The sequence below is a fragment of the uncultured Thiohalocapsa sp. genome (assembly GCF_913063425.1).
Classification (GTDB): Bacteria; Pseudomonadota; Gammaproteobacteria; order Chromatiales; family Chromatiaceae; genus Thiohalocapsa.
In genome coordinates, this window is sequence record NZ_CAJXYK010000017.1 from 1 (window position 1) to 56,594 (window position 56,594).

Sequence of the window (56,594 nt, forward strand, 5' to 3'; positions counted from 1 at the left end):
CCCGGAAACTCGTTCACGACAGATCCCCCTCTGCGCATCAATAAACAGCGACGATGCTCGCACTTCAGCGCTCTATTTTCAAAATCTTAAGGAAGTTTTTGCATGCGTCACCTGAAGAAAGATGCCTTGTTTGTTAATGAACTGTTACTAAGCAGCAGGGAAGCAGCAATACGATGCCGACTTCAGCCCACATGGTCGGCGATTCAAGGCGCCACGCCGGTTTCCGCGCCAGCAAGGGACAGCTCGCGATCCGAACGGCCGTTGCCCGGTCGAGAGCGCGCGTCGGGTACGACCCGGATCGGCTGGAACTCGTCCGCCGCGCAGGGCTGGAAGTCCTCCGGCCAAGGCGCGCTGAGCCGGCAGAGCAATCGATACTGGATTGGCGCGTCGGGGTTGATGCGCTCGGCGGTGACGGTGACGGTCTCCGCACCGGCCAGCTTCAACAGCTTGGAAAGATCCGCACAATGGTAACGTGGCACATAGCCCACCAGACTGACCGGGTCTTCGGTGCGGAGCATCAAAGCCATCGCGTCGTGGGTGCTCTGGACGTCCTGCAACAGGTAGAGGCGCTCACCGTGGGCAAGCTTCGCGGCACGCGCTTGATCTGCCGCACCGAGGTGGCGCAGCCCGCGGGCGAAGAAGTGTAGTTCATAGCGCCCGCCCGGGGTCGGCTCCGGACAGGGGACCAGTTCCAAGGTATCGGTTGCGCGCCGGCCGCCGGTGCGGGCCAGCTCTTCGAGCGCATCGTGGTCCTGCTCAGTGAGGCCCAGCCATCGCAGATAGTCGTGGTACTCGGGCCGGCCGGCCGCCAGCACGCGGTTGGCGAAGAGCGGGAACAGCGCGTCGGATACGTACTGAACCCCAACCTTGGTCATGCGTCCGAACGGCTCGAAATTCGGCAGGCTCAGGGCACCGCGGGTGTAGTCGAAGAGATAATGGCCCTTGTCCCTGCGCAGCCGCGCGACGGGCGCCCAGCGGCGGGAATCCGGGTCCTGCATGGCGATGTAGAGGGCTTTCATGGCTTCACATCAGGGCGAGCAGTCGTTCTCGGTTGATGAGCATGAGTCGCAGGGCAAAGTCCCGCGCGGCATCTGCGATCATGGTGTCTGGCACGGCCTGCGTTATGGCCTCGAAGGAATCCGGGGGCAACACCGCCACTCGATGCAGCCAGTAGCCGCCCGCCGTCGGACTCAGCTTGTGCGCGTCGGCGAAGGCCTCCAGCGTCAGCATGGGCCTGGGGCTGCCCTGGTTACGGTACAAGCCAGAGCGTGCACGCTGCGCATAGGTCTCCAAGCTACGGCCTTTGTCTCGCGTCATTATGCGCTCGCGACGCACCTTGTCGGATTCGTTCCGGCCGAGGCTGGACGCGTGGTCGAAGGTGGGCGCCAGCATCAGCCTCCCCTCGGAACTGCGAATCAGGCCCCAGTTCAGTTGGTGACGATCCTGGTTGCCGATCAGCGCATCCAACAGAAGGTAGCCGGCAAACACACCGAAGGCATCGGCGATGTCTGGTGGACGATCCCATCCGGCCGGCGTCGCTACGCTTGCCGTGTTGCTGAGGACCGCGGCGACGCGCGACAGCGTGTGCTGACTGTCCCGCCGCCGCTCGCTGGCCTGATAACCGCTGAACACCTTGGCGAGGACCTCGTTACCCAGGATCAGCCGGGCCTTGCCCGCAGCCAGATTCGGCGAGACAACGCCCGGCCGACCGCGCCATGTCGCAAGCTCGTATTCGGCGTGCGGCAACCCGAGCTGCCGTGCGACCTCGCAAGCGATCTTCTCCGCCCAGTGCTCGCCACTGCCGGGATACCCCTCCTTGAACAAGGTCTCGGTGCCCTCGCGGTCCTCGAACCAAAACTTGGGCTTGGTGCCGAGCTGTTCCAACTGTGTCGAAGCGTTGTCCGGCACGACGATAGTCGGATAGGTCATGACGTCTCCGCCCAGCAACGATAACGGCGGGGGAGGCTCAACAGCTGAGCCCGCCGCTCAGGCCCTCGCCCGACGTACGCAAGTAGTCCGCTCCACAAAGTCGCCGCCTCCTCCCATAGAGACTGAGGATATGAACCGAGCCGACAACGGGGTTTCGCTTATCCCGACTCGCCGCCCGCAGTCGCCGGCACCAGCTCCTCCTCCCGCTCCAACCGCCGCGCCACATCCCCCGGCGAGCCGGTGCGCTTCGCCAGCAGGTCGTAGGCCACCGGCACGACGAACAGCGTGAACAGGGTGGCGGCGAGGACGCCGGAGAGGATCACGGTGCCGATGACCACACGGGTCTCGGCGCCGGCGCCGGTGCTGAGCAGGAGCGGGGTGGAGCCGGCGGCGGTGGTGATGCCGGTCATGACGATGGGGCGCAGGCGTACGTCGGCGGCTTCCAGGAGCGCGTCGCGGAAGGCCTTGCCCTGGTCGCGGAGCTGGTTGGCGAACTCGACGATGAGGATGCCGTTCTTGGCCGACAGGCCCACCAGCATGATAAGCCCGATCTCGCTGTAGATGTTGAGCGTCTGGTCCGTGAGCCAGAGGCCGAAGAGGGCGCCGGCCATGGCCAGTGGCACCGTGAGCATGATCACGAACGGATGCACCCAGCTCTCGAACTGGGCGGCGAGCACCAGGTAGACCACGGCGACGCCGAGCAGAAAGACGAACAGGATGCCGCCGCCTGCGCTTCTGAAGTCCTGCGACTGGCCCTTGTAGTCGACCACGGCCTGCTCGGGCAGGTGCTCGGCCACCAGGTCTTCGAGATACGCCAGCGCATCCCCCAGCGCCAGGTCGTCGGCGAGGTTGGCCTCGATGGTGATGGCGCGGATGCGGTTGTAGCGGTTGAGCGCGTTGGAGTCCGCCATCTCGGTGACGCGCACCAGGTTGGAGAGCGGAATCAGCTCGCCGCTGCGCTCGGAGCGGACATAGATGTTCTGGAGGCTCGCCGGCGTGCGCTGGGCGTCGCGCTCGCCCTCCAGGATCAGGTCGTACTCTTCGCCGGCGTCGATGTAGGTGGTCACCTTGCGCGAGCCGAGCATGGTCTCGAGCGTGCGGCCGATGGTGCTGACGGTGACGCCCAGATCGGCGGCGCGGTCGTAGTCGATCTCCACGCGCAGCTGCGGCTTGGTCTCCTTGTAGTCCCAGTCGAGGCCGATGAGACCCGGATTGGTGTCGTCGATCTCGGCGAGCAGGCGGTCGCGCCAGGCGGCCAGCTCCTCGTAGGTGCCGCCGCCGATGACGAACTGGAGCGGCTTCTGGATGCGCGCACCGAAGCCCTGGCGCATGACGGGGAAGGCGCGCACGCCGGGCAGGTCGCCGAGCCTGGCGCGGATCTCGTTCATGACGTCGAAGCTGGAGCGGCGCTCGCCAAACGGCGCCATGACCATGATGACGATGCCGGTGTTGAAGCTGTCGCCGCCGCCGAAGCCGCGGGGGGTGCGCATCAGGACGCGAATGGCCTCGCCGGACTCGGCATAGGGCAGGAGCCGTCGCTCGATCTCGTCCATGTATTCTTCCATGTAGCCGAAGGCGGCGCCTTCGGGGCCGTTCACCAGCACGAAGAAGGCGCCGCGGTCCTCCTGCGGGGCGTATTCCTGCGGGATCTGCTCAAAGAGCCACCAGGCGCCGGCGACAGTGGCCGCGAACAGGAGCCCTACAAGCCACTTCTGGCGCAGGAAGAACCGCAGCAGCATCCCGTAGCCCCGCCGGACCCGGGCGAAGAGCCAATCGACGCCCGCGCTCAAACTCGCCCGTCGTGTGTACTGCTGGGTGGACTCGGGCAGGATCTTCGACGCCAGCATGGGCGACAGGGACAGGGCCACGAAGGTGGAGAAGCTCACCGCCGCCGCCATGGTCAGCGCGAACTCCGTGAACAGCCGCCCCACGTCGCCCTGCAGGAAGGCGATGGGCACGAACACCGCCACCAGTACCACGGTGGTCGCAATGACCGCGAACCCCACCTGCCGGGTGCCGCGGTAAGCGGCCACGAGCCGCGTCTCGCCGTACTGCTCCATGCGCCGGTGGATGTTCTCCAGCACCACGATGGCGTCGTCCACCACCAGCCCGATGGCCAGCACCAGGGCGAGCAGGGTGAGGATGTTCACCGAGAAGCCGAGCACCAGCAGCACCGTGAAGGTGGCGATGAGCGACACCGGCACGGTCACCGCCGGCACCAGCATGGCGCGCACCGACCCCAGAAACAGGAAGATCACCAGCACCACCAGGCCGATGGCGATGCCGAGCGTCTTGTAGACCTCCTTGATGGCGTCCTTGACGAACACCGAAGTGTCGTAGGACTGCTTGATGGCCATGCCCTCGGGCAGGGTCGGATTCAGCCGGGCCATCTCGGCCTTGGCGGCGTCGGCGACGGCGATGGTGTTGGCGGTGGACTGCTTGATGATGCCGAGCCCGATCATGGGTACGCCGTTGCCGCGGAACACGGTGCGGTCCTCCTCGGTGCCGCGCTCCACCCGCGCCACGTCGCCCAAGCGCACCAGGTGGCCGTCCTCGCCCCGGGCCACCACCAGCCGGGCGAACTGCTCGGGCGTCTGGAAGTTGCGCTCGGTGCGGACGCTGAATTGCCGCTCCACGGACTCCACACTGCCCGCCGGCAGCTCGACGTTCTCGGCGCGCAGGGCGTTCTCGATGTCGGCGACGGTGAGCCCCCGGGCAGCCAGCGCATTGCGGTCCAGCCAGACCCGCATGGCATAGGTCTGGTCGCCGCCGACGCGCACCCGGGCGACCCCGTCCAGCACCGAGAAGCGGTCCACGAGATAGCGCCGGGCGTAATCCGTCAGCTCCGGCACGGTCATGCGCTCGCTCACCAGGTTGAGCCACATGATGACGTCGTCGCTGCTGTCCACCTTCTGGATGTCCGGCGGCTCCGCCTCGATGGGCAGCTGGTCCAGGATGCCGGACACCCGGTCGCGGATGTCGTTGGCGGCGCCGTCGATGTCGCGGCCGATGCCGAACTCGATGGTGATGGTCGAGCGACCGTCCTCGGACACGGACTCGATGGTCTCGATGCCCTCCACACCGGCGATGCGGTCCTCGATGAGCTGGGTGATGCGGGTCTCCACCACGTTGGCCGCCGCACCCGGGTAGACGGTGTCCACCGACACCACCGGCGGGTCGATGTCCGGATACTCGCGCAGCGGCAGCCGGTCGAAGGCCACGAGCCCGAAGGCCACCAGCAGCAGCGACAGCACCGTCGCCAGCACCGGGCGACGGACGGAGAGATCGGACAGGATCATTCGTTGCCGGCGGCGGGCGCCGCGGGGTCGTCGGCGTCGGCGCCCGCCGACTTCTGCGCCAGCAGCTCGGCCAGCGGCCGGGTGCCGTCGTCCACCGCCATGACGGTCACCGGCTCGCCGGGCTTGGCCTTGTCGGTGCCGTGGGTGATGACGCGCTCGCCGGCGTCGAGCCCGCCCGTGATCTCCACGAAGCCGGGCCGGCGGGTGCCGACCTGCACCTGGCGGCGCTCGGGGAGGGTGGCACCGCCCTCGCCCTGGGTGAGCACCAGCACGAAATGCGCCTCACCGCGGTGCAGCAGCGCCTCCTCCGGGAGGGTCAACGCCTGGCGCGGGTTGCGCAGCAGCTCCACGCGCATCAGGAGCCCCGGGCGCAGCACCTGGTTCGGGTTCGGCAGCAGGGCGCGCACCTGCACCGAGCGGGTGACGGGGTCGATGCGGGTGTCCACGGCGCTGATCTCGCCTTCGAATACCCGTTCTCCGAGCGCCGGGGCGCGGGCCTCGATGGCGAGCCCGGGGCGCAGCGACGGCAGGAAGACGCTCGGCACCGTGAAGTCGAGCTTCATGATGCGGTCGTCGTCCAGCGTGGTAATGACGTCGCCGGGCTCCACGAGTGCGCCCAGGCTGATGTTGCGCAGGCCGACCACGCCGGCAAAGGGCGCCTTCACCACCCGGTCCTTGAGCCGGGATTCCACGGCCACCAGCGACGCCCGGGCCGTGTCGAGATCCCGTCGGCGCTCGTCCAGCAGCGACACCGACGCCGAGCCGCGCTCCGTCAGGGACTGGACGCGCTGGTACTGGCGCTCGGCCTCGGCGACGCGGGCGCGCACTTCTTCCAGCAACGCCGTCTCCTCGGCGCTGGTCATCTCCACCAGCAGCTCGCCGGCGGCCACCCGCTCGCCGTCGTCGAAATGGATGGCCGAGATGGTCTCGGTGACATTGGCGGTGACGACGACGGACTCGTTGGCCCGCAGTGTGCCCAGGGCTTCGGTGCGGTCGGCCCAGGCCGACTGCTCCGCTGCCGCGACGATCACGTCCGGACTCACAGCCGCGGCCGTTCCGGGGGCTGTGGCGGGCAGCAACAGCAGCAGATAGAGGATGACGCGCATGGTGTGATGGGATCAGAAAGACGGTCGGCGCCGTGGACGGTTGCGGTGCCTTCAGTCTCGCCGCCCGCCGGCCCCGATGTGGTCGTTGATTGGTGCGTGGAACCGGCGCCGCGCCTGCCGGCGGCGTTCGGTCAGTGTGCACCTGGCAGATGGGGCGCAATCGTGCCGCTGAAAGTGATGCCGGCCGCGCGCGGCCGGTTTGGTCCGACACGGCGCAGCCCGGGTCAGCGACCGTTTTGTGGGCGGGCGGTGCTTGCGCTGGGGGAATGGTGCGGGCGTGCCACGTGCTGCGCATGCAGGCTTGGTGGCGCGCGGCGCAGCAACAAAAAGACCCCGCGTCGCGGGGCCAATGGTGCTTGCTCAAACGGAAAGCCGGTGAGCCGTGCCGGCTGCATGGGCGGGGCTGCCGCCGCCTGGCGGGCGGCGGCGCCCCGGGGCTGGCTCAGACCAGCCGATGCTGGCCCTGCATGTAGTTGTAGACGAGGTTCGAGACCTCCCGCATGGCGTTGCTGCGGTTGGTGATCCAGCGGCCGTAGTAGTTGGTGCGGTCCGCCTTTTCGATGATGCCGATGAAGGTGTAGGGCCGCGGGCGGCCACGGGTGTCGCGACACTCGATGATGCCCATGTTGCCGCACAGCATGGCCGTGGAGCCAGTTTTGTCGTAGACGCGCACGTCGGAGGGCATGTTGCTGACGCCGCGGGTAATGCGGTCGTGATTCGGCAACGCCATCAGGTCCAGCACCTCCGCCGAATAGGGCATCTGCCGGTGCCACTGGGCATACAGGAAGCGGCTGTAGTCCCGTGCCGAGGCCTGGTTGCGATAGGTCCGCCCGTTGGCCGGGATGTACTCGACGATGCTGGTCTGGCGGAAGACCTGCGGCGCGTGCCGCTTCAGCACCTGCTCCGTTGCCCGCGGGCCCGTGTTGCCGTTGTAGCGGCTCACCAGCTGCATGATCTCGGTGGTGGCGGTGTTGCTGCTCTTGCGGATCATCCCCTCCATGGTGTCGCGGATGCCCGAGGTGTAGCGCAGGCGCCCGCCGCTGTCCCCCATGGTGTAGAAGAAGGCCTGGGCCACGAACGGCTTCAGCATGCTCGCGGCCTGCCGCGGCTCCTCCTCGTTGATGGAGACGAGCTTCTTGCGGCCGGTGAAGTCGTACACCGACCAGGACGTCTTCTCGTCCCAGCGGATCTTGCCCTGTGCGCGCAGGCGCTTCACGTGGCCCACGACCTGGGCCTGGAGTGTCCGGCCGCGGGCGGCGTCAGCAGCGCCGGGCAGGCCGCAGAGCAGCGCGCCGCCGGCGAGTGCGGAGAGCCCGATGAAGCTGCGGCGGTCGATGTCGCCGCCTGCCGGATGATCTGAGCTGAGATGACTTGAGCGGACCCACAGGTCCTGCGGGATTCCTTGCATGCTGGTTACCCCCGATACCGGCTTGCTCTGGTTGCAGGCTGCCCGTCCGCGCTGCGCCATGAACGGCACAACGCTCCCCCCGGATGAGAACGGGTCCCCGTGCGCTTGACAGTACGCTCACAGGATAGGCAGCGGTGGCGGGAAAAACAAGTGTGCCGAGACAGAAAAATCACTGAAACTCAGTGTGCTCGGACTGGTTCTTAAACCGGGGAATCAAGGGTTGCACAGACCGGTGGACGGGCTGCGCAGAGCCGCGGCGCGCAGTGCGGCCGCACGTCCGCTGGGGTGGCGGTGTTGCGCCGCAGGCCAACGCCATGGGCTCCGTGGTGAGTGCGCGAGCGCCGGCCCGCGGATGCTGGACCGGCGCAGGGGCGCTCAGCCGGCGTTGCGCCGGGGCCGGCGCACTTCTTCGGTGGGCTCGTTGACGCCGCGCAGATGGCTCGTCATGACGATGCGGCTGTGGCGGTGGCGGCGCCGCGCGCTCGGGTAGCTGGGGGTGCCGAGGCGCGGTTGCATGGCATCCAGCTCGAACAGCATGAAATGCGGCGTGATGGCCCGCAGGCGGCGCAAGCGGGTGGCGACGCGCAGGCGGCGGGTGCGGATCTGGATGGGGCAGCCCACGGGCAGCGAGCTGCGCGGTGAGGAGATGACGCACCAGCCGATGTCATCGTCGTAGGCCAACAGGCAGGGGACCTGGGCGGGTGTGTTTTCGCTGGTGTCCTCGCCCACGGCCGCGAAGACGTTGACCAGCGTGGCGAAGCGTGCGCGGCGCGTGATGCCGAGGACGATCTGTCCGTCCTCCTCGCGCACGATGCGGGCGATCTCACCGATGGCGGGGCGCAGGAAGCCTTCCTCGCCGATACCGTAGACGGTGAGCGACCCCAGGGCGAGGGGTTTGGTGTAACGGGTCTGCCTGGTGCTGACGACAGTGTGCTGATCGCTCTGCTGCAGCACGAGCCACTCGGTGCCGCCGGCGACTTCGGCGTCGTCGCCCTGGGTGGCGGAGCGCGCGGCAAAGGCGGCGTTGCGGGCGAGATGCGCCTTCTTCGTGGGGTCGCCGGTGAACACGGTCTGCAGGTGTTGGCTCACGCGCTCGAAGCCCGTTTCCAGCCGGAAGTCGCAGCGATGCTGCTCGCGCTCGCCCGGGCGCTGCGGCGGCACCCCGTGCTCCAGGCTGCGCAGCATGGCGCGCAGGATGGGGCGGCGAGCCAGCGGCGGCAGCCCCGCCAGGCAGTGCGCGGTCGGGCCCGCCACCTGGCCGAGGTGCTGGCGGCCGGTGTCCTTGTCCTGCCGCACCGCGTCGGCGAGCACGTTGCAGTCGATGAGTAATCGGTGGGTGCTGCCCTGCACCGCCGAGCGCCGCGGTGGTCCGTCATGGTGGGCGTGGCTGAAGCGCACCACCCCGCCGACGGCCTGCTTCGGCAGGTAAGTGATGACGAGGGCGTTCGGCAGCGCGGTGCAGTAGCTGTCGAGGAACCGCTGGCGGCGCTTGCTCCAGCTGAAGCAGTCGAACAGGCCGAAAGCCTGAATCAGCGTGTACAGGCGCAGGGCGCGAATGGTGCCGTCGGCCTCCAGCAGCAGCCGGTCGTCGCACAAGGCCGGCACGGGCGTGTCGGCGCTGCCCATGCGGCAAAGCACGCAGAACAGCGTGTTCGCGGTCTGCCAGGCGTGCTGCGGCAGGGGCTGAAAGCGCAGCGCCCGCAGCCGTTGCTGAAGATGGGTCAGCTCCAGAATGCGCACGGCGGACTCGTGAATGCGGGCCTGCTCGGCGCGGCCGTGGCGCTCGTCGGCGCGGTAGTCCTCTTCGACCACCAACTGGTAGCCGGCGCTCAGGGCATGGATCGCCTGGTCCGCCAGGTCCAGCAGCTCGCGTTGCGGGGACGGCTCGGGGACGCCGTCCTCGTTCTTGCGCAGGGCGTCACGGGCGGCCGCCAGGGTGGGCCAAAGCCGCTGCTGCAGGCCCTGGGCGACCTTGAGGCGCTTGGCCGCCGACAGGCTGCTCCGGTTCAGGGACCGGATCTGGAACAGCGCCTCTTTGAGCAGCTGCTGCGGAGACTCGAACGCGTCGTCGAGGTTGCGCAGCAGCTTTGCCGGTGAGCCGACACCGCCGCTGCCCCATTGCGACGGCGATGCAACACTGAGCCTGAGCTCGAGCTGGTCGGACTGCGGCGCTTGATTACGGAAGAACATCCCAATGCCTGAGGCGCGAGTGCTCGCCCGGCGGGAGCGGTTGCACGTCCAGAAGGCGCTGTGGAGGGTACAGTCCACAAGAGCAGCCAGCACGCACCAGCCGGTGCATGCAGGCCGATGTTGGTTGGCGCCTGCCGATCCGGGCGCCCGCTTGCCGGGCTCTACTCGGCGGCGCCAGCCGCGCCTCGTTATCGTTGCTGTGCGTTGCGTCCGTCGCGATGCCCTTGATCGTCCGTCTGATGGGCCTGCGCGGAACATTTTTTGCCCCGTGGTGCCGTCCTCCCAACGGAGTGACTCCGCCCACGGTTGACTACAGACTACGCGACACGGATCGGCTGGCGCGTGCGGGGCGTCACAGTTCCCGGGTTGGCTCCCGGTGTAGCGGCGCGGGGCGAGGACCGCGTGCGGTGGCGGTGGATGGAGGCGTTGGCCGCGGCAATGGTCTGGGGAGCAAGGCCGGCTGGAAGGGCTGGGCAGACGGGCTGGGGATATGCGCTCACTTACTCAACGTCGCGCAAGTTGTGTCAGCCGCGCGCGTCGCCGCGGAGCCTCTGAGACGGCACTACGAAACACGCAAAAAGCGCGAAAACGCCCAAGCAGACCGCAAAATCGCCCCCTTTTTGCGTCTTCGTGTATTTCGTAGTGTCAACATTCCTGTCCTTTCAGATTGGCCCTGCGGTGCATTGCTGACATGACCGGCGAGACGCTCAGTAAGCGTGCGTCGATGACCCGGGCGGGACTCATGACGCCTCGTCGTCCGGCGGCAGGGCGCCGCGGGCGGCGAGGGTCTCGTCCACCTTGGCGGCGATCTGCGCCTCGATCTGGCCTTTCAGTGCCGACAGCAGCAGGCCCAGGCGGACGGTCAGGTCGAGGGCGTCCTCGGTGACCGTGATGTGGCCGGAGATCCCCGAGCGTGCGAAGTTGAGCGTGTCGCCCTCCCAGGCATAGTCGGCACCGAACTCGCTCTCAACACGCTGCGCAATACGCTCCACCTCCGCCCTCGCATCGTCCAGCGAGAGGGTGTGACGGCGGACGATATGAATCTTCGACATGCTCTTCGGCCTCCTCGTGGGCGTCCCAACGGCTCGCCCCGGCGCCTGGGTCGGGGCGCCGCTGCAAGGCAGGACAGCTTCCGCAAGCCGCGGGCGACGCCACAGGCAACAGCATCAGGCGGGGCGGTGCCTGCTGCACGACCCGCAAGGGTATTACAGTTGCGCCCGGGCGTGCGCGACCGGCGACGGGTCAGGGGCCGTCACCAGGGGCCGTGCGGCGCTCGGCGAGGGCGCGCCGGAAGGCGGCCGAGCGGCGGTCGCCGCCGCGCGGCTGCGGCCGCGTGCGGCGGTTGAGCTTGCCCTCCACCTCGCGGCAGAAGTCGTCTTCGCCAAGCACCCAGGCCTTGTTGGTGGCATCGCGCACGCGCTGCACGAGCGCCTGCGACAGTGGCACGCGGAAGCCCTCTGCATAGGCTGCCTGACGCGCGCGGTCGCTGTCGCCGAGTGCCCGATAGACGGCATGTGGCGTCACCAGCTCATCGTCCGCACCCAACGCGTTGGCGCCATAGCTCGACCAGTCGTACGCATCCGGTGTGCCCACCAGCGCGGCGCGCACCGGGTTCAGCTCGATGTAGCGGGAGACCGGCAGCAGGAAGGTTTCCGGGTCCAGCAGGGTCGCCCGGTAGCGCCCGTCCCAGAGCGTGCCGGTGCGCCCGTAGCGCTGGTTGGCATGCTGCACGTAATAGCGGCCCGTATACTGCATCAGCTTGCCGATGCCGTTCCCTTCGCTGGGCGTCAGCAGCAGATGAAAATGGTTGGGCATGAGCACATAAGCGTGCACGGCGCAGCGGAACCGCTGCGCCGCGTCCCGCAGCGTCGACCACAGGACCCAGTAGTCGTTCTCGTCGTGCAAAATGGTCATCCGGTTGTTGCCGCGCTGGATCACATGCTGCGGATAACCCGGGAGGATGAATCGCGGTAGCCGTGCCATGGCGTGCCTCCTGCCGTCTGCGCTCTTGTCACCCTAAAGTATAGCGGAGCAAGGGGTCGTGTCCCCCTGACGCTGGGTTGGGGACCAGGAATGGGCCGCGATGCGTTACAATTGCGGGTTTTCTCGACGGGAATCGCACCATGCAAGACATCAACCCGATCCGTGCGCAGATCGCCGACCTCCAGGGGCGCCTCGCGTCCCTGAGGGGGTATCTTTGACTATGCGGGCAAGCAGGAGCGCCTGACGGAGGTCCTGCGGGAGCTTGAAGACCCGGAGGTCTGGAGTGACCCGGAGCGGGCTCAGAACCTGGGCCGCGAGCGCGTCTCCCTGGAGGGCGTCGTGGTCAGCATGGACGAGCTGGGCGGCGGTCTCGGCGACGCCGCCGACCTGCTGGACATGGCCGCGGAGGAGGGCGACGCGGACACCATCGACGCCGTGGCACAGGACCTTGAGGGCTTCGAGCGGCGCGTGGGCGAGCTCGAGTTCCGGCGCATGTTTTCGGGTGAGATGGACAGCGCCAACGCCTTCCTCGACATCCAGGCGGGGTCCGGTGGCACCGAGGCCCAGGACTGGGCCGAGATGCTGCTGCGCATGTACCTGCGCTGGGCCGAGCAGCACGGCTTCAAGACCGAGCTGATGGAGGCCTCACCCGGCGACGTGGCCGGTATCAAGTCCGCCACCGTCGCGGTACAGGGCGACCATGCCTTCGGCTGGCTGCGCACCGAGACGGGCGTGCACCGGCTGGTGCGCAAGTCGCCGTTCGACTCGGGCAACCGCCGGCATACCTCCTTCGCGGCCGTGTTCGTCTCGCCGGAGATCGACGACTCGGTGGAGGTGGAAATCAACCCGGCGGACCTGCGCATCGATGTCTACCGTGCCTCCGGCGCCGGCGGCCAGCACGTGAACCGCACCGAGTCCGCCGTGCGTATTACGCACAACCCCACGGGCATCGTTGTGCAGTGCCAGAACGACCGCTCCCAGCACAAGAACAAGGACCAGGCCATGAAGCAGCTCAAGGCCAAGCTCTACGAGCTGGAGATGCAGAAGCGCCGCGACTCCGCTCAGGCCGTCGAAGACAGCAAGGCGGACATCGGCTGGGGCAGCCAGATCCGCTCCTACGTGCTGGACTCCGGGCGCATCAAGGATCTGCGCACCAGTGTGGAGACCGGCAACACCCAGGCAGTCCTGGACGGTGCGCTGGATCAGTTCATCGAGGCGAGCCTGAAGAGCGGGCTGTGACGCCTGACGGCGACTTGGGGGGGCGCGCGACGACGCGAGGGGAAGACGCGGCGTCGGTTACGGTACACGAAGACGCGCAGACCCGGAGGGAAGAGGGGCACGCGAAGACGCGAAGGCGAGCGCGCGCGAAGACGCGAAGGGGAATAGCGAGCAGGCCGTCGTGGCCACCCGATCCAGGGCGGATGGGCGAAGCGCGTCTGCCACGCCGCTTACCGGACGGCGGCCGCCGTCCGTTCAAGATGATGTTGTTGCAACCATGAACGACAAGCTGCCGAAGCAGGGCGCCGAGGCGCCCGAGCAGGACGAGAACAAGCTGATTGCCCAGCGGCGCGAGAAGCTCCGCGCCATCCGCGAGCAGGGCGTCGCGTTCCCCAACGACTTCCGCCGCAATGTGGTCGCCGGGGAGCTGCATGCGGAGTACGGCGACATGGACGGCGCGGAGCTCGAGACACGCAACGTGCGCGCCAAGGTGGCCGGGCGGCTCATGAGCCGGCGCATCATGGGCAAGGCGAGCTTCGCGCACCTTCAGGACATGTCCGGGCGCATTCAGCTCTTCGTGCAGCGGGACATGCTCGGCACGGACGACTATGCCTGGTTCAAGAAAGAGCTGGACATCGGCGACATCGTGGGCGCGTCGGGGCAGCTGTTCAAAACCAAGACCGGCGAGCTCTCTCTCAAGGTGGACCGGCTTCAGCTGCTGACCAAGTCCCTGCGACCGCTGCCGGAGAAGTGGCACGGCCTGTCGGACCAGGAGAGCCGCTACCGCCAGCGCTATCTGGATCTCATCATGAACGAGTCGGCGCGGGGGACCTTCCGCACCCGCACGCGCATCGTCCAGTTCATCCGCGATTTTCTGAACGCCCGGGCGTTCCTGGAAGTCGAGACGCCGATGATGCAGGCCATCCCCGGCGGTGCGGTGGCCCGACCCTTCGTCACCCACCACAACGCGCTGGACATGCAGCTCTTTCTGCGCATCGCCCCGGAGCTGTACCTGAAGCGGCTCGTCGTCGGCGGCTTCGAGCGGGTCTACGAGATCAACCGCAACTTCCGCAACGAAGGCCTCTCCACCCGCCACAATCCCGAGTTCACCATGCTGGAGCTCTACCAGGCCTATGCGGATTACGGCGACCTGATGGACCTCACCGAGCTGATGCTGCGGGATATGGCGCAGGCGGTGCTCGGCACGCAGCAACTCAGCTACCAGGGCGAGACCTATGACCTGTCGCAGCCCTTCGCGCGCATGACGGTGCGGGAGTCCATCCTGCACTTCAATTCGGATCTCACGGCGGCCGACCTCGATGATCCCGAGCGTGCCCGCGCCGTCGCCGAGCGCCTGGAGATCCACCTCAAGCCCAGCTACGGCCTCGGCAAGGTGCAGGTGGAGATCTTCGAGAAGACCGTCGAGCACCGGCTCATGGCGCCCACCTTCATCACCGCCTATCCCACCGAGACCTCACCGCTGGCCCGGCTCAACGACGCCGACCCCTTCGTGACGGACCGCTTCGAATTCTTCGTCGGCGGCCGCGAGATCGCCAACGGCTTCTCGGAGCTCAACGACGCCGAGGACCAGGCCGAGCGCTTCCGCAGGCAGGTGGTCGAGAAGGACGCCGGCGACCTGGAGGCCATGCACTTCGACGCCGACTACATCCGGGCGCTGGAGCACGGCATGCCGCCCACGGCCGGGGAGGGCATCGGCATCGACCGGCTGGTGATGCTGTTCACCGACTCGCCGTCCATTCGGGACGTGCTGCTGTTTCCGCATATGCGTCCGGAGGACTAGCGGTCGGCGACAGCCCCGCTGCCTGATGAAGCTCGGTGGGATCTTCTCAAGCATGGCATCAACGGCCGATATGGGACAGTAGTGCTTATGCTTTTGTCGGTATCTTCCGCGCGCACGCTCAAGGATGTCTTTGATGCCTACACGGACGCTGAGACGCTCGACTTTTCCAAGACCATCGTTCCGGTCCGCCTCGCTCTCTATGAAGGTGAGCAGCTTGTCTCACGCTCTCAGGCCAAGCGCATCATGAATCGCGTCGAGCGCTTCAGGCATGTCGTGCTGGATTTCCAGGACGTTCAGTCCGTCGGCCGCTCGTTCGTGGACGAGATATTCCGCGTGTTCGTCGGCAAGCATCCGGACATCGAAATCGCTGCGGTCAATATGGCACCAGCGGTAGCGGCAGAGGTACATCGCGTGCGACCAAAGGCTTAGGTTCCGCTCATGAATTCCATTCGCCAGGACTGGTTCTCCAATATCCGCAACGACCTGCTCGCCGGCCTGGTGGTGGCGCTGGCGCTGATCCCGGAGGCCATCGCCTTTTCCATCATCGCCGGCGTGGACCCCAAGGTCGGGCTCTATGCGTCGTTCAGCATCGCGGTGGTGACGGCCTTCGCCGGCGGACGCCCGGGCATGATCTCCGCGGCCACCGCGGCCATGGCTGTGCTGATGGTGGACCTGGTGGCGGATCATGGCCTCCAGTACCTGCTGGCGGCCACAGTGCTGACCGGCGTGCTGCAGGTGCTGGCCGGTTGGCTGCGCCTCGGCGATCTGATGCGCTTCGTCTCGCGCTCGGTGATCACGGGCTTCGTCAACGCGTTGGCCATCCTGATCTTCATGGCACAGCTGCCGGAGATCACCGGCGAGCAGATGACCTGGACGGTCTACGCGGTGCTGGCGGCGGGGCTCGCCATCATCTACCTGCTGCCCCTGCTCACCAAGGCGGTGCCCTCACCGCTGGTGGCCATCGTGCTGCTGACCGGTGTGGTGATGTATTTGGATCTGGACATCCGCACCGTGGGTGACATGGGGCAGATGCCGGACAGCCTGCCGGTGTTTCTGCTGCCGGACATCCCGCTGAGCCTGGAGACGCTTCAGATCATCTTCCCCGTGTCGGCGACGCTGGCGGTGGTGGGGCTGCTGGAGTCCATGATGACGGCGACCATCGTCGACGACCTGACGGACTCCAAGAGCAACAAGAACCGCGAGTGCGTGGGGCAGGGCGTGGCCAATGTCGCCACCGGCTTCCTCGGCGGCATGGCGGGCTGCGCCATGATCGGTCAGACCGTCATCAACGTGAAGTCCGGCGGGCGCGGGCGGCTCTCCACACTGGTCGCCGGTGTCTTTCTGCTGCTGCTGGTGGTGTTCGCCAACGACTGGGTGGCGCAGATTCCGATGGCCGCGCTGGTGGCGGTGATGATCATGGTCTCCATCGGCACCTTCAACTGGGCCTCCTTCCGCAACCTGCGCGAGCATCCCTATGACGCCAGCGTGGTGATGGTCGCCACGGTCCTGGTCACGGTGCTTACCCATGATCTGGCCCAGGGCGTGCTGGTGGGCGTGCTGCTGTCGGGCTTCTTCTTCGCGCACAAGGTGAGCCGGGTGCTCTATGTCGGCTCCAGTCCGGCGCGGGAAGGGCGCGAGCGCGTGTACACAGTCGTGGGGCAGGTGTTCTTCTCGTCCGCCGACCAGTTCATTGCCTCCTTCGATTACAAGGAGGTCATCGAGCAGGTGACCATCGACGTGAGCCGCGCGCATTTCTGGGACATCACCGCCGTCACGGCGCTGGACAAGGTGGTGCTGAAGTTCCGCCGCGAGGGCACGGAAGTGAAGGTCGTCGGCCTCAACGAGGCGAGCCGCACCATGGTGGATCGCTTCGCGGTGCACGACAAACCCGAAGCTGTCGCCGACCTGATGGGTCACTGAGCAAGGACACTGTCGATGCAAGACGAGCAGAAAGTACTGGCGTGCGTGGACCAGTCCCACTTCGCCGACACCGTGACGGACACCGCGGCCTGGGCGGCCCGACGGCTGAGCGCGCCCCTGGAGCTGCTGCACATCCTGGACCGCGAGGCGCGGGTGGTGCGCGGCTCGGACCACAGCGGCGCCATTGGTGTGAACGCCCAGCAGGCGCTGCTGGAGGAGCTCTCCGAAGAGGACGAGGCCCGCAGCAAGGCGGCCCGGGAGCAGGGACGGATCTTCCTCAACCGGTTGCGCGAGCGCGCCCTCAGCCGCGGCGTGGACGGCCCGGACGTGCGTCTGCGTTATGGTGACCTCGAAGAGACGCTGATGGATGCGCAGGACGCCGTCCAGCTCTTCGTGCTCGGCCGCCGCGGCGAGTCCGCCGAGACCACCCAGCGCGACCTCGGGCGCAACGTGGAGCGCATGGTGCGCGCGTTGGACAAGCCGATCCTCGCGGTCACCGACGACTTCACCGAGCCCGAGCGGGTGATGATCGCCTTCGACGGCGGCGCCATGACCCGCCGCGGTGTGGAGATGCTGGCCCGCACGCCCCTGTTCCAGGGTCTGCCCGTGGACGTGGTCATGTCCGGCAAGCCGCGCCGCGACGCCGAGAAGCAGCTGGACTGGGCGCGCCAGACGCTCGCCGCCGCCGACTACGACGTGAAGACAGCGCTGATCCCCGGCGACACCGAGCGCGTCATCGCCCAGTACATCCACGACCAGGGCATCGACATGCTGCTCATGGGGGCCTACGGCCACTCGCCGCTGCGCAGCCTGTTCTTCGGCAGCAAGACCGACGACCTGCTGCGCTCGGCCAAGGTGCCGACGCTGCTGCTGCGCTGAGTCAGCGGACCAGGTGGTCGGAGTGATGATCAAGACCGCGCGGGCTGCAGGTAGGTGTCAGCTGTTGTTCAATATGGGAAACCGGCCTCAGCGGGGAGTGATCGATGACTGACCTCAAGACCCTCTACCAAACCGATTACGCGGCTTGGGCCAGGCGCCACGTGGAGCTGCTGCGCGCCGGGCGCTTCGCGGAGATGGATATCGAGCATCTGCTGGACGAGCTGGGGGACATGAGCAAGAGCGAGCGCCGCGAGCTGGAAAGCCGACTCCTGGTCCTGATCGCGCACTTGCTGAAGTGGGAATATCAGTATCCCGTGCTCTCCGATCAATGGCGTGAATTCGATGGCCGCAGCTGGCGGAATACCATCGTCGAGCAACGCAAGCAGCTCGCTGTCCTGCTGCGCCAATCACCCGGGCTCAAGCCGGTCGTCGGGGAGGCCATCGCCGCCGCCTATCCCGACGCCCGCGACCTCGCCAGCAAAGAGAGCCGCCTGCCGCCCGAGACCTTCCCCGCGGACTGCCCGTACTCGGCCGAGCAGTTGCTCCAGGATGACTTCTATCCGGGGCCGAGCGAGACCAGGAGCTGAGCAACTGCCGCAGGCATGGCCGGGCGCAACAGGACTTCCCGGCCAGCCCGAGTCCTGCGGCCCGGCCGACCGCCGGTTGCCGACGACACCAGGGGACGCAGGCGATGAGCGCAGCGCATCCAGCATCCAGCGGCGGCGGACGCGCTGTGCTTATCCGCCCTCGGATTGCCGGTCGGGCAGCTCAATTCGCCGGCTGATCCGCCCCCGGCCAGAAGCCGTCGTCCATGATCTGCTCGAACGACCAAATCAAGGCGGCCGGGAAGCTCGTCTCGGTGAGGCCCGTGTCGCGCGATGCGAGCAGCGTCGCGTCACCATAGGCGTCCGCCAGCAGCTCCGGCAGCTTCGGCTTGAGGCTCGGGTTGTCGGCCAAGTGCCGTGCGATGTCGCGCCGTTGGACCTTGATCGTGGCCCGCCAGGAGTTGCCCCGCAGCATGGGCTGCGCCTGCCATTTGAGCAGGTGCATCAGCAGAATGGCCAGCCGGCTCAACAGCTCGCGCTTTTCGCGACGCCCCATGCTCTCGATCTCCTCGGCGATGTGCTCGATGTCCGCCTGTGCGAGCTGTCCCGAACGTAGGAGCGTGGCCTGTTGTTCTGCCCAGGCGTAAAAGTCGGTGTCGTAGAGGGTCACGGTGCACCTCGGCTCGGAAGCTGTGCGCTGTCACTGATGGCCCGGAGCTCGACTTTGTCGTAGACCTCGGCCAGTTCCAGACTTGCTTCGACTGACTTGAGCGGCACGCTGTCGGCCAGGTGGTCGTAGGTGCTGAGCAGCCAGCGGCCGTCGGCCTGGCGGACGTAAAGCTCGGCGGCGACGCGGTGCTGGGACACCAGCAGGTAGGTCTGCAGGCTGGGCAGGGTACGGTAGTGGGAGAACTTGTCGCCGCGGTCGTAGGCCTCGGTGGAGTCCGACAGGATCTCGATGATCAGGGTCGGGTTGGTGATGATGTCCCGGCGCTGGTCGTGGTAGGTGCGCTCGCCGCAGACGGCCACGATGTCGGGGTAGGCGCCGACGTTGGCGGCATCAGCGCGTACCTTCATGTCGCCGGCGTAGACGTAGCAGGGGCGGCGCTTGAACTGGGCGCGCAGCTCGGCGCTGATGTTCACCGAGATGGTGTTATGCGCCTCGCTGCCCCCGGTCATGGCGAAGACCTCGCCGTCGACAAATTCCGTACGCGTGGCGGTGGCCTCGCGCTCGGCCGCGAGCCAGTGGTCGAAGGTCAGAGACGGGATGGGCTGAACGGACATGCTGCGCGGCTCCTGACAGGTGCTGGAAAGGCGCTCCGGGTGACTGTCTGCGCTCAGTATAGGGCCTGCGCGCCGGCGTCCGTGCGCCGCGCGGTCGGGGACTGCGACCAGCTGAGCCGTTGACTGCGTAGTCAGGCAATCCCGGCCTGACACAAACAGGGCTGGAAGCCCTGACTACGCACGGGCCGCCCGCGCATGCACGGCGTCTCGCGCAAGGCCCGGCAGCCGGCGTCGGCACCGGCAGGCAGCAGATCGGCCGCCGGCGGCCTCACTCATCCGAAATCGACACATCCGCGCCGGCGGCGGTGAGCCTGGCGGTCTTGGCGTTGATGTAATCGAAGGGGCTGTCCGGAAACTCGCGGTACTTGCCGAGGCCCACGTACTCCAGCAGCCCGACGAAGTGGTAGCGGTAGAGCATGCTCTCGATACGGGCGATGTCCTCCTTGCTGCCGGCGGGGCCGTCCATCAGCACCAGGGTCGGGCGGTACTCGACACCCAAGTCATCTGCGAGCTGCGCGCCGGTGGTGGGCTTGCCGTCGGGGCCGGTGAATTCGGCATCGGACAGGGCGTCCACACGCACGACCGTGTAGGGTTTCAGCGCCGCGGCCACCTCCGGTGCCTTGAGGTGCCCGTCGTGCAGGGCGTCGCAGGCGCGGCAGGAGGCATCCTCGAACAGCAGCAGCAGCGGGCCGTCGATGGCGCTTAAGTTTCCGACATCGATGGCCTCCCGGATCAGCGCATGCTCGCGGAAGGCATAGGCGCCGGCGGCCGCCGCCGTCTCGGTCTTCTGCGCGTCCAGGTAGTCCGCGAGGGTCTGGCTCTGGTAGGCCTGCGCATCGACATAGTCCAGCACCTGCTTGAAGTCTTCGACGTTGCGGTAGCCGTTGACCCGCGCCACCGGCTCGTTCGTCTGGCTCATGAAGATCACCGTGGGCGTGTAGCGCACGCCGAGCGCCTCCGCCAGCGCCTTCTCGGGCATCGTGGTCTCGGCATCCATGGCCACCTCGCGGTCGCCGCGGATGTTGAGGGCGATGACGTCGAAGCGCTCCCGGAGCCAGTCGCTGTAGTCGCTGCCCTTGAAGTTCTCCTCGACCATTTTGTAGCAATAGGGGCAGCCGTTCATCTCCAGAAACAGGATGACGTGGCGGCCGGCATCGGTGGCCTCGTCCACGTCCTCGGCGATATCCAGGAAGCTCTCCTTGAACCAGTCCGGATGGCTGGATTGCTTACCGCCGAGCACCCGGCCGGTTTCCGGGGCAGCGCCGGCGTCGGCGGTCTCTGCCAACGTCGGTGCAGCGGCGAGCGCAAGCAGCGGTGCAACGAGCATCAGTGCAGGGTACATGGGGCGGGCAGGCATGGGTGTGGTCACTCTGTAGGGTGTCAACGATGGGGCCCGACGTGCAGCGCCGGTGCCGTGTGCAGACGCCGGACCCTCAGCCCGGCAGAGCTGCGACGGTGGCGTCCGCGCCCCAAAGCCGGTGGATCAGCGCGGCGGCCTGCTGCGGCGGGTCGGCGCTGGTCCAGAAGCGTGCCCGGCAGGGTCCATTGCCGGTGCGCAGCAGCCCGGCCGCGCCCAGGCGGTGCTGTACCTGACGCGCCACCGCGGCGCCTGCATCGGTGATGCGGACAGCGGGACCTGCGATGTCCGCGATCAGCCCCCGCACCAGCGGGTAGTGGGTGCAGCCGAGCACCAGGGTGTCTGCACCGCGGTCGATGAGCGGGCGCACCAGGTCCGCGAGCAGGGCGCGCAGGGCGTTGGCGTGGAAGTCCCCGGCCTCGATCAGCTCCACCAGCCCGGGGCAGGGCTGGGTGAGAACTTCCACCGCGCCGTGGAAGCGCCCGCGCAGGGCCTCGAACTTGTCGCTCCTGAGCGTGCCGCTGGTGGCGAGCACGCCGATGACACCGCTCCTGGTGCAGGCCGCCGCGGGCTTCACGGCGGGCTCCATGGCGATTATGGGCAACGCGTGGCGGGTGCGCAGGTGCGCGGCGGCAACGCCGGTGGCCGTGTTGCAGGCGATGACGATGGCCTTGGCCCCCTGCGCGAGCAGAAAGTCGGTGATCTGCTCAGCGCGTGCACGGATGACCGCCGTCGGGCGCTCGCCATAGGGAGCGAAGCCTGAGTCAGCGACATAGAGCAGGTGCTCGCCGGGCAGCAGACGGCGGATCTCGGCGAGGACGGTGAGGCCGCCGACGCCGGAGTCGAAGACGCCGATGGGGGCGTCGGCCGGCGCCTGCTGCGTATTCCGGGGGGCTTCCTCAGGGAGCTGTCGCCTGCGCCCGCTCGGGCTCACAGCACAGTCCTGGTCGGCTCCCGCCGCGACCTGCACCGCAGCTGGCTCAGGCGACGTCGCCGAAGCCGTAGGCGGGTGCACGCAGCTGAAGCATCGGCCCGTCTGCGCCGAGCTTGAGCCCGTCGCCCTCGGCGGCGGCGATTTCGGCCACCACCAGCAGCTCCCAGTGACCGGGCGCGCTGGCACGGGCATCCACCACGCGTCCCGGCCCCTGCTCCGAGGTGCTGCCGGGGGCGCTCAGCACATCGCCCGGCTTGGGCGGCGTGTCCGTGTCCACCTCGGCGATGTACATGCGCCGCTTGAGCTTGCCCAGGTACTGCATGCGGGCGACGACTTCCTGGCCCGTGTAGCAGCCCTTGTGGAAGCTTACGCCGTCGATGAGCTGCATGTTGGCCATCTGCGGCACGAAGGCGTCTGCCGTCTCCGGCACCACGGTGGGGATGCCGGAGCGGATATCGTGCAGCGCCCAGAGGTCGGGATTCGCCTGCGCTGCACCGGCGGCAGTCGCGCCTTCCCACAGGGCCTGCGCGTCTGCGGCCGGGCCGATGAAGAGATACCGCGGCACTGAGCCTGCAACGCGGATGAGCGCCGCATCGCCGGCGCGCGCCATGTCGTTGTCGCCCTGTGGCAGGCTGCCGAAGCGCTCGGCCAGTGCCCCGTCCGCGCAGGCACCGATGACGCCGCAGCAGACCAGCGCATCGCTGGCATCGTCGATGGTGGCGTCCGTTCGCAGCTTGAACATGCGCAGGCGCTTCAGCAGCGCGTCCATCTGGCTGCGCGGCAGCACCAGGAAAATGGTCTCCTCGATGCGGAGCAGGCGGAAATTGGCCAGCATGCGGCCCTTGGGGCTGCAATGGCTGCTGAGCTGGCTGTGGGTGTCGGAGAGCTCGCGCACGTCGTTGCTCACCTGGCCTTGCAGGAAGTCCGCGGCCTGCGGGCCGCCGACGGCGATGAGCCCGAGGTGGGAGAGGTCCGTGACGGCGCAGTCCGGGTCCGCCGGTGCGGACGCGAAGCGCGCCGCCCCGTCGTCTGCGACGGCGGCGCCGCGTGCACTGAGGAAGGCTTGCCAGTCCTGGTTCATGGTGTCTCGTCTCGCTTGCTTATGGGGCCGGGAACGGGCAGGCTGGAAAGCATAGCGGCTGCCCCCACGGCCGTCGATCTCTCTCGCAGCCCCATGTGGGGCCGGGTCGGCGGTGTTTCGCGCTGCCGGTTCCCACCGCTGCGCCCTGCGCTGCCGCGTCCCGTCGGCGGCCGTCGGGTCGGCGGAGCGGGCGCCGGGTCCCCTGTGCCCAATGCCGACCCCATCAGCCTTGTTCTCGACGTCATAGCTCCTGGCCCATCCATGCCCATCGCCGCCGACAGCCTCGTGCTCTACAAAATCCATCCCGCCCGTGTGGTGAGCGTCGGCGAGAAGATCGAGATCGAGCTCGAAGGCGGGCAGAGCAAGCGGGTGCGTCCCAAGGACATCACGCCCCTGCACCCCGGCCCGCTCAAGCGGCTCGCGGAGCTGGGCGAGCCCGGCGCCGGGCAGCTGCAGGAGGCCTGGGAGCTGCTGGAGGGCGCCGAGACAGACCTGAAGGAGCTCGCCGAGCTCATCTACGACGCATTCACCCCTGCCAGCGCCTGGGCCGTGTGGCGACTGCTCGATGAAGGGCTGTATTTCCACGGCTCGCCCGATGCCATCCGGCCCCGCAGCCGCGAAGCCATCGAGCAGGACCGTGCGGAGCGCGAAGCCAAGGCCCGGGCCGAGGCCGAGTGGGCGGGCTTCATGCAGCGGTTGGCTGCGGGGCGGATCATCGACGACGACCGCCCGCGACTTGCCGAGGTGGAGCGGCTCGCCAACCAGCAGGGCGAGCACAGCCGGATTCTGAAGGCACTCGAGCTGCCCGAGACCCCGCAGGCGGCCCACCGCCTGCTGGTGGGTGTGGGCTGTTGGCCGCCTGAGCACAATCCCTACCCGGCCCGCAGCAATGTCACGGTGACCGATCCGGAGCTGCCGGTGCCGGCGCTGCCGGAGGAGGCGCGACTCGACCTCACGCATCTGTCCGCCTTCGCCATCGACGACGAGGGCAACCAGGACCCGGATGATGCCGTCAGCATCGACGGCGCGCGCATCTGGGTGCACGTGGCGGATGTCGCCGCGCTGGTGAGCCCGGACGACGCCCTGGACCAGGAGGCCCGGGCCCGCGGTGCCAACCTCTACCTGCCGGAGGGCATCGTCAACATGCTGCCGGCGGCGGTGACCGAGCAGCTCGGCCTCGGCTTGCAGGCCACCTCGCCGGCGCTGTCCTTCGGCGTCACGCTGGGCGAGGACGGCCGGCTCGCCGATATCGACATCCGGCCCAGCTGGATCCGCGCCCAACGCCTGACCTATGCCGAGGCCGAGGCCCGGCTCGCCGAGGCGCCCTTCGCGGCCCTGGATGCCGCCGCGGCCCGCTTCCGCGCCCGCCGCGTGGCCCAGGGCGCCGCCGGCATCGACCTGCCGGAGGTGAGCGTGCGCCTCCAGGACGGCGAGATCGACATCCGCTCCATCGACCGCCACGGCTCCCGCGCCATGGTGACCGATCTGATGCTCATGGCGGGCGAGGCCGCCGCCGCCTGGTGCGGCGAGCGTGGCATTACCATCCCGCACGCCACCCAGCCGCCGCCCGACAGCATCCAGCAACCGGAGGGGATGGCGGCGATGTACGCCTACCGGCGGCAGTTCAAGCCGAGTCGCACCAGCATCGAGCCGGGGCCGCACTATGGTCTCGGGCTCGACGCCTACGCCCGTGCCACCAGCCCGCTGCGGCGCTATGCGGACCTGCTGGTGCATCAGCAGATCCGCGCCGTGCTGCGCGGCGAGGCGCCGATGACGGCCGAGCAGGTGAGCGCCCGCGCCGGCGAGGCGGACCAGGGCGGCATCGCCGTGCGCCGCGCGGAGCGGCAGTCCAACCAGCACTGGAAGCTCGTTTACCTGCTGCGTAACAAGGCCTGGCAGGGGGAGGGCGTCGTTGTCGAGCTCGGCGAGCGCAAGGACACCGTCATCATCCCGGAGCTGGCGCTGGAGACGAAGCTGCGGGCCAAGGCTGATCTCAGCCTGGATCAGCGCCTGACGCTTAAGGTTGCCGAGGTGGACCTGTACGACCTGGATGCGCGGTTTCGGGTGCTCGGTTGAGGATCGCTGTGTCCGGTCCGTTCGGGTTGCGGTTCACGCAACGGGGCAGAGACAATAGGCGCCGCGGCCTATCGGGAGCTCGGCAGGGAGATGCCCGTCGGCAATGCATTGCTGGAGCAATTGCCCGTGGACCTGGACGATGTCGGTCAAACGGCGTGACCTGGTCCGCTGCTCCGAGGCCAACGGGTTCCGCCTTCTGAGGGAAGGCGCAAACCACTCCATCTATACCGATGGCTCGCGTACGTCGTCAATCGGTGGCGACCGCCGGCACGTCGCCCGGGCTCGCCGCCGCTGCCGGGGAAGGCGGCGGCTCGGGTGAACCGGTGGCCTCGTCGGGTGCCGGCAGCATTGCCACCGCCCGCTCGAAGTCTGCCCGGTTCAGGTACTGGATCACCACGCCGCCGTCGTCGTCGCGGGCGATGTCCATGCCCTGCTCCGGATAGAGCCAGTGCACGATGCCGCCCGGCTCGGCGCGCTTCTCGGCGGGCTCGCCGAAGCGCCCGGCGATGTCCCGCGGCTCCAGGCTCTTCCAGGGCAGATAGGTCAGGATGCGGATGGGGGTGTCCGCGAGCCGCTCCACATCCACCGGGTCCAGCTTCACCTTGCGGCTGCCGCTGCCGGTCTTGCTGATGCGAAGGCCCCGCTCGTACATGGCCGCGAGGTCGTCCTCCGGCACGTCCAGCGTGATGATCCAGTCCGCCTTCAGGTTGCTCAGAAAGATATTGTCGAAGTAGACCTCGACGGTGCGGCTGCCGTCGGGGTTTTCGAACAGGTTGATTTTGCCGTCCTCTCCCAGCAGCACACGCGCGTCCGCAAGCGTACTGTCACCGATGCTGAGGTCGAACACGCGCGTGTTGCCGGCCGCATCCCGGCTCACCTCCCAGGGATAGAGCCGCAGGCCCGAGCGCTCATCCGGCAGGATGGAGAGCAGCAGCCAGATGCCGATGAAGCCCATCAGCGCGGCGGCGAGGGTGGTGAGGATGATCTTGCGGTCCATGGATCGGAGTACGGAGTGCGGAGTTCGAAGTGCGGAGTGCGGAGTTCGAAGTGCGGAGTGGCCCAGGTGCATCGGCTCGGGGAGCCGGCCCTGTGCTGCGGCCTTCGCTCGTGAAACCGTTCTGCGGTGTCGCCGTTCGCCAGGCGCTTTGCGCCCCGGCTGGGCCTCGCCGGTCGCGTGTGCCGGGGTCTTAGTCGAGCATTAAGGCCGCGACCACGTCCCGCCCCTCGCTGACCAGGATATTGTAGGTGCGGCACGCAGCGCCGGTGTCCATCACCTCCACGCCGATGCCGCGCTCCAGCAGCGCGAAGTGTACCTCGGGGCTCGGAAACCGCTGCCGCGAGCCGGTGCCCAGAATCAGCACCTGTGTGGCATCGCCGAGCACCGCTTCCAGATGCGCGACGTTCAGCGAATCCACGTCCTTAGGCCCCCAGTCCAACTCCAGGTGCCCGGCGGACACCGCGATGCTGCGGGCGTAGTCCCGGCCGTTGATGCGCACGTGCCCGTCGCCGTAGGCCTCGATGACGTTGGCGCCGGTGTCTTCGAGCTCTGCGAATTTCATGATGAGCGGCCGGTTCTCAGGTGTCGGCACATGGCGTCGCGGCGCCTCGGTCCGGAGAAGCTGGCTACGAGGCGCCCCGAAGACAATGCTCAGCCCAGGTTTGCCAGGTCCAGCAAGCAGTCCGACAGCCCCGGAACCGGCACGGTCCGCTCGCCATGCAGCGCGCGGCTGCTCCGGTAGCCGTCCGGTCCTGGGCCGTGGCACCGCAGGATGGTCCCCGCTTGTGCGTCCACCAGCCACGCCTCCGGGATACCGCAAGCGGCATAGCGCGCGAGCTTCACGTCGCGATCCAGCGCGAGACTGCTGTCGGCGACCTCGATCAGCAGCAGAATGTCGGCCGGTTCCGGATGCCGTGTCCGGTATTTCGCGAGCGGCGGTGTGACGACCGCCAGGTCCGGCTCCGGCTCGTCGTGCGGACCGAGCCGCACCGGGTTCTGCACCCGCACCACCGCGGCATCGCCGACCGCGCGCATCAGGCGGTTCTGCAGCTCCGTGACCATCGACGCGTGCGGCGGTCCGATCGGCGGCATTTCCATCACGTCCCCGTCGATGAGCTCCACGCGCGCATCGGGAGACAGGATGCCCGCGTCCGCCATGCGGTAGTAGTCGTCTACCGTATAGCGGTGGCGATGGCGCAGCATCAGGTCTTGGGCGGTGGTTGCCATAGGGCTCGCTTGGGTGCAGGACGACCGATGACGCCCGGCCCGCTGACGTGGGCACGGGCTCCGGCATGGTCGAGGGCCAGTGTAGCCCATTGCGACGGCGCCCTGGGGTGATGCGGCGCCGCGACCCGGCGCGCCGTCGCATGCGGCGGCATGGGCACGGTTGCCCCCTGCACACTGGCAGCCCAAGGGCCTCCACTGCCCGCCCATGCTGACGCATCGCAGGGGACAGCGCCATGGCCACGGAGCGCGGCGCATCGCCCGAGGGGCGTGCCTTTCGCGCTCCGTTGCAGTATCCACTTGCCTCATCTAGGCTCGGCGCTCTGAAGGTTCAGCGACCACGGGGTGGATCCGAATGAACAATCTTCCCGCATCAGCCACATCCACCGCGTCCCCCGAGGCGGGGTCCGCCGACGGCCGGCTGGTCAGCGAAGCGGAGTACTGGGAGGACTGGTACGACGCCGGCGATGTCAGCTACGAGTGGAACGACGGCCGCCTGGAGGAGAAGCCGGTGTCGGATTTCGAGACCTTTCAGGTCTATCTCTGGTACCTGGAGCTGCTGCGGCACTACCTGCGGCAGCAGCCCATCGGCGAGGTGGTGGCGCTCGAGATGGGCTTCCGGCTGGCGCTCCCCACCGGCACGGTGATCCGCAAGCCGGACCTGGCCGTGGTCCTCGCCGACAATCCGGTGCCGCTGGACCTCAAGGACAGCTCCTACCATGGGGTGTTCGACCTCTGCGTCGAGGCCCTGTCCACGGAAAAGCCCGCCCATGTCCATCGTGATCTGGTGGTGAAGAAGGCCGAGTATGCCGCCGGCGGCGTGCCCGAATACCACGTGCTGCACCGCGAGCACGGCAACCTGGCCTTCTATGGCCTCACCCCCGGGCGCGTCTACGCACCGCTGCCGGTGCACGGCAGCGGCGACGACCGCGTGCTGCGCTCGCGGGTGCTGCCGGGCTTTCAGTTCCGCGTCAGCGATCTGATGCGCCGGCCGAATCCCGATGCCATGCGCCGCGACCCGGTCTACAGCGGCTTCGTGCTGCCGGAATGGACCCGTGCCGAACAGGCGCGCGAGCAGGCCGAGCGAGAGCGCGATGCGACCGCCCGCGAGCGCGATGCGGCCGCCCGTGAGCGCGATGCGACCGCCCGCGAGCGCGATGCGACTGCCCGCGAGCGCGATACGGTTGCCCGGGAGCGCGATGAGGCCCTCGCCGCGGCCCGTCGCGAGGCGGCCGCCCGGGCGGAGGCCGAGGCCGAGCTTGCGCGACTGCGGGCCGCTGCCGATAAGTGACGGGTCAGGCACTCTCCCTAGGCCATCCCCGGATGACAATGGTGCCTCACCAACCGGCGCCCGAACCCCGGAACACCCCCCGGACCATCCCCCGGAACACGCCCCGCAACACCAATGGCCGAGGACGCACGGCCCGAGCCGCCCCGCACCCGCATCCACCGCACGCCCGAGCAGGGCTGGGCCGGCATTGCCGCCGCGCTGGCCGAGGCGGGGCGTGTGGCCGCGGTGGGTGCCGGGGCCGATGCGGGCGGCGATCCGGCGACTGATTTCTATCGGGGTTCCCTTCTCGGTCTTGATCCCGATACCGATCCCGCTCCCGATCCCGATCCCGATAGCGATCCCGATAGCGATCCCGATCCGCCTACTGCGCCTGCCGCCACTGCGATGGCCGCGGAGGTCATTCTCGCCGCCGGCCGCTACCGGGGCACCGAGACGCTGCGGGTGCCCGCCGGCATCCGGCTGCGCGCCGAGCCCGGCGCGGTGCTGGAATGGGCCGGCGACGGCAGCGCGCTGCTGGTGGACGGCGCCCGGCGGGTGCAGCTGCGCGACCTCACCCTGGTCTCGGTGCTGCCGGACCTGGACGCGCGCGACGCGCCGGAGCAAACCGACGCGGCGCTGATCCACGTCCGCGACAGCCAAGACGTAGCGCTCACCGGCTGCCGCTGCCGGGGCGGCGGACTGCGGCTGCACGGCATCCACCTCCAGCGCAGCGACCGCTGCCGCGTGGACGGCGGCGGCGCCGAGGGCTGCCGCAGCGGGCTGGTCGTGCAGGCCGGCATCGGGCTCGCGGTGCGGGGCGGCGACTGGGGCGGGAATCGGCGCATTGGCCTCGCCATCTGGCGCGACGCGGCCGCGCCGGATCACCACACCACAGCGACGCTGACTGGCAACTACTACTACCAAAACGGCCACGAGGGCAGCGGCCGACGCGGGCGGCGAGGACCGGCTCGCCGCCCGCGGCCGTGGCCCGGCCTGGGCGCTGGCGCTGGTGTCGCCGGACGGCGCCGCGCTGGACGCGCTGGTGCAGGCCGCCGGCCGGGAGCCGCGCAACCGTGCCGCGACCCTGGCCCGGCAACGCGCCGCCGCCACCGACGAGGCCGACCAGCGCCCGCGGCTGGACCAGCCCTGGGTGCTGGACCTGGCCGGGCTCGCGCCCGAGCAGCCGGCGTCATCGGCCCCGCCGGCCGCCGGCGCGGCGTCGGCGACGCCACCGCCGCTGGCGGCGCAATGGCGGCACTTGCACGCGGCCCTGCACGCGCCCGCCGCGGTGCTGCCGGCGGACGCGGCCCGCTGCTTCACGCTCTACCTCGCGGCCCTCGCCGACTGGCACCAGGCGGCACCGGCCGATTCGGGCCTGCCGGCGCGCCTGGCCTTGCTGCTCGCAGCCTTCGAGGGGGCGCTGGACGCGCCGGGGCCGGTGCCGCCGGCCAAGGCAGGCATCGCCGGGCGCTTTCTGCACGAGGCGCTGGCGCTGCGCGACCTGTGCGTCGTGCTCGATGCGGACCTCGCCGCGCAGCACCTGGCGCCCCGGCTGGCGCAGGACTGGGCGCAGCTGCCGGCCGACTTCGCCGCCGCGCTGCGCCGGCGCTGCCTGGAGCGCGCCGGCACCCGGCTGATGGCGGAGCTGCTGGCGGCGCTGCTGATGCAGGGCACCGCGAGCCGCCGCCGCACCCGCGAGATCGCCGCGCGCTACCCGCCCGGCGACCTGGACGGCATCGCGCTCGGCCCACGCGCGCCCGCAAACGCCGCCATCGAGCAGATCGCGCAGGTGCTGGAGCTGCGGCTGGGGCAGCGGGCGCCGGGCGCTTGAGAGCGCCGGCTGCCGGCTGTTTCAGCAGCCTCGGCTCGCGCCGCTGCTGACGAGCTCCTCCGCCTTCTCCTGCATCCCCATGTCGATGGCCTGAGCGGGGTCTTCGAGCTGCTTGGCCCGGGCGGGATCGCGCACGTCCTGGGTGATCTTCTTGGGGATCAGCTCCGGATGCGCGCCCGCCTGTTGCCGGGCCCAGCGGCGCGCCGCGGCATCAACCGTTTCCCGGTCCGGCCATTTCAGCACGGACGAAGTCGGGGATCTCACTGGCATGGGCGATGGCGTCGGTGCTCTGCAGGGCCCCGTAATGCTCGAACGGGGCGCCCGCCGCATGACCGTTGGCGGCACGGTTGGCCATTGGCGTCAAATCTCCCGGTAGATCCGCGCCCCCTCGCGCACGAACTCCTCCGCCTTCTCCTGCATGCCGACTTCGATGGCCTGCCCGGCGTCCTCCAACTGCTTGGCCCGGGCGTAGTCGCGCACGTCCTGGGTGATCTTCATGGAGCAGAAGTGCGGGCCGCACATGGAGCAGAAGTGGGCGACCTTGTGCGACTGGTGCGGCAGGGTCTGGTCGTGGTACTCGCGGGCGCGGTCCGGGTCCAGGGACAGGTTGAACTGGTCCTCCCAGCGGAACTCGAAGCGCGCCTTGCTCAGCGCGTTGTCGCGCACCTGGGCGCCGGGCAGGCCCTTGGCGAGGTCCGCACCATGGGCGGCGATCTTGTAGGTGACGATGCCGTCGCGTACATCCTGCTTGTTGGGCAGACCCAGGTGCTCCTTGGGCGTGACATAGCAGAGCATGGCGGTGCCGTACCAGCCGATATTGGCCGCACCGATGCCGGAGGTGATGTGGTCGTAGGCCGGGGCGATGTCGGTGATGAGCGGCCCGAGGGTGTAGAAGGGCGCCTCGAAGCAGTCCTTCAGCTCTTTGGTGACGTTCTCTTCGATCATCTGAAGCGGCACATGGCCGGGGCCTTCGATCATCACCTGCACGTCCTGCTCCCAGGCGAACTTGGTCAGCTCGCCCAGGGTCTCGAGCTCCGCGAACTGGGCCTTGTCGTTGGCGTCCGCGATGCTGCCGGGGCGCAGGCCGTCGCCGAGGCTGAAGGACACGTCGTAGGCCTGCATGATCTCGCAGATCTCGGCGAAGTGGGTGTAGAGGAAGTTCTCCTGGTGATGGGCCAGGCACCACTTGGCCAGGATCGAGCCGCCGCGGGAGACGATGCCCGTCACCCGGTCCGCCGTCAGCGGGATGTAACGCAGCAGCACGCCGGCGTGGATGGTGAAATAGTCCACCCCCTGCTCGGCCTGCTCGATGAGGGTGTCGCGGAACATCTCCCAGGTGAGCTCCTCAGGCCTACCGTCCACCTTCTCCAGCGCCTGGTAGATGGGCACGGTGCCGATGGGCATGGGCGCGTTGCGCAGGATCCACTCGCGGGTCTCGTGGATGTTCTTGCCCGTGGACAGATCCATCAGGGTGTCGCCGCCCCAGCGGGCGGACCAGACCATCTTCTCGACCTCTTCTTCGATGCTGGACGTCGTCGCCGAGTTGCCGATGTTGGTGTTGATCTTCACCCGGAAATTCCGGCCGATGATCATCGGCTCCAGTTCCGGGTGGTTGATGTTGGCCGGGATAATGGCGCGCCCGCGGGCGATCTCGTCGCGGACGAATTCGGGCGTGATGCTGTCCGGCAGGCTGGCGCCGAAGGAGTGGCCGCGCTGCTGGCGCAGCAGCTTCTCGTAGCGCGGGTCGGTGCGCAGCTCATCCAGCCGCAGGTTCTCGCGGATGGCGACGTATTCCATCTCCGGCGTGATCTCGCCGCGGCGGGCGTAGTGCATCTGCGTGACGTTGCAGCCGGGCTTGGCGCGGCGGGGTGTGCGCAGGTGCTCGAAGCGCAGGTGCGCGAGTGCCGGGTCGTGCTGGCGGCGGCGGCCGAACTGCGACGTGGGACCGTCGAGCCATGCCGTATCGCCGCGCTCGTCGATCCAGGCGCTGCGCACATCCGGCAGGCCCTTGAGCAGATCGATGGACACGGCCGGGTCTGTGTAGGGGCCGGATGTGTCGTAGACGAAGATGGGCGGATTGTCTTCTGCGCCTTCGCCTTCGCCGGTGGGGGTCGGCGTCTGCGCAATCTCGCGCATGGGCACCCGGATGTCGGGTCGCGAGCCCGTGACATAGCACTTGGTGGCGGCGGGGAAGGGGCGGGTGACCGCGTCGGACAGCCGGGCGGTGGTGGTGACGAAGTCTTCGGGAATGGCGCTCATGTCGGCTCCTCGCGGCACGGGTGCCCAGGTCTGGGCAGGCCGGTTGCGGCGGGGAGCAGGGCGCAGGGGCGGGCTGGGAGTGACCGCGGTGCGTCCAGGCTTCCCTACGCCGGTGTCAACCGGATCAGGTTCAAAGGGACTGTCTCAGCCCACCTACAGCGGGCACCCCCAGCAGGACTGCGCCGCACGCTAGCCAAAGGGTGGATGGATTGCAACCGCGGCTTGCCATGGTCAATCCTTGGGCGCGCAGCCGCCCGCGCGCATGTGAGCTGCACCAGCGGCGTGGAATCCCGCTCTGCCGGTCATGTCTGCGTCACAGAAGTGCGTTAGCCTGCCGCGCCCGCCGCGCGCCGGCGCGGCGACCCCGAACGAAACCGAATCACCGGAGGACGATCATGAGAGTCACACCACTGATGCTGCTCGCAGCCCCCGTCGCCGTCGCGCTGACACTGGCGCTCGGCGGCTGCGGCGAAGGCGAAGAGACGACGCAGATGGAGGAAACTGCCGAAACAGCACCGGACGCAGCCGAGACGGCCGTCGCGGAGCCGAGCCGGCTGGAGGCCGCCCAGCGCGAGGCTGCCGCCGCAGCGGCCAAGCTCCGGGAGGCGGGCGAGCAGGCCGGTGCGGCCGCCGCGGACGCCGCCGGCAGCGCCATGGAGAGCGTGCAGGCCAAGGCCGGCGAAGCCGCCGCGAGCCTCAAGCAGGCCGGGGAGCAGGCGAGCGCCGCCGCAGCCGCCGCGGCCCAGGCCGCCTCCGAGAAGACCGCTGAGCTCACCCAGAGCACCCAGGCGCGGGCGGAGGAGATGATCGGCGAGGTGCAGGACTACCTGCGCGAGAACGACCTCAATTCCGCCCAGGGCATCCTCGACAAGCTGAAGGGATTGCGGGACCAGCTCTCCGAGGGCATGCAGACGGAGATCGACGAGCTCCAGCAGCGACTCTCCGACGAGGCGAACAGCCAAACCGCCGGCTGACATGACCGCACCTGCCTCCCCAGAGCATCCCGGGCTGCACGCCGAGCACGGCGATCGCCACGACGCCCACCAGGGGCACCAGCAGAGTCCCTGGCCCAGTGCGGCCGAGGAGCCGACCCAGGAGCCGAGCCTCGAGAGTCCGCAGATGGCCTCGGCGTCGTACCGGCTGGCCTACGCCGACATCGACTTCCTGCGTCGGGCGGAGCTGCGGCCCGTGCGCCTGCAGCTGGAGCTGCTCAAGGCGGAGCTGGTGCAGCAGGAGGCCGGTATCGACTCCACCGTGGTCATCTTCGGCAGCACCCGCATCCCGGAGCCCGAGGCGGCCCGCGCCCGGCTGCGTGCCGCCGAGGATGCCGCCGCGGCGGCACCCGACGACCCGGAGCTGGCCCGCCGCGCCGCGGTCGCCCGGCGCATTCATGCCAAGGCCAAGTACTACGACGAGGCCCGGCGGCTCGCCGCCATGATCACCCGGGTCTCGCAGCGCAACGGCCACCGCGACTACGTGGTGGTCACCGGCGGCGGGCCCGGCATCATGGAGGCCGCCAACCGCGGCGCGTTCGACGCCGGTGGCAAGAGCATTGGACTCCGGATAATGCTGCCTCGGGAAGAACGTCCAAATGAATACGTTACACCGGAATTGACCCTCCAGTTTCATTACTTCGCAGTGCGTAAGATGCATTTTATTTTGCGCGCTAAAGCGTTGGTGGTTTTTCCGGGTGGCTACGGTACTCTTGACGAGTTGTTCGAGACGCTTGCACTGATTCAGACGGGGAAGGTGCGACGGGTACCCGTGGTGTTGTTTGGGCGAGAATATTGGCATCGAATCGTTGATTTCGACGCGATGGTTGAAGAGGGTACCATTTCGGCTGCCGACAGGGAGCTGGTTCGATTCGTTGAGTGTGCAGATGAAGCGTGGACTGCTATACAGGATTGTTGGTCGGATTTCGCTCGCTGAGATGGCAGAGCATCGCTTGGCAAGTTACGAAGTGTCGCGATCAGCCCGGGAATTGTAGATTTCTCCACCGCTGTCCCGATAGGCGATCAACACCTCGCGAGCGCGGTCGCGGAGTACGTCAGTGGTGACTAAAATCCCCCGAGATTCTAGTGCGCCTACCCAGTCTGCCACTTTTGGTCCTTCGTCGAAGCCGATCTCCCGAGCGTCCGAATCGCTCGCTCCCGTGACGACCTTGCGAACGCCAGACCAAGGTATTGCGCCGAAGCACATGGCGCAGGGTTCTGTACTGGTCACTAGTTGATGGCTCGCGAGGTCTGGCGCGCCGAGATCGAATGCGCCAACGCATCGTTGCGCGGCGCTCAACGCAACGATCTCGGCATGAAGAATTGATAATTTCTGAGTTGTTACCAAGTTGACGCCCAAAGATACCAGCCGCCCGGAATCCTGTTCGAACACTGCGGCACCGAAAGGCCCGCCGGTGCGCTCAGCGATATTCCTCGCCGCAACATCGATCACGAATTCCATTTGGCTTTCAATGTCCAGCGTAGGCTGGTAGCTAGCGGCTTGGTCCTTAAGCCACGCTGGCGGCCGAAAAACGACTAAACCTTGTTGCGCACACATGATTAAACCAGGCCGAAGGTGTCGAAAAGTTTAACGCTGGCGATGAGAATTCCAAAACAAGCCAGAGCTAGCAACATGTAGAGAGATTTCTTGAATAGGGGTAGGCCCCTGGCACCTGCGCTGGCTTTGGTCTCGAAGCGGGCCGTTAGGCGGTAACTTTCGTCATCGAGGAGCTTCTTTTCCAGCATACTGGCTACATCGACACTTTCCTTGATGAAATCATTGTAGAGCTCAATCTTGCGCAGAAACTGCTCGGCAGTAGTTATCGCCAGCACACAGGCCGCAATTGCAAGTAGCGCGCCGAGGTCGATTGGGAGGCCGAGCAACCGTATCTCAGGCGCGTGTCGCCAGGCTGCATATCCGACGCCGAGGAACGCGGCTGACATTGTCAGTCCGGCCGTGCTTGCTTGGAGTCGGACGCTATCCAGATTGCTCAGCGTCATTCGTACTACCCGGTAGTATTCGAGGTCGTTACGATCTCCGACAATCACCGGCGTCGGTTGCTTGGCCTTCTCGTCAGTCATGTCTGATGCTCCCATGAGTTGGACTTCGTCAGGCTGAGGATACCCCCGCTAGAACCCGCCGGCGACTTTCCAAGTCGATCTGTCGCTGGTGAGCGGACCACGGCGTAGCATTGACTCAGTGTATGGCTTGGCTTGAGATAATTTATCCCTTTGATATTGCGTCCGGCCCAGATTCTGGCGAATCCTAGCGGGATGCTCGGCAATCCCCGAGCCGACCCACCACCGGCTGGAGCAAAACAAGCATGACCGACCGTATCACCGTCGGCGGCCTCCAGGTCGCCGCGCCCCTGCATGACCTGATCCGCGACGAGATCGCCCCCGGCACCGGCATGGAGCCGGATGCCGTCTGGACCGCCCTCGCCGACATCGTGCGCGAGCTCGCGCCGCGCAACCGGGCGCTGCTCGAGCGCCGCGATGCGCTGCAGGCGCGGATCGACGCCTGGCACCGCGAGCGCCGTGGGCAGCCCATCGATGCGGCCGCGTACAAGGCGTTCCTTCAGGATATCGGCTACCTGGAGCCGGAGGGGCCCGACTTTGCGGTGACCACCGCCAACCTTGACCCGGAGATCGCCACCATCGCCGGCCCGCAGCTGGTGGTGCCGGTGAACAACGCCCGCTACGCACTGAACGCCGCCAATGCCCGCTGGGGCAGCCTCTACGACGCCTTCTACGGCACCGACGCCATCCCGGAAGACGGCGGTGCCGAGCGCGGCGGTGATTTCAACCCGGTGCGCGGCGAGCGCGTGGTGGCCGCCGCCGTGGACTTCCTCGATCAGCACTTCCCCCTCACCGGCGGCGCCTCCCACGGCGCCGTGGCGGGCTATCGGGTCGAGGACGGTCGGCTGCTCGCCGGCGACGCGTCGCTCGTGGACCCGGGGCAGCTCGCGGGCTGGCAGGGCCCCGCCGATGCGCCCACCGCCGTGCTGCTGGAGAGACACGGCCTGCACGTGGAGCTCGCCATCGACCGCACGCACCCCATCGGCGCCAGGAGCCCGGCCGGGGTCAAGGACGTGGTGCTGGAGTCGGCGGTGACCGCCATCCAGGACTGCGAGGACTCCGTCGCCGCCGTGGACGCCGAGGACAAGGTCGGCGTCTATCGCAACTGGCTCGGGCTCATGCGCGGCGATCTCACCGCCAGCTTCAGCAAAGGCGGCAAGATGATGGAGCGCAGTCTGAATCCGGACCGGGTCTATACCGCGCCGGGCGGCGGTGAGCTGACCCTGCCCGGGCGCTCCCTGATGCTGGTGCGCAACGTCGGCCACCTGATGACCACCGACGCCGTGCTGACGGCGGACGGCGAGGAGATTCCCGAGGGCTTCCTGGACGGCCTGGTGACGGTGCTCGCGGCCATGCACGATCTCAAAGGTCTGGGGTCCGTGCGCAACAGCCGTGCCGGCAGCGTCTACATCGTCAAGCCCAAGATGCACGGCCCGGACGAGGTGCAGCTCGCGGTGGACCTGTTCGCGCGCATCGAGGATGCCCTGGGACTGCCGCGGAACACCCTCAAGATCGGCATCATGGACGAGGAGCGGCGCACCACGGTGAACCTCAAGGAGTGCATCCGCCGCGCCTCGGAGCGGGTCATCTTCATCAACACAGGCTTCCTGGACCGCACCGGGGACGAGATCCACACCAGCATGGAAGCGGGCCCGATGCTGCGCAAGGGCGCCATGAAGACCGCACCCTGGCTGCTGGCCTACGAGGACTGGAATGTGGATGTCGGCCTCGCCTGCGGCCTGCGCGGCCATGCGCAGATCGGCAAGGGCATGTGGACCATGCCGGACGAGATGCGCGCCATGCTGGACACCAAGATCGGCCACCCCAGGGCCGGTGCCAACTGCGCCTGGGTGCCGTCGCCCACCGGTGCCACGCTGCATGCGCTGCACTACCACGCCGTTGACGTCGCCGCGCGCCAGGCTGAGCTCGCCGCTGACGGTCGCCGCGCGCAGCTCGACACCATCCTGACCATCCCTCTCGCCGACCCGGCCGACTGGAGCGCCGAGGACATCCAGCAGGAGCTGGACAACAACTGCCAGGGCATCCTGGGCTATGTGGTGCGCTGGATCGACCAAGGCATCGGCTGCTCCAAGGTGCCGGACATCAGCGACACCGGCCTGATGGAGGACCGTGCCACGCTGCGCATCGCCAGCCAGATCCTCGCCAACTGGCTGCACCACGGCGTGGTGGACAAGGACCAGGTCATGGCCACCCTCAAGCGCATGGCGGAGGTGGTGGACCGCCAGAACGCGGGCGACCCGATGTATGCGCCCATGGCCCCCGGTTTCGACGGCATCGCCTTCCAGGCCGCCTGCGATCTCATCTTCCAGGGGCGCGCCGAGCCCAACGGCTACACCGAGCCCGCCCTGCACCGCCGCCGGCGCGAGCGCAAGGCACAGGGCTGACGCCGTCCATCTCCCGCCGGGACGTGCATTCGGCGTCCCCGCAGCGACCGGGCCTCCGCAACGGAGACCCATGCTGATGGCTTGCAGCCACGCACCAGCGTCGCTGCGGGCCGCCGGCCACGCCGGCGGCCTGTATCCCCCCACTGAGCACAGGTGCACGAGCGCCGGCTGACGTGCCGCTGCACGTAGGCCGGCATCGGTTGCCCGCGCTCCGGTACGCACCGTGACTCGGCTGCGCCGACGAGGTCACCTCGCCGAGCGTCCTATCCGCCCCTGAGCCCCGTCTGAGGAGATGCCGTTTCAGCGTGCCGTCCCGGCCTGCCGTGGCGGATGTTCCCCGCGATCACGGACAGCGCAACACCCACCCGCAGGATATTGAAACAGCTTGGGTGTTAAGGCTGACGATAAATACGGGTTCCCCCTATTACACAGTCAGGATAACGGCGAGTGTCAACCTGCCGTGTGCGGCATACGCTGTAGATGCATTGGCGCTTGGGGCGATGGCACCGGCGGCCCAGCACAGCGGTGGGCCGATGCCTGAGCAGCGGCCCTGTTGTCCTGCTCAAAGCCCTCATTGAAAGCCGGCGCAGTGCATCGGTGTCCGCCCAGGGTCACCAGACCTGAGGAGAGGCTCCGACGGGGCATTGCACCGGCAACTGTAAGCGGAAGCGCTTGCTCTGCCGTTGCTTTAGTCGTTTCCCGGATTGCGCACCTTGATGTGGAAGTGAGATCGGTAGACTTGGGCGCTTGTCGGGATGGCACCTGCGTATTTCTCGTGGAGATGCCGGTGCCGTGCGTGGCGGTTCATTCCCCAAAGGAATGGTGGTGGCCGTGTTTCTCGGGATCAGTCATTACCTTAATCAAGATCGGATTGAGCCGACCGAAGTTTGTGTCAACAAATCCTCATCCTGCTGCAGTGTCGCTCCTCGCGATTGTGCAGGTATTCGCCACGGGCGCCTTGGCAGAGCCGGCGCCTTACACCCTAGGGGTCGGCGACCGGATTGCCGTCTCCGTGCATGAGCGGGATGACTTGTCCGGCACCGCCCAGGTGCGAGCGCCGGGGGTCGTCAATCTGCCCGGCCTCGGCGAGCTGTCCGTACTGGGCCTGACCACCGCGGAGGTGGGAGAGCGGATGACGGCGCGCTTGAGCCTGAAGCGCGACACCGATGCCAAGCGCGCGCGGGTCGAGATCGTCGAGATGCGGCCCTTCTACGTCACGGGCGACGTCAATGCGCCCGGGGCCTATGAGTTTCGCGAAGGTCTGATGGTGATGCAGGCCGTCGCCCTCGCCGGCGGCCATAAGACCATCGATCAGGACAACCTCTACGTCGAATCGGAGTTGGCCAGGACGCGCGAGCGGCTGGCCCAGGCCATGGACTCGCTCGGTGTCGAATTGCTGCGCAAGGCACGCCTGGAAGTGGAAATGGGGTCGGTGGAGACCTTGGTGGTGCCGCAGGAGGCGGCGGATCTGCTCACAGCCGTGCGGCGGCGGGAAGCGCTTGCCGCCCAGCAAAGACTGCTTGCCGAGCGCACACAGGGACTCGCTGCGCGCATCGGCTCGCGGCAGGAGCGCAAGGCGGTATTCGATGAAGAGATTGCAGCGCATGAGCGCCAGATCATGGCGGCCGACGAGCAGCTGGAACTGATCGAAGAGGAGATCCGGACGGTCAATACGGCCAAAGGCATCGTCGTGCCGAAGACGCATATCCTTGGCCTGCGGCGCCTGGCGGCAGGCCTTCGCGGCGAGCGGGGCGAGCATACGGCGGACATCGCCAAGGCGAGGGAGCAGCAGGCCGTGCTGGATGAGGAGATCATTCAGCTGAGCGCGGATCGCGCCATGACCGTGCAGCAGGAGCTGAAAGAGGTCGACGACGCGATTGCAGGGCTGCGTATCACGATTCAGGAACTGACCCGTTTTCTGGCGAAGCTGAGCGGCACGGCAACCCTGGCCGACCTCCTGCGCGACGGTGCCGGCGAGATGCCCGCTGCCGTGATTCTGCGCGCCGACGGCGACACCCTGCGCACCATCGCCGCCACGGACACCACAATGGTGCAGCCCGGCGACGTGTTGCGTATCCCGCTGCAGTTCGCTCCGCAGGGCCTCGGTCGAGCCCAGGGGCAGTCAGCTGCGTCCAGCCGCTCCCCGTCTGCCGAGCCGTTGCGTCGTGGTCCGGTGCACGCGCGCAGTGTGCCGACCGCAGGCGGCGAATGACATGTGTGCACGCTTACGTCATGCAGCTGTCGCGGGCAGCTCCGGCGGCACCTGCGGAGGGCCCGGTCGCGGCGCATCCTCCGGCGCTGGCGGATGGGCCGCGGCCTGGCGGCGCCGAGCGGGTGCGCAGAGGTGGTGATGGCCACGATGCCGATAAGCAGCCCGCACTGTCCCCCGCACTGTCCGGTACCCGCGGAGGTCGGCGACGCGCTTTGCGACGGCCGCGACGCACCGGCGGACTGCATCGCGCAAGCCCTCTCGGTGGCCGTTGTGGTGCCCACGCTCAATGCGTCGCCCTATCTGGATCGCCTCATTCCGGCCCTGTCGCGCCTGGACCCCGCCCCGGCAGAGATCCTGATCCTCGACTCGCAGTCCGATGACGACACGGCGCAACGCTGCCGTGCAGCCGGCTTTCGGGTGCATGTCATCGCGCGTGCGGCCTTCGGTCATGGGCGCACCCGAAACCTGGCGGCGCGGCTCGTGGAGGCCGATGTGCTGATCTTCATGACGCAGGATGCCGTGCCGCTGGACACGCGGCTCCTGGCGCATCTGCTCGCGCCGTTCAATGATCCGCGCATCGGTCATGCCTTTGCCCGGCAGGTGCCCCACGCCTATGCAACGCCGGCGGCGGCCTTTGCCCGCAGCTTCAATTATCCGGCGGTCTCACGCTTGGTGGCGTGGCGGGACGTGCCCAGTCTCGGCATCGGTGCCTTCTTCACGTCCAACGCCTGCGCGGCCTATCGGCGCAGCACCTTCATGGAGCTGAACGGTTTTCCTGAGGATGTACCGGTCAGCGAGGACACGCTCTTCGCTGCAAAGATGCTGCACGCCGGCCATGCGCTCTGTTATGTCGCCGAGGCGCGCGTGGCGCACAGCCATAACTACAGCCTGCATCAGGAGCTCCGCCGCTACTTCGACATCGGTGTCGCGCATGCGCGGGCGCCGTGGTATCGGGCGCTCGCCGGCAATCTGGAGGGACGCGGCCGGGCTTTCGTCGTTACCGAGCTGCGGGGTCTGTGGATGTCCGGGCGTGCGCTCCTGATTCCCGCTGCGATCATGCGCAATGCCGTCCGCTGGGTGGGCTATCGCACGGGCCGGCACTACCGCTTGTTGCCACGCCCACTGCGACGGTGCCTGAGCGCGCAGCCGCAGTTTTGGGCGAGGGCGCGCGGCTGGCGTCGCGCGGGTGTCGAGCGGCCCTCGCAGCCGTGGGTCTAGGCGGTGCGTGCATGGGCCAGGTGCGCACAGCCGTGCGGACGACGTGCAAGCGCATGCCGCGGGCAAGGCTGCGCCGGCGGCCCCTGCCGCCGGCGGCACTGACGGGTTCCCGGGACTGAGCCGCATGATCCTGCCTCCCCTTCAGTCGCTCGACGACGGCTTGCGGTTGCTGGCCCTCTATCGGCGCCCGATGCTGCTCGCGGGCATGCTGTTCCTGGTGGCGGTTGCGCTCCTGTTGCTGGTCGTCCCGCCGCGCTACAGCTCGAACGCCAGTCTGCTGATCAAGCCCGGGCGGGAGGACGTGGCGCTGCCTGTCGAGATCATGAACCGGCCGGTGGTGAGCACACCCACTGGCCTGCGCGATGACATGCTGGACGAGAAGGCCCTGATCACCAGCGACCGTGTGGTCAGTGCCGTGGCGGCGCAGATCGGCGACGGCTTGGCGGCAGCGGATGCGCCAGCGGGGCTCCTCGGGCGACTGCGTGCCGGCGTGAAGGCGGTGTTGCGCGGCATCGCCGACGCCGTGCAAGGCGTGTTGGCGACACTGCGGCTTGCGGACCAGGTGACGCCGGAGCAGGCGCTCAAGGAGCGGTTGTCGCGCCGTTTGGGTGTCGGCTACGAGGACGGCTCCGAAGTGCTGCAGTTGTCCTTCTCCTGGCGCGATCCGACATCGGCGCAGGCCATCCTGGACGTCTGGGTGGAGCAGTTCCTGGCCGCCCGTGCCCAGCTCATGGAGCGCGACAGCGTGCGGGCGTTCTACCGCGAGCGCGTGGATGCCAGTGAGCAGCGGCTGGCCGGGCTCCAGGCCGAGCTGTCGGCGCTGCGTCAGGCCATGGGGGCGCTGGATGCCGGCGCGGCGGTGCGCGCGCTCGGTGAGCGCATAGCAGGCCTTGAAACCGAGCGCGACGACCTGCTCGCGGACCTTGCGGGCATCGATGCGCGGCTCACGGAGATCCGGGCACGTCTGGCGACGCTGCCGGCGGAAGTTGTGGAGCGGCGTGAGCGCGACCTGAACCCCGCCGTGGAGGATTTGCGGCGCGAGATCCTGAGCACGCGGCTTGAGCGCCGGGAGCTGCTGCACGACTTCGAGCCCGAGGCGGATGCGGTGCGACGCCTGGATGCGGGCCTCGCGGAGCTTCAGTCCTGGTTGGCTTCGGAGCCGGAGCGCATCACCCGCACCGAAAGTCTCGCACCGAACGCGCTGGCGCAGGACCTGACGGCTTCGCTCCAGCAGCATCAGGTGGCGCACGCGCACCAGAGCGCCGAGCTTAAGACGAAGGACCGCCAGCTCGTGCAACTGGTCGCCGAGCGTGAGCGGCTGATCGCGCTTCAGGATCGGGTCGAGTTGCTGGAGCGTCGCCTCGGCGCCGAGAACGACCTTTACTGGAAGTACCTGGCATCGCTGCAGCAGGCGGAAGTCGACGATGCGCTCGACCGCGAGCGCATCTCCAACGTGGCCGTGCTGCAGCCGCCGAGCTTTGATCCTGGGCGCAGCTTCCCTCCCACCCTGCCCATCCTGGCGGCCACACCGCTGGTCCTGCTCGCGGTGATGGGGCTCACGGCGTATGTCACCGCCGTGGCGGACCCGCGTGTGCGCGATGCTCGGGCGCTGGCGCATGCCTTCGATATCCCGGTGCTGGCAGAGATTCCCGCCGCCGCCGAGTCGGACGCCGACGCCGGGCTGGTCGGCTACCGCAGCCTCTGGCTCGCACTCGATCCGGCGCAGGTGCCGGCGTCCGGGCGCTGCATCGGGTTTGCCGCCTGGCGGCTCGACGTCGCGCCGGCGCAGCCGGCGGAAGCACTGGCGGCCCTGTGCACCGACGCCGGCGTATCCGCGCAGGTGGTGACGGGGCCGGTACCCGCCGCGGCGGGCACCCTGCACTTCGGTGTTCTGCCGCCGCTTGCGGCCGCTGCGCCCGGTGAGCTGCGGCGCTGGCGCCACTGCGACGATCTGATCCTGGTGGTTCGGGCCGATCACAGCACCTTCGCCGAGGTTGCCTCGGCACGTCAGCTCTTGCGGCAGGCCGGCGGGGAACGCTTCCGTGGCGCCGTGGTGACCGCCGTCCGCGGGACCTCGGGGCCTTGGTCCGGGACGCCGCGGTCCGGCGGTGCCGAGGCGCGCGTCTGATGCGCATCGCCCATCTCGGCCCCGTGCCCCCGGAGGCCTCCGGCATCGCCGACTATGCCGAGGCCCTTGCCGCGGCGCTGCGCGAGCGCGGCCTGGAGGTCGCGGCACACCTGCCTCGGGACTTCGCGCGCGCCGACGCTCGCGGCATCCGCGGTGCAGCGCGCCAGCTGGCGGCGGCGCCCGTGGACCTGTACCACTTCGAGCTCGGCGGCGGGCGCGTGCGCCATTTTCTGTTGCTGCGCGAGCTGTTGCGTCTCAGGCAAGGGCGTCCCATCACAGCCACCGTGCATGATCCGGAGCGGCTCGCCTGGCGCGGCTGGGGGCTCGGGCGCTTCGAGCGGCTGCCGCGGGTGCTCCAGCAGGGCCTGGTGCTGGTCACCGAGCCCCTGTCGCGCCGCCGCGAGCGCACAGCCGCAGGGGCGCTGCACCGGCTGGTGGTGCTGACGCCGGCCGGCGCCGCGGGCCTGCGCCGCTGGGCCCGCCTGCCGGCGGCGCGCGTCAGCGTCATTCCGCATGGTGTCGCTGCGGTGCCCTATGTGCCCCCACCGGCGCTGCTGCCGCTGCGCGTGCTGTGCTTCGGCTTCCTGCATCCGGGCAAGGGCATCGAGGACCTGCTGGATGCCTTGGTCTGGCTGCGGCGCCAGGCCCCGGCGGCGCTGGACCGGCTTCAGCTCACCATCGCCGGTGGCTCCAGGCCCGCACTGCTGCTGCGTATGCGCGGGGACTATCCCACCCGCCTGCGGGCGTCCGTCGCTGAGCTTGGACTCGGCGACAAGGTTCAGGTGCTGACGGACATCCCCGCCGCCGCGCTGGCAGACCTGGTGGCAGCCCATCATGTGCTGACCCTGCCGTATCGGGATTCCCGCAAGCTCGCGCTGCTCGGCCGCCAGCTCGGCGCCAGCGGGGCCCTGGGCTGGGCAGTCGCCTGTGGTCGCGGCGCCTTGGTGAGCGATGCCCGGGCCCTGGCTGGGGAGGTGGGCCATGGCAACGGCGCCGCCGTGCCCCAGCGTGACCCCGCCGCGCTGGGCGCGGCGCTGGCGGAGCTGGCCGAGGCCCCACAGCGGGCGCTGGCCTGGGCCGAGGCCAGCGCACGCCTCGCCCGCGAGCGCACCTGGGCGCAGGTGGCGGCGCGCTTCGAGCGGATGTTCACCGAGGTGCTGGCCGAGCCCGGGGTGCGGCCATGAGCCGTCGCGGCGGTGTCAAAGGCCGCCGCTCGCGGCTGCGTGTGCCGGTGCCGGCGCTGGGCCTGGCGCTGCTTGCGGCGCTGGTGTGGCTCCCTTGGCGCCCATCCGCTGGCGTTGCCGACGCGCCGGAGGTGCGCAGGTCCATAGTCTTTTCCGAATTCCTCGGGGTGAACACGCCCTTTCTGTTCTTCGATGCCGCCGCGCAACGGCGGCAGGTGGAGCGGCTCAAGGCCCTCGGCCTCAAGTGGGTGCGCCTGGACCTGCACTGGTATCACCTGGAGCCGCGCGAGGGGCAATTCGATCTTGCCGCGCTGGACCGGCTCATGGCGCTGCTGCGGGCCGCGGACATCGAGCCCGTGGTGTACCTGGTGGGCTCCGCGCGGTTCGCCTCGACGGCGCCGCCGGGCGCGGCGTTCATCGACCCCTACCCGCCGCGCAGCAACAGCGAGTTCGCGGCACGCATGGTGGCGCTGGCGGAGCGCTACCCCTGGGTGTGCTGCTGGCAGATCTGGAACGAGCCGAACATCCACACCTTCTGGCAGCCGCAGGAGGACCCGGCTGCCTACGGCGAGCTCGTCGCCGCCAGTGTCGCGGCCCTGCGGCACGCGGCACCGACGCGCCGGCTCGTGCTCGGTGGCATGGCCTACTTCAGCCAGATGCCGAAACGCGGCGGCCTGATGCTGGAGGCGCTGCAACGCGAGGGCATCCTGGATCTCGTGGATGTGGTCGCCTATCACCCGTACACGGACAAGCCGGAGGGTGATACGGCCATGGGCGGGTCGGACGGTTTCCTCGCGCGCAGCCATCGTGTCAACAGCTGGCTGCGCCGCGCCGGCGTGGAAGCCATCTGGGCCACGGAGCTCGGCTGGTCCACCTATACCGGCCCCAAGGTGTGGCAGAGCCTGATCGACGAAACGGATCAGGCGGACTACCTGCTGCGGCGCCTGGCGCTCATGATGCGCGCGGACTTCGACCGGGTGTTCTGGTTCGCGCTGACGGACCTCGACGAGCGGGTGCCGCCACGGGACCGGTTCTACGGGCTGCTCAGGCGCGACGGCAGCCCGAAGCCCAGCTATGACGCGCTGAAGCGCCTACTGGCCCTCACGGGCGACCGGCTCGCGCCCGTGTCGTCGCCGCTCACCGTCGCAGCCGCCAACTACGCCTATGCCTGGCGCAAACCCGACGGTAAGCGGCTCGTCTTCTTTTGGGGGCCGCAGCCGCAGACGCTCACCCTGGCGGGGAGCGGCGCCGCCGTTCTGCACGATCCGGTGCAGGGCACGCGTGAGACGCTGCCGCCGGAGGATCGGGAGGTCCGTCTGACCCAGCGCTTCCAGGTGCTGGAGCTCCCCGCTTCGGCACCCGCGCCGGCGCCCGAGCTGGAGCGCGCGCCGGCACCGGCACCGGGCCCGCGGGAAGCACGACCATGACCCGGCGCCGCATCGGCATCGACTATCGGGCCGTCACGGCCGCGCCGTACTCCGGCATTGCGCGGCAGGTGCGGGCGCTGGTGGATGCGCTGAGCGATTCAGCGGGGCAGGAACTGATCCTCTACACCGATGGCCCTGCGACCCCTGGGCGCTGGCCCGTGGTGCGCCCGGATGCGCCGTCCGTGCCCGGGCGTCTGCAGCGGCCCCATCGGCGCCTGTGGTTCGAGCATCGATTTCTTCCTGCGGTGCTCGCCCGCGACCGCATCGACGTGTTCGTCACCACGGCCAACTGCGGCATTCCGGCGCCGCTGCAGCGACCGCTGCGCCGCGTGGCCTGGGTGCACGACTTCTTTGCCATCACCCACCGGCGCCAGCATCGGTCCTGGCGCGAGCGGCTGCTCTATGCGCCCTATCTGCGCTGGAGCCAGGGCGTTGCCGTGCGGCATGCGGATGTGCTGCTGACGCCGTCGCACTATAACGTGCAGGTGTGCCGGCAGCGCTTTCCGGCCGCCGCGCTGCGCATGCAGGTCCTGCCCAATCAGGTGACTGACTTTCCCGCCCCTGATCCTGGGTGCATCGGCGTCGGGCTGCCGGCCCGGTTCTGGCTGGTGGTGGGGGCGGCCGAGCCGCGCAAGAACGTCCCCGCTTTGGTGCGGGCCTGGCTTGCAGGTGGAGCCGAGCTGCCGGAGCTCGTCATCGTTGCCGGCCCGGGCGATCTGCCGCCGGCGCTGCGCGTGGCAGCGGGTGCCCGCCTGCATCTGCTGAGCGATGTCAGCGACGCGCAGCTGTGCTGGCTGTACCGGCAGGCCGACTGCCTGTGGCACCCCGCGCTCGCCGAGGGCTTTGGCCTGCCGGTGGTGGAGGCCATGGCCCAGGGCACGCCGGTGGCGGTGGCCTGCGGCACGGCGCTGGATGAGATCGTGCCTCCGGGGACGCCGCGCTGCTCACCCTATGACGAGCAGGCGATGCTGTGCCTGATGCGAACGCTCGCCGCGCAGCCGGCGCGCAGTGGGCCGCGGGCCGACCTCATGGCCTGGGCCGCGCGCCACGGGGCAGCGGCATTCCGGGCGCGGGTCAGCGAGCTGGCGGCCCAGTGGTGAGGGCGGACGGCGCACCGGTCGTGGCCGGCGGGCTGCTCGCTCTGCTCGCGGCGGCGGGGCTGGTGCTGCTGCCCCTGCCGCTGGGCGCGGTCCTGCTGCCGGGAATCGCGTTGCTGGCGGTGCTGATTTCGGCCCCGCGGGTGACCTTCGTGCTGTTCGCGCTCAGTGCCGTCTCCTTGCCCTACACGAGCATTGAGCTGGGCATCCGCCTGACCCTGAGCGAGGGTTTGCTCGCCCTCGCCTGGCTCGGCGTTTTGCTGCGCGCTCCCCGCGACCTGCGGTTGCCGCCCTGGGGCCGCACCGAGTGGCTGCTGCTGCTGTTGATGGGCTACAGCGTCGTGCCCTTTCTGTACGGCGAGCTGGCGATGCCCGGCCCGAGCGGCTTGGTGAGCTGGCTGCGCTGGCTGCTGAATCTGTCCACGCTCTTCCTGGTGGGGATCCTGTTCCGCAGCGAGGACGGCATCCGCGGCGTCGCTCTGGCGCTGGTCCTGGGTATGGCTGCCATGCTGCTGTTGTCCATCCCGGTGTTTCTTGCGGACCCTGACCCGCTGGCAATGCTCCCGGTGCTCCAGAGCCTGGGCTATGTGCATACCGAGGCGATGCTCGATATCTTCTCCGGCACTGCCGGGCGCATGGGCTCGCCCTGGGTGCATCCGAACCTGCTCGGCGGCATGCTTGCGCTGCTGTTGCCGGTGGCCGTCTTCCTGCAGGTGGCGGCCCGCGGTGGTGGCCGGGCAGTGCTCTGGGCCGTCACGCTGCTCGGCGTCGCCGGGCTGTTGCTCAGCATCTCCCGTGGCGCGATCCTGGCCCTCGGCTTGGTGCTGACAGCTCTGGCGGTGCGCGGACGCGTTGCTGCGCGGCGGCTGCTGTTGCTGGCGAGCCTGCTCGCGGTGCTGTTCGTGGCCGTGTATCCGCCGGTGCAGGAGCGTCTCGGCAAGATGTTTTCCGCGCAGAACGAGAGTACGCAGCTGCGCTTCGAGGAATACCGACTGTTCCCCGAAGCCGTGGCGCGCTATCCGCTCGGCATCGGCTTCAAGAGCGATCCGCCGCCGCCGGGCTCGGGTCTGCTCGGCATTTCGAACCTCTGGCTCAACTACATGTACAAGCTGGGGCTGCCGGCGATGTTCCTGTTCATCGCCGTGCTCATCGCCTGGTGGCGGGAGACGAGCACGCCCGCGGTCGGTGCGCCGGGCCTCGCCATGGGGCTGCGCTTGGGCGGGCTGGCGGCGCTGCTGACCGGCCCGGTGGATCACTATTTCAGCTTCAGCCCCGTGGCCGTCGCGGTGTTCTGGACGGTCATGGGTCTCGCCTTGTCCGCCGCGCGGGGCAGCGCCCCCGGGGCTCGGCAGGCGCAGGACACGGCGGGCACCGGGCACGCCGCGCACGGCTGGTCCGCGCACTCGGTGCATGGCCCCGACGGCCGGCAGATGCCCGGCGTATCGAGCGTTGCAGTGGAATGATCGGCTCGGGGCTGGTGCTGGCACTGTGCCTTGCCGCGGGGATGGTGCTCGGGCTGGCGCGGGAGCTGCTGATCATCGGCCGGTGGGGTGCCAGCGGCGCCACGGATGCGCTGCTGGTGGCGCTGTTCCTGCCCGAAGCACTGCGGCTCATCCTTGCCTCCGGGCTCGTGTCCTCGGCAGCCATGGCGTTGTGGCTGCTGCACAGGGATCAGGCGAGCGCGGCTGACTGGCTGGCGAGCCAGGGCGTTGCGTTGATGAGTCTTGCAGTCGCGCTGGGTTTGCTGCTGCATCTGGCCGCCGGAGCGGTGATCGCACTGATCGGCCCGGGGCTCGATGCAGCGGATAGGGGATTCGGGCGCGAAACCCTGGCCATTGCCGCCTGGTGTCTGCCGGGGCTCCTCCTGCACGCGTTGCTGGCCGTGGTGCATCAGGCGGATCAGCGCTTCGTGCTGGCGGGGCTCGGCTCGGTGCTGTTCAACCTTCCCGCGGTTGCCTACCTGGTCCTGAGCGGTGCGGGCGCGGGGCATCAGGGCTTCGCCTGGTCGCTGGTGTTGGGCAGTGTGCTCATGCCTGTGGTGCTGCTGCCGCATGTCTGGCGGCGTGGCTGGCGCCCAGGCGTGCTTCGGCTGCGTTGGCGTTACGTCCAGGATCTCGGCCTGCGGCTGCTGCCCCTTGGACTCGGTGCCGGGGCCGCGCAGGCCGCGGTGCTGCTGGAGCGCGTACTGGGGTCGCTGCTGCCGGAGGGCAGCGTCGCCCTGCTCAATCTCGCCCGCAAGCTCATCGGCGTACCGGCCATCGCCATCAACAGCCTGGGTCAGGTGGCCCTGGCGCGGTTTGCAAGCAAGCTCCATGCGCCGGCGGCCGATGCGGCCGTGGCGCAGCTGACAACGGCATTGTCCTGGCTTGCCATCATGGCCCTGCCCGTGGCGCTCGCCCTCGCCGGCTGGGCCGGGACGGCTGCGGTGCTGCTGCCGGGCGCGGATGCCGGCGACGGCGAAGCGCTGGCGGCATTGCTCCGGGTGCTCGCCATCGGCCTGGTGCCGGCGGGCTTCAACGTGCTGCTGGTGCGCTGGTGCTTTGCGCAGGGCCGCATGATGCAGCCGACGACATTGGAACTGCTGGGTACCGCTGCGCAGCTGCTGGCGACGCTCGTGGCGTTCCCGCTGCTCGGCCTGATCAGCCTGCCGCTGGGGGCCTTGGTCGGTGCGGCGGTGTCCATGGGGCTCCTCCTGTCCGTTGCGCCTGCCGAGCTGCGGGCAGTCCGCTGGGCAGCTTTCGTCGCCATTCAGGGGCTGCTGGTGCTCTCGGCCGGTGCCTGGGCTGCGGGCATACCATCACCGGCCCTGCTGGTGGCGGTCCTACAGGCCGGGCTCTTCGCCGGCGCCGGCTGGCTGTTGCTGTGGCTGGGCGCCCGGCGGCTGCGGCTTCTGGACCCGGGCGCCTAGGGGAACGCCGAAGTATTCGGCGTGTCCCGCGCGGGGCAGGACGCCGCGCCATTGTCAGGCGCGTAGGCTGCTGGAAATGCAGGAACCGGAAAACCTTGCCTTTTCCGGTTCCGCAGGCTTTCTGGGCAAGACGCCCAACCAATCGGTATCGCCCTGGGTGCCGGCCCGGCAGCGGTGTCGGGCTCAGTGCAGAAAGTTGTAAAGGCCCCGGGGATTGACGCGGTAGTCGAGGTGATGCGTGCGCTCGCCCATGGGCTTTGCATTGAAGCCGCCGACCACCGAGTAGGGCGCGATTTCCTTGTTGACGATGGTGCCTGCGCCCACCACCGCGCCGTAGCCCAGCCGGCCGCCATGGACCACCATGGAGCGTGTCGCAAGCCAGGCGTAGTCGTCGATGTAGATTGGATCACCGACGATGCCGAAGTCCTCGGCGTCGAGCTCATGGACACCCGCGACGATGAGCACATAGGACGCAATGGTCACGTGGTCGCCCACAATGAGCCCCGCGCGCCCATCCAGCAGGCAATGCCAGCCGACGCAGGTGTCCTCGCCGAGGACGATGTTCTCGATGCCCAGGATCTCCGTGTTGCGCCAGACGGACGAGCCCTTGCCGATCTTCATGCCCCCGGCGCGCAGCCAGGTGAGGCGTATCCAGTGGCTTGGGATTTTGCTGATCAGGATGTTGTAGATCTGCTCCCAGGCGCGGCGCCCACGGTCCGTCAGCGTTTGCAGGTTGATGCCGGGGCGCGGCGGCAGGCGGGCGGGTATCTCGGATTTCAGCACGTGGTACAGGCGCCGCTGCACCGGGTCCTCGATCTGGTGCTCCAGGTCGATGTAGGAAATGTAGACGTGCTTGGCGCTCCCCGTGCGGGGCTTCGTGCGCTCCGCGATGATGCCGGTCTCGCGCAGGGCGATGTAAGCCGCAAGCAACTCCTGCTCGCTGGCGCCGACGCTGTCGGCGTACGCATGCAGGCGCTCCGGGAGATCGGCGGAGTGAAGAATGTAATGACCCACGGCGACGGCTCCCCCGGTTGGACGGCGACGGCCTGAGCGCGCAACCCGGCGTGCAGGCATGGCCGGTGGTCCGACGGGCGCGCCGCAGCGAGCCCGTCGGCAACGCTGCTGGTGCGCTCCAGGTGCGTTGCCCGTTGATGGCACAGGGTCATTATCGTCCTGCAGAGTACACGCTCGGGAGCCAGTGATTCGCTGTCAATGGTATAAGTGAAAAACTGATCAAAGATAAAGGATTCCCTCATCATCCGGCCCCAGGTCGGCGGTTGCTTCAGCCGATGGCGGGCGCGGCAGGACTCAGTCAGTTGGACGCTGTTTGCCGCCTGCGTGGCGGCTGTACACGCGCTCCAGCGCCTGCGCCGCCTGCGCCCAGTCCTGGTGGGCGGCCGCCCAACGGCGTGCGTTCTCGCCGAGGCGTCGCGCCAGGTCAGGGTCACGCAGGAGCAGGGTCAGCTGTGTCGCGATCCCGGCGGCATCCTCGGCCACGGCAAAGCAATGCCGGGCGTCTGCGCCCAAGCCGGTGAGCGCCTGTGGTGTCGCGACGATGGGGAGCGCCGAGGCCATGGCTTCGAATACCTTCAGCTTCGAGCCACCGCCTGCCCGCAGCGGGGCGACGAAGACGGCTGCGCGGCGGTGCAGGGTCGGGAGCGCATCGACGAAGCCGCCCCATTCGATCCTGGGGTCGGTGTGGCGCCTGCGCCAGCGGGCGGGCACGGCATGGCCGTAAATGGCGAGCCGGGCGGAAGGCTGCTGCTGCCAGACGCGGGGCATGATGTCGGCGATGAGCCATTCCACCGCGTCGACGTTGGGCGGGTAGTCGTAGTTGCCGAGGAAGAGAATGCGTTGGTCGGTGCTGTTCGGTGCCACATCGGCGAAGGCTGCGGTGTCTACGCCGTTCGGGACGACGGCAACGGGCGTGTCGGTGACAGTGCGAAAGGCGGCGGCGTCCGCGTCGGTCACTGCAATCAGGTGCGTGGCGAGATCGAAGACCCGCCGCTCCCAGCGGCGGTAACGCAGCCGTTCGATCGGTGCCGGCAATGCCCCGAGCCAGCCGAGTCGCGCGAGTGTGATGCCGCTGAGCTCGGATTCGACGTTGTGCTCCGTGAGCACAAAGCCGCGGCGCAGCTCCCGTAACGGCCGCTCGATGGACTGGAAGCTGTAGCTGTGCTCGATCTGGATGACATCCCAGGGTGCTGCCAGCAGCGCCCGGAAGCGGTGCTGAAAGGCGCGGTGATGCCCATTGATGCTCGCAAGCAGTGGCTCGAAGGGCCGCAGCGCATGGAGCAGGGTCAGCGGATGCCGCAGCGGGCGGCGTCTGACATAGATGACGCGCTCGAGAAAGCCCTCCAGATGGCCAAGCTCCGCCGCGGACGGCGCCGCTTTGGTCAGCGCCAGCAGGGTGATGCGATGACCTGCATCGGCGAGCCGCCGCAGCAGTGCATATTGGCGCGTTTTGCCGCCGCTGCTGGTCGGCCACGGCAGGTAGGGCGAAACCCAGAGGATGCGCAGCATGCGTGTCGCGCCGGCAGGAGCCATTGGCCGTGATCATACACCCATCGGCGCCGCCGGCAGCCGGACGCCGGCGGCCAGACCGCCCGAAGCCGCGCGCGCGAAGTCCAAGCTGCCGCCGTAGGCCTCCGCCACATCCCGGGCGATGGCGAGGCCCAGCCCGGAGCCCGCCTTGCGCTCGTCGAGCCGCAGGCCGCGCTCGCCGAGCCGGTGCAGCTGGTCCGCCGGCACGCCCGGCCCGTCGTCTTCGATGCTCACCTGCACCGGATCGCCTGCTGCGACCCGGATGTCCACCCGGCTGCGGGCCCACTTGGCGGCGTTCTCCAGCAGGTTGCCCAGGAGCTCCAGCAGGTCATCGTCGGCCAGCGCGGCGACGGCGCCGTCGGCTGCCGTGAGCTGCCAGTCCACCCGCGCCCCATCCGGGGTGCGTTTGAGCGTGCGCAGCAGGCGCTGCAGCGCAGCCGTCACATCGGCGTGCGCCTGGCGCGGGCGGGCGCCGGCGCGCACCCGGGCGCGGATCAGCTCCCGGTCCACGCGCCGGCGCATGTGGCAGGCGAGCTGGTCCAGGTCCGCCGCCACCGCGGCATTGCCCTCGCGGCGCAGGCGCTCGGCGTCCGCGGCCAGGGCGCTCAGCGGTGTCTTCAGTCCGTGCGCCAGGTCTGCGGTCCAGCTGCGGGCCTGGGTGACGGCCTGCTCGCGGGCGGCGAGGAGGGCGTTCACCTCTGCCACCAGGGGGCGCACCTCGTCGGGATGCTGCTCCGGCAGGCGCTCGGCGCGGCCGGCGCGCACGGCGTTAACACCCCGGCGTACGGCCTCCAGTGGCGCCAGCCCGATGCGGATCTGTACCCAGGTGGCGGCCAGCAGCAGCAGGGCGATGACGCCGAGATACGGCACCATGTCGCCGGCGAAGGCGTCGCGGGCGGCGATGAGCTCGGCGCGATCCTGCGCCACCGCGAGCCGCAGACTGCGGCCCGTTGTGTCGTCGGGCGCGCGCGTTGCGGGCACCAGCCGGATGCTGCGCTCGCGCACCAGCAGCGGACGGCCGCCGGGACCCGGCAGCACATGGGCATGGACGCTGCCCGGGGTGAGCCGGTCCGGCGGCAGCAACAGCTCTGTGTCCCACAGGGAGCGCGAGCGCAGGGCGCCGAGCCCCGCCTGGGCCGCCGGGATATCGTCGATCTGCCAGTAGAGACCGGACAGGGGGGCCTCGAAGCGCGGGTCCGCCGGGCGCGGCGCGACGGCGAGGCCGCCGTCTGCGGTGACACGGACCGCTGCGGCGAGCTGGTTGAGCTGGCTCGTCAGCTCGGCGCCGATGCGCCGCTCCACGTGGCGCTCGAACAGGGCCACCAGGCTGAGCGCGGCCACCAGCAGCGCGAGTGTGATGGACAGGACCCCGGCAACGGCGAGCCGTGCCCGCAGCGAACGGCCGGTCACCGCTCGGCGCCGTCAGCGGCCGGGTCCGGCTCGATGACATAGCCGAAGCCGCGGCGGGTGCGGATCAGGTCCGCGCCGAGCTTGCGGCGCACCCGGCCGACGAGCACCTCGACGGCGTTGGATTCGCGCTCGAAGTCCTGAGCATAGAGCTGCTCGGTGAGCTCCAGCTGCGGCACCACCCGGCCGGCATGCTGCATCAGATAGGCCACGAGCCGATACTCCGTCGGCGTCAGGCGCACCGGCACGCCGTCGCGGCTCACCTGCATGCGCCGGGTGTCCAGGCTGAGCCCGCCCACCCGCAGCACGGGCGAGGCCTGCCCCGCCGACCGACGCACCAGGGCACGCAGCCGGGCCAGGAGCTCTTCCATGCGGAAGGGCTTCGGCAGGTAGTCGTCGGCACCGGCGTCGATGCCCTCAACGCGTTCGTGCCAGGCGCCGCGGGCGGTGAGGATGAGCACCGGAAAGCGCTGCCCGGCCTCGCGCCAGCGACGCAGCACCGAGAGGCCATCCATGCCCGGCAGGCCCAGGTCCAGCACCACCGCGGCCCAGGTCTCGGTGTCGCCGCGGAACCAGGCATCCTCGCCGTCGGCGCTGTGCGCCACCACGAAGCCCGCGGCGTCCAGGGCCGTGGCGATGCCCTCGGCGAGGCGGGTGTCGTCTTCCACCAGCAGGATGCGCATCAGTCGTCCTCCTCCTGCTCCAGCAGCCGGCCCGCGGCGGCGTCCATCAGCACCTCCAGCACCCGGCCGTCCGGGGTGATGACCTTGAGCTCGTAGACCCAGGTGCCGTGCTCGCGCTCGAGCTCGACCTCCACCACCTCACCCGGCACCTGCACGGCCACCGTCTTCAGGATCTGTGCAAGCGGCAGGACTTCGCCCGCCTCCAGCGCGGCGCGGGCGCGGTCGTGATCGTGCGGGTCCGCCCGCGCCGGTGCGCCTGCGGCGAGCAGCAGCGGCGCTGCGAGCAGCGCCGCGGCGAGGTGCGCCTTGGTGGGGCTTGGCCGGGGCATGGCGTTGCTCTGTTGCAGTGGCTCCGGAGTCTGGACTGCGCGCCGGGGGGCGCCGCTGATGCAGCGATGCCGGCTCAGCGCCGTGCGCCAACGCCCACGACGCTGACAGCCCGTGCTTCTGTGCATGACACCGCCTAGCTCGGCTTCCCACCATTCACATGGTGCGCCGAGGCACCTGACAGAAGGCTGACAACCGCCCACAGGGAAACGTCAGTGGCCGCCCTTTAAGCTGGCTTCGCGTGTCGAGGACGGCGCCGCAGCCCGTTGCGGTTGCGACCGTCGCCGCGGCAGCGCAGCCATGTTCTCAACCATCGGAGCAACGAGCCATGCCGACACAGATACTCGCCGCCGACGCGGCGCCCCCGCCTGCCGACGCGCAGGCACAAAACACCGAGCAGGTGCGGGTCTGGGACCCGCTGGTGCGGATCTTTCATTGGTCGCTGGTGGGCGGCTTCGCCACCGCCTTCATCGTCGAGGACGACCTGCTGGGCGTGCACGTCTGGGCGGGCTATCTGGTGCTCGCCCTGATCGCGGTGCGACTGGTCTGGGGCATCGTCGGCACCCGGCATGCCCGCTTCACGGATTTCGTGCGTGGTCCGCGGCAGGTGCTCGGCTATCTGCGCGAGAGTCTGCGCCTGGCCGCACCGCGGCATCTTGGCCACAACCCCCTGGGCGGCGCCATGGTGGTGGCGCTGCTCGCGCTGGTGGGGCTCACCGGCCTGACTGGCATGGCCCTGTACGGCGCCCAGGAGCTCTCCGGACCCCTCGCCGGACTCATGAGCGGCACGTCGCCCGCCGTCGGCGCCGGCCTGGAAGAGACGCACGAGGTCTTGGCGAACGTGACGCTGCTGTTCATCGCCGCACACGTGGCCGGGGTGCTGTTCTCGAGCTTCGCCCACCGCGAGAACCTGATCGCGTCCATGCTCACCGGCCGCAAGCGCCGCAGCTGAGGGCATGCTCATGACCAAGCGCATCACCGAACGCCCACGCCGGCTGACCGGCCCCCTGCTGCTCAGCCCGGTCCTTTTGCTCGCTGCGGCGCCGGCTGCGATGGCCGGTGACGCCGCCGCCGGCGCCGCAGCCTGGGTGCAGCAGCACCCGCAGCCGGGCGGCGCGCCGGCGCGCAGCTGCGCCACCTGCCACACCGCTGACCTGACCCGCCCGGGCGAGCACGTGCGCACCGGCAAGCCCATCGAGCCGTTGGCGCCCTCGGTGAGCCCGGAGCGGCTCACCGACCAGGCCAAGGTGGAGAAATGGCTCAGGCGCAACTGCCGCTGGACCCTCGGTCGCGAGTGCACGGCGGCGGAGAAGGCGGACTTCCTGGCCTACATCCGCGCCCAGTGAACCGAGCAAAAACACCCGAACGGAGAGACGACATGAACACATCCCT

Annotated in this window: 49 protein-coding genes and 1 riboswitch (1 of these 50 running past the window's edge); of the genes, 23 read left to right on the plus strand and 26 right to left on the minus strand. The window is 68.9% G+C overall.

Features of this window, described 5'->3' with window-relative positions:
• Positions 1-203: 203 nt before the first annotated feature.
• From QZ607_RS11120 to QZ607_RS11155, 8 genes are all read right to left on the minus strand, one after another.
• Positions 204-1,019 carry an HIRAN domain-containing protein gene (locus QZ607_RS11120; protein ID WP_295882678.1) on the minus strand — a complete coding sequence of 272 codons (816 nt, stop codon included), beginning with the start codon at positions 1,017-1,019 and terminating at the stop codon, positions 204-206.
• A 4-nt stretch (positions 1,020-1,023) separates the two neighbouring features.
• Complete coding sequence (locus QZ607_RS11125) at positions 1,024-1,929, minus strand: HipA domain-containing protein (protein ID WP_295882679.1); 906 nt, start codon at positions 1,927-1,929, stop codon at positions 1,024-1,026.
• A gap of 158 nt (positions 1,930-2,087) precedes the next feature.
• Positions 2,088-5,228, minus strand: coding sequence for an efflux RND transporter permease subunit (locus QZ607_RS11130; protein WP_295882680.1), 3,141 nt, complete (start codon positions 5,226-5,228; stop codon positions 2,088-2,090).
• Complete coding sequence (locus QZ607_RS11135; RefSeq protein WP_295882681.1) at positions 5,225-6,334, minus strand: efflux RND transporter periplasmic adaptor subunit; 1,110 nt, start codon at positions 6,332-6,334, stop codon at positions 5,225-5,227. Before QZ607_RS11135 ends, QZ607_RS11130 begins: the two co-directional genes overlap by 4 nt.
• Before the next feature lie 442 nt (positions 6,335-6,776).
• Positions 6,777-7,742, minus strand: a complete 966-nt coding sequence (locus tag QZ607_RS11140) for a serine hydrolase (RefSeq protein ID WP_295882682.1) — start codon at positions 7,740-7,742, stop codon at positions 6,777-6,779.
• A 375-nt stretch (positions 7,743-8,117) separates the two neighbouring features.
• On the minus strand, positions 8,118-9,932 hold the full coding sequence (locus QZ607_RS11145; protein WP_295882683.1) for a hypothetical protein: 1,815 nt from the start codon (positions 9,930-9,932) through the stop codon (positions 8,118-8,120).
• A 740-nt stretch (positions 9,933-10,672) separates the two neighbouring features.
• Positions 10,673-10,984: a polyhydroxyalkanoic acid system family protein gene (locus QZ607_RS11150; protein ID WP_295882684.1), complete on the minus strand. Its 312-nt coding sequence runs from the start codon at positions 10,982-10,984 to the stop codon at positions 10,673-10,675.
• 190 nt (positions 10,985-11,174) lie between these two features.
• A complete protein-coding gene (locus QZ607_RS11155; protein ID WP_295882685.1) occupies positions 11,175-11,915 on the minus strand; it encodes a transposase in 741 nt (246 codons plus the stop codon).
• A gap of 140 nt (positions 11,916-12,055) precedes the next feature.
• On the opposite strand from QZ607_RS11155, the gene prfB reads away from it, so the two are divergent.
• The 6 genes from prfB to QZ607_RS11185 all read left to right on the plus strand — a co-directional run bounded on the left by prfB (position 12,056) and on the right by QZ607_RS11185 (position 18,320).
• A protein-coding gene (gene prfB, locus QZ607_RS11160) for a peptide chain release factor 2 (protein WP_295882687.1) occupies positions 12,056-13,154 on the plus strand; the annotation gives its coding sequence in 2 pieces (ribosomal slippage) (positions 12,056-12,130 and positions 12,132-13,154; 1,098 coding nt in all).
• Positions 13,155-13,410: 256 nt separating this feature from the next.
• Positions 13,411-14,934, plus strand: coding sequence for a lysine--tRNA ligase (gene lysS / locus QZ607_RS11165; protein WP_295882688.1), 1,524 nt, complete (start codon positions 13,411-13,413; stop codon positions 14,932-14,934).
• An 87-nt stretch (positions 14,935-15,021) separates the two neighbouring features.
• Positions 15,022-15,363 (plus strand): STAS-like domain-containing protein, encoded by a 342-nt coding sequence (locus QZ607_RS11170; protein ID WP_295882689.1) that lies wholly within the window; start codon positions 15,022-15,024, stop codon positions 15,361-15,363.
• 9 nt (positions 15,364-15,372) lie between these two features.
• The gene (locus tag QZ607_RS11175) at positions 15,373-16,854 is read left to right on the plus strand and encodes a SulP family inorganic anion transporter (protein ID WP_295882690.1); all 1,482 of its coding nucleotides are present in this window, start codon (positions 15,373-15,375) and stop codon (positions 16,852-16,854) included.
• Between the two features lie 15 nt (positions 16,855-16,869).
• Complete coding sequence (locus QZ607_RS11180; RefSeq protein WP_295882691.1) at positions 16,870-17,733, plus strand: universal stress protein; 864 nt, start codon at positions 16,870-16,872, stop codon at positions 17,731-17,733.
• Positions 17,734-17,837: 104 nt separating this feature from the next.
• Positions 17,838-18,320 carry a DUF29 domain-containing protein gene (locus QZ607_RS11185; RefSeq protein WP_295882692.1) on the plus strand — a complete coding sequence of 161 codons (483 nt, stop codon included), beginning with the start codon at positions 17,838-17,840 and terminating at the stop codon, positions 18,318-18,320.
• A 181-nt stretch (positions 18,321-18,501) separates the two neighbouring features.
• On the opposite strand, the gene QZ607_RS11190 is transcribed toward QZ607_RS11185, so the two are convergent.
• From QZ607_RS11190 to QZ607_RS11210, 5 genes are all read right to left on the minus strand, one after another.
• Positions 18,502-18,948, minus strand: coding sequence for a DUF29 domain-containing protein (locus QZ607_RS11190; RefSeq protein ID WP_295882694.1), 447 nt, complete (start codon positions 18,946-18,948; stop codon positions 18,502-18,504).
• Positions 18,945-19,562, minus strand: coding sequence for a Uma2 family endonuclease (locus QZ607_RS11195; RefSeq protein WP_295882695.1), 618 nt, complete (start codon positions 19,560-19,562; stop codon positions 18,945-18,947). The genes QZ607_RS11190 and QZ607_RS11195 overlap by 4 nt, the downstream gene beginning before the upstream one ends.
• A gap of 268 nt (positions 19,563-19,830) precedes the next feature.
• On the minus strand, positions 19,831-20,919 hold the full coding sequence (locus QZ607_RS11200; RefSeq protein WP_295882696.1) for a thioredoxin fold domain-containing protein: 1,089 nt from the start codon (positions 20,917-20,919) through the stop codon (positions 19,831-19,833).
• Positions 20,920-20,995: 76 nt separating this feature from the next.
• On the minus strand, positions 20,996-21,853 hold the full coding sequence (gene murI / locus QZ607_RS11205; protein WP_295882697.1) for a glutamate racemase: 858 nt from the start codon (positions 21,851-21,853) through the stop codon (positions 20,996-20,998).
• Positions 21,854-21,899: 46 nt separating this feature from the next.
• Positions 21,900-22,934, minus strand: coding sequence for a folate-binding protein (locus tag QZ607_RS11210; RefSeq protein ID WP_295882698.1), 1,035 nt, complete (start codon positions 22,932-22,934; stop codon positions 21,900-21,902).
• A 261-nt stretch (positions 22,935-23,195) separates the two neighbouring features.
• Between QZ607_RS11210 and QZ607_RS11215 the strand changes: the two genes are divergently transcribed.
• Positions 23,196-25,010, plus strand: coding sequence for an RNB domain-containing ribonuclease (locus QZ607_RS11215; protein WP_295882699.1), 1,815 nt, complete (start codon positions 23,196-23,198; stop codon positions 25,008-25,010).
• A gap of 247 nt (positions 25,011-25,257) precedes the next feature.
• On the opposite strand, the gene QZ607_RS11220 is transcribed toward QZ607_RS11215, so the two are convergent.
• The 3 genes from QZ607_RS11220 to QZ607_RS11230 all read right to left on the minus strand — a co-directional run bounded on the left by QZ607_RS11220 (position 25,258) and on the right by QZ607_RS11230 (position 27,234).
• Positions 25,258-26,007 carry a hypothetical protein gene (locus QZ607_RS11220; protein ID WP_295882700.1) on the minus strand — a complete coding sequence of 250 codons (750 nt, stop codon included), beginning with the start codon at positions 26,005-26,007 and terminating at the stop codon, positions 25,258-25,260.
• Positions 26,008-26,197: 190 nt separating this feature from the next.
• The gene (locus QZ607_RS11225; RefSeq protein ID WP_295882701.1) at positions 26,198-26,569 is read right to left on the minus strand and encodes an Mth938-like domain-containing protein; all 372 of its coding nucleotides are present in this window, start codon (positions 26,567-26,569) and stop codon (positions 26,198-26,200) included.
• A gap of 89 nt (positions 26,570-26,658) precedes the next feature.
• A complete protein-coding gene (locus QZ607_RS11230; RefSeq protein WP_295882702.1) occupies positions 26,659-27,234 on the minus strand; it encodes a Uma2 family endonuclease in 576 nt (191 codons plus the stop codon).
• 352 nt (positions 27,235-27,586) lie between these two features.
• Between QZ607_RS11230 and QZ607_RS11235 the strand changes: the two genes are divergently transcribed.
• Both QZ607_RS11235 and QZ607_RS11240 read left to right on the plus strand, forming a co-directional pair.
• Positions 27,587-28,522: a Uma2 family endonuclease gene (locus QZ607_RS11235; RefSeq protein WP_295882703.1), complete on the plus strand. Its 936-nt coding sequence runs from the start codon at positions 27,587-27,589 to the stop codon at positions 28,520-28,522.
• Positions 28,523-29,510: 988 nt separating this feature from the next.
• Positions 29,511-30,332, plus strand: coding sequence for a hypothetical protein (locus tag QZ607_RS11240; RefSeq protein WP_295882704.1), 822 nt, complete (start codon positions 29,511-29,513; stop codon positions 30,330-30,332).
• Positions 30,333-30,353: 21 nt separating this feature from the next.
• Here QZ607_RS11240 and QZ607_RS11245 read toward each other — a convergent pair whose 3' ends face one another.
• From QZ607_RS11245 to thiC, 3 genes are read right to left on the minus strand one after another with little or no spacing between them, the layout of a single operon-like run.
• On the minus strand, positions 30,354-30,575 hold the full coding sequence (locus QZ607_RS11245) for a hypothetical protein (protein WP_295882705.1): 222 nt from the start codon (positions 30,573-30,575) through the stop codon (positions 30,354-30,356).
• Positions 30,544-30,687: a hypothetical protein gene (locus QZ607_RS11250; protein ID WP_295882706.1), complete on the minus strand. Its 144-nt coding sequence runs from the start codon at positions 30,685-30,687 to the stop codon at positions 30,544-30,546. Before QZ607_RS11250 ends, QZ607_RS11245 begins: the two co-directional genes overlap by 32 nt.
• A 5-nt stretch (positions 30,688-30,692) precedes the next feature.
• Positions 30,693-32,591, minus strand: coding sequence for a phosphomethylpyrimidine synthase ThiC (thiC, locus tag QZ607_RS11255; RefSeq protein WP_295882707.1), 1,899 nt, complete (start codon positions 32,589-32,591; stop codon positions 30,693-30,695).
• Positions 32,592-32,675: 84 nt separating this feature from the next.
• Positions 32,676-32,771, minus strand: a riboswitch (TPP riboswitch).
• Between the two features lie 215 nt (positions 32,772-32,986).
• Here thiC and QZ607_RS11260 point away from each other — a divergent pair.
• Together QZ607_RS11260 and QZ607_RS11265 are read left to right on the plus strand one after the other, a co-directional pair.
• Positions 32,987-33,565, plus strand: a complete 579-nt coding sequence (locus QZ607_RS11260; protein WP_295882708.1) for a hypothetical protein — start codon at positions 32,987-32,989, stop codon at positions 33,563-33,565.
• 1 nt (position 33,566) lies between these two features.
• Complete coding sequence (locus QZ607_RS11265) at positions 33,567-34,520, plus strand: TIGR00730 family Rossman fold protein (RefSeq protein WP_295882709.1); 954 nt, start codon at positions 33,567-33,569, stop codon at positions 34,518-34,520.
• Between the two features lie 24 nt (positions 34,521-34,544).
• Here the strand turns inward: QZ607_RS11265 and QZ607_RS11270 are convergent, their stop codons facing one another.
• Together QZ607_RS11270 and QZ607_RS11275 are read right to left on the minus strand one after the other, a co-directional pair.
• Complete coding sequence (locus QZ607_RS11270) at positions 34,545-35,045, minus strand: nucleoside deaminase (protein ID WP_295882711.1); 501 nt, start codon at positions 35,043-35,045, stop codon at positions 34,545-34,547.
• 98 nt (positions 35,046-35,143) lie between these two features.
• Entirely contained in the window at positions 35,144-35,665 is a 522-nt protein-coding gene (locus QZ607_RS11275; RefSeq protein WP_295882713.1) for a hypothetical protein, read from the minus strand.
• Between the two features lie 242 nt (positions 35,666-35,907).
• Between QZ607_RS11275 and QZ607_RS11280 the strand changes: the two genes are divergently transcribed.
• The 9 genes from QZ607_RS11280 (at position 35,908) to QZ607_RS11320 (ending at position 50,241) form a co-directional block, all read left to right on the plus strand.
• The gene (locus QZ607_RS11280; RefSeq protein WP_295882716.1) at positions 35,908-38,067 is read left to right on the plus strand and encodes a malate synthase G; all 2,160 of its coding nucleotides are present in this window, start codon (positions 35,908-35,910) and stop codon (positions 38,065-38,067) included.
• A gap of 781 nt (positions 38,068-38,848) precedes the next feature.
• Positions 38,849-40,279, plus strand: coding sequence for a polysaccharide biosynthesis/export family protein (locus QZ607_RS11285; protein ID WP_295882787.1), 1,431 nt, complete (start codon positions 38,849-38,851; stop codon positions 40,277-40,279).
• A 147-nt stretch (positions 40,280-40,426) separates the two neighbouring features.
• The gene (locus tag QZ607_RS11290) at positions 40,427-41,497 is read left to right on the plus strand and encodes a glycosyltransferase family 2 protein (protein ID WP_295882718.1); all 1,071 of its coding nucleotides are present in this window, start codon (positions 40,427-40,429) and stop codon (positions 41,495-41,497) included.
• A gap of 124 nt (positions 41,498-41,621) precedes the next feature.
• The gene (locus tag QZ607_RS11295; RefSeq protein ID WP_295882719.1) at positions 41,622-43,625 is read left to right on the plus strand and encodes a hypothetical protein; all 2,004 of its coding nucleotides are present in this window, start codon (positions 41,622-41,624) and stop codon (positions 43,623-43,625) included.
• Positions 43,625-44,809 carry a glycosyltransferase gene (locus tag QZ607_RS11300; RefSeq protein ID WP_295882721.1) on the plus strand — a complete coding sequence of 395 codons (1,185 nt, stop codon included), beginning with the start codon at positions 43,625-43,627 and terminating at the stop codon, positions 44,807-44,809. Before QZ607_RS11295 ends, QZ607_RS11300 begins: the two co-directional genes overlap by 1 nt.
• Complete coding sequence (locus tag QZ607_RS11305; RefSeq protein WP_295882722.1) at positions 44,806-46,236, plus strand: beta-galactosidase; 1,431 nt, start codon at positions 44,806-44,808, stop codon at positions 46,234-46,236. The genes QZ607_RS11300 and QZ607_RS11305 overlap by 4 nt, the downstream gene beginning before the upstream one ends.
• Positions 46,233-47,336, plus strand: a complete 1,104-nt coding sequence (locus tag QZ607_RS11310) for a glycosyltransferase family 1 protein (RefSeq protein WP_295882723.1) — start codon at positions 46,233-46,235, stop codon at positions 47,334-47,336. Before QZ607_RS11305 ends, QZ607_RS11310 begins: the two co-directional genes overlap by 4 nt.
• A gap of 20 nt (positions 47,337-47,356) precedes the next feature.
• Complete coding sequence (locus tag QZ607_RS11315) at positions 47,357-48,796, plus strand: O-antigen ligase family protein (protein WP_295882725.1); 1,440 nt, start codon at positions 47,357-47,359, stop codon at positions 48,794-48,796.
• The gene (locus QZ607_RS11320) at positions 48,793-50,241 is read left to right on the plus strand and encodes a lipid II flippase MurJ (RefSeq protein WP_295882728.1); all 1,449 of its coding nucleotides are present in this window, start codon (positions 48,793-48,795) and stop codon (positions 50,239-50,241) included. The genes QZ607_RS11315 and QZ607_RS11320 overlap by 4 nt, the downstream gene beginning before the upstream one ends.
• Positions 50,242-50,424: 183 nt before the next feature.
• Here QZ607_RS11320 and QZ607_RS11325 read toward each other — a convergent pair whose 3' ends face one another.
• The 5 genes from QZ607_RS11325 to QZ607_RS11345 form a co-directional block, all read right to left on the minus strand.
• Positions 50,425-51,255, minus strand: a complete 831-nt coding sequence (locus QZ607_RS11325; protein WP_295882729.1) for an acyltransferase — start codon at positions 51,253-51,255, stop codon at positions 50,425-50,427.
• Between the two features lie 294 nt (positions 51,256-51,549).
• Positions 51,550-52,764 (minus strand): glycosyltransferase family 4 protein, encoded by a 1,215-nt coding sequence (locus QZ607_RS11330; RefSeq protein WP_295882730.1) that lies wholly within the window; start codon positions 52,762-52,764, stop codon positions 51,550-51,552.
• Between the two features lie 33 nt (positions 52,765-52,797).
• Positions 52,798-54,195, minus strand: a complete 1,398-nt coding sequence (locus QZ607_RS11335; RefSeq protein ID WP_295882731.1) for a HAMP domain-containing sensor histidine kinase — start codon at positions 54,193-54,195, stop codon at positions 52,798-52,800.
• On the minus strand, positions 54,192-54,875 hold the full coding sequence (locus QZ607_RS11340; protein ID WP_295882732.1) for a response regulator transcription factor: 684 nt from the start codon (positions 54,873-54,875) through the stop codon (positions 54,192-54,194). Before QZ607_RS11340 ends, QZ607_RS11335 begins: the two co-directional genes overlap by 4 nt.
• Complete coding sequence (locus tag QZ607_RS11345) at positions 54,875-55,204, minus strand: PepSY domain-containing protein (protein ID WP_295882733.1); 330 nt, start codon at positions 55,202-55,204, stop codon at positions 54,875-54,877. The genes QZ607_RS11340 and QZ607_RS11345 overlap by 1 nt, the downstream gene beginning before the upstream one ends.
• A 326-nt stretch (positions 55,205-55,530) precedes the next feature.
• On the opposite strand from QZ607_RS11345, the gene QZ607_RS11350 reads away from it, so the two are divergent.
• The 3 genes in view from QZ607_RS11350 to QZ607_RS11360 are tightly spaced (at most 32 nt apart) and all read left to right on the plus strand, a layout consistent with a single transcriptional unit that may run on beyond the window.
• Entirely contained in the window at positions 55,531-56,154 is a 624-nt protein-coding gene (locus QZ607_RS11350; protein WP_295882734.1) for a cytochrome b/b6 domain-containing protein, read from the plus strand.
• Between the two features lie 10 nt (positions 56,155-56,164).
• On the plus strand, positions 56,165-56,548 hold the full coding sequence (locus tag QZ607_RS11355) for a DUF1924 domain-containing protein (protein WP_367268182.1): 384 nt from the start codon (positions 56,165-56,167) through the stop codon (positions 56,546-56,548).
• Between the two features lie 32 nt (positions 56,549-56,580).
• Positions 56,581-56,594 carry the 5' portion of a diheme cytochrome c gene (locus QZ607_RS11360; protein WP_295882735.1) on the plus strand. It continues 595 nt past the right edge of the window, so only the first 14 of its 609 coding nucleotides appear in the window; the start codon lies at positions 56,581-56,583; the stop codon falls past the right edge of the window.

Excerpts from the sequence above, each read along its gene's own strand:
- QZ607_RS11320 (WP_295882728.1), top strand. The coding sequence starts at position 48,793 with ATGATCGGCTCGGGGCTGGTGCTGGCACTGTGCCTTGCCGCGGGGATG.
- thiC (WP_295882707.1), bottom strand. The coding sequence starts at position 32,591 with ATGAGCGCCATTCCCGAAGACTTCGTCACCACCACCGCCCGGCTGTCC.
- QZ607_RS11220 (WP_295882700.1), bottom strand. The coding sequence starts at position 26,007 with ATGGACCGCAAGATCATCCTCACCACCCTCGCCGCCGCGCTGATGGGC.
- QZ607_RS11345 (WP_295882733.1), bottom strand. The coding sequence starts at position 55,204 with ATGCCCCGGCCAAGCCCCACCAAGGCGCACCTCGCCGCGGCGCTGCTC.
- QZ607_RS11180 (WP_295882691.1), top strand. The coding sequence starts at position 16,870 with ATGCAAGACGAGCAGAAAGTACTGGCGTGCGTGGACCAGTCCCACTTC.
- QZ607_RS11305 (WP_295882722.1), top strand. The coding sequence starts at position 44,806 with ATGAGCCGTCGCGGCGGTGTCAAAGGCCGCCGCTCGCGGCTGCGTGTG.
- QZ607_RS11150 (WP_295882684.1), bottom strand. The coding sequence starts at position 10,984 with ATGTCGAAGATTCATATCGTCCGCCGTCACACCCTCTCGCTGGACGAT.
- QZ607_RS11310 (WP_295882723.1), top strand. The coding sequence starts at position 46,233 with ATGACCCGGCGCCGCATCGGCATCGACTATCGGGCCGTCACGGCCGCG.
- QZ607_RS11290 (WP_295882718.1), top strand. The coding sequence starts at position 40,427 with ATGCCGATAAGCAGCCCGCACTGTCCCCCGCACTGTCCGGTACCCGCG.
- QZ607_RS11175 (WP_295882690.1), top strand. The coding sequence starts at position 15,373 with ATGAATTCCATTCGCCAGGACTGGTTCTCCAATATCCGCAACGACCTG.
- QZ607_RS11145 (WP_295882683.1), bottom strand. The coding sequence starts at position 9,932 with ATGTTCTTCCGTAATCAAGCGCCGCAGTCCGACCAGCTCGAGCTCAGG.
- QZ607_RS11135 (WP_295882681.1), bottom strand. The coding sequence starts at position 6,334 with ATGCGCGTCATCCTCTATCTGCTGCTGTTGCTGCCCGCCACAGCCCCC.
- QZ607_RS11210 (WP_295882698.1), bottom strand. The coding sequence starts at position 22,934 with ATGAACCAGGACTGGCAAGCCTTCCTCAGTGCACGCGGCGCCGCCGTC.
- lysS (WP_295882688.1), top strand. The coding sequence starts at position 13,411 with ATGAACGACAAGCTGCCGAAGCAGGGCGCCGAGGCGCCCGAGCAGGAC.
- QZ607_RS11350 (WP_295882734.1), top strand. The coding sequence starts at position 55,531 with ATGCCGACACAGATACTCGCCGCCGACGCGGCGCCCCCGCCTGCCGAC.
- QZ607_RS11185 (WP_295882692.1), top strand. The coding sequence starts at position 17,838 with ATGACTGACCTCAAGACCCTCTACCAAACCGATTACGCGGCTTGGGCC.
- QZ607_RS11195 (WP_295882695.1), bottom strand. The coding sequence starts at position 19,562 with ATGTCCGTTCAGCCCATCCCGTCTCTGACCTTCGACCACTGGCTCGCG.
- QZ607_RS11140 (WP_295882682.1), bottom strand. The coding sequence starts at position 7,742 with ATGCAAGGAATCCCGCAGGACCTGTGGGTCCGCTCAAGTCATCTCAGC.
- QZ607_RS11275 (WP_295882713.1), bottom strand. The coding sequence starts at position 35,665 with ATGACTGACGAGAAGGCCAAGCAACCGACGCCGGTGATTGTCGGAGAT.
- QZ607_RS11125 (WP_295882679.1), bottom strand. The coding sequence starts at position 1,929 with ATGACCTATCCGACTATCGTCGTGCCGGACAACGCTTCGACACAGTTG.
- QZ607_RS11260 (WP_295882708.1), top strand. The coding sequence starts at position 32,987 with ATGAGAGTCACACCACTGATGCTGCTCGCAGCCCCCGTCGCCGTCGCG.
- QZ607_RS11300 (WP_295882721.1), top strand. The coding sequence starts at position 43,625 with ATGCGCATCGCCCATCTCGGCCCCGTGCCCCCGGAGGCCTCCGGCATC.
- QZ607_RS11130 (WP_295882680.1), bottom strand. The coding sequence starts at position 5,228 with ATGATCCTGTCCGATCTCTCCGTCCGTCGCCCGGTGCTGGCGACGGTG.
- QZ607_RS11340 (WP_295882732.1), bottom strand. The coding sequence starts at position 54,875 with ATGCGCATCCTGCTGGTGGAAGACGACACCCGCCTCGCCGAGGGCATC.
- QZ607_RS11230 (WP_295882702.1), bottom strand. The coding sequence starts at position 27,234 with ATGGCAACCACCGCCCAAGACCTGATGCTGCGCCATCGCCACCGCTAT.
- QZ607_RS11170 (WP_295882689.1), top strand. The coding sequence starts at position 15,022 with ATGCTTTTGTCGGTATCTTCCGCGCGCACGCTCAAGGATGTCTTTGAT.
- QZ607_RS11265 (WP_295882709.1), top strand. The coding sequence starts at position 33,567 with ATGACCGCACCTGCCTCCCCAGAGCATCCCGGGCTGCACGCCGAGCAC.
- QZ607_RS11280 (WP_295882716.1), top strand. The coding sequence starts at position 35,908 with ATGACCGACCGTATCACCGTCGGCGGCCTCCAGGTCGCCGCGCCCCTG.
- QZ607_RS11235 (WP_295882703.1), top strand. The coding sequence starts at position 27,587 with ATGAACAATCTTCCCGCATCAGCCACATCCACCGCGTCCCCCGAGGCG.
- QZ607_RS11200 (WP_295882696.1), bottom strand. The coding sequence starts at position 20,919 with ATGCCTGCCCGCCCCATGTACCCTGCACTGATGCTCGTTGCACCGCTG.
- QZ607_RS11120 (WP_295882678.1), bottom strand. The coding sequence starts at position 1,019 with ATGAAAGCCCTCTACATCGCCATGCAGGACCCGGATTCCCGCCGCTGG.
- QZ607_RS11270 (WP_295882711.1), bottom strand. The coding sequence starts at position 35,045 with ATGGAATTCGTGATCGATGTTGCGGCGAGGAATATCGCTGAGCGCACC.
- QZ607_RS11285 (WP_295882787.1), top strand. The coding sequence starts at position 38,849 with ATGCCGGTGCCGTGCGTGGCGGTTCATTCCCCAAAGGAATGGTGGTGG.
- QZ607_RS11215 (WP_295882699.1), top strand. The coding sequence starts at position 23,196 with ATGCCCATCGCCGCCGACAGCCTCGTGCTCTACAAAATCCATCCCGCC.
- QZ607_RS11155 (WP_295882685.1), bottom strand. The coding sequence starts at position 11,915 with ATGGCACGGCTACCGCGATTCATCCTCCCGGGTTATCCGCAGCATGTG.
- QZ607_RS11250 (WP_295882706.1), bottom strand. The coding sequence starts at position 30,687 with ATGGCCAACCGTGCCGCCAACGGTCATGCGGCGGGCGCCCCGTTCGAG.
- QZ607_RS11330 (WP_295882730.1), bottom strand. The coding sequence starts at position 52,764 with ATGCTGCGCATCCTCTGGGTTTCGCCCTACCTGCCGTGGCCGACCAGC.
- QZ607_RS11355 (WP_367268182.1), top strand. The coding sequence starts at position 56,165 with ATGACCAAGCGCATCACCGAACGCCCACGCCGGCTGACCGGCCCCCTG.
- QZ607_RS11225 (WP_295882701.1), bottom strand. The coding sequence starts at position 26,569 with ATGAAATTCGCAGAGCTCGAAGACACCGGCGCCAACGTCATCGAGGCC.
- QZ607_RS11295 (WP_295882719.1), top strand. The coding sequence starts at position 41,622 with ATGATCCTGCCTCCCCTTCAGTCGCTCGACGACGGCTTGCGGTTGCTG.